54 protein-coding genes (1 of these 54 only partly in view) are annotated in these 57,671 nt (G+C 41.7%); 13 read left to right on the top strand and 41 right to left on the bottom strand.

Features of this window, described 5'->3' with window-relative positions; genetic code table 11:
• Positions 1 to 54 precede the first annotated feature (54 nt).
• From lptD to AAEU28_RS16405, 8 genes are all read left to right on the top strand, one after another.
• Complete coding sequence (gene lptD, locus AAEU28_RS16440) at positions 55 to 2,304, top strand: LPS assembly protein LptD (RefSeq protein WP_421965095.1); 2,250 nt, start codon at positions 55 to 57, stop codon at positions 2,302 to 2,304.
• Between the two features lie 17 nt (positions 2,305 to 2,321).
• Positions 2,322 to 3,614 carry a peptidylprolyl isomerase SurA gene (gene surA, locus AAEU28_RS16435; RefSeq protein WP_421965094.1) on the top strand — a complete coding sequence of 431 codons (1,293 nt, stop codon included), beginning with the start codon at positions 2,322 to 2,324 and terminating at the stop codon, positions 3,612 to 3,614.
• 7 nt (positions 3,615 to 3,621) lie between these two features.
• Complete coding sequence (gene pdxA, locus AAEU28_RS16430) at positions 3,622 to 4,611, top strand: 4-hydroxythreonine-4-phosphate dehydrogenase PdxA (RefSeq protein ID WP_421965093.1); 990 nt, start codon at positions 3,622 to 3,624, stop codon at positions 4,609 to 4,611.
• Entirely contained in the window at positions 4,611 to 5,417 is an 807-nt protein-coding gene (gene rsmA, locus AAEU28_RS16425; RefSeq protein ID WP_421965092.1) for a 16S rRNA (adenine(1518)-N(6)/adenine(1519)-N(6))-dimethyltransferase RsmA, read from the top strand. The genes pdxA and rsmA overlap by 1 nt, the downstream gene beginning before the upstream one ends.
• Complete coding sequence (apaG, locus tag AAEU28_RS16420) at positions 5,401 to 5,790, top strand: Co2+/Mg2+ efflux protein ApaG (RefSeq protein ID WP_421965091.1); 390 nt, start codon at positions 5,401 to 5,403, stop codon at positions 5,788 to 5,790. Before rsmA ends, apaG begins: the two co-directional genes overlap by 17 nt.
• A 2-nt stretch (positions 5,791 to 5,792) precedes the next feature.
• A complete protein-coding gene (locus AAEU28_RS16415; protein ID WP_421965090.1) occupies positions 5,793 to 6,590 on the top strand; it encodes a symmetrical bis(5'-nucleosyl)-tetraphosphatase in 798 nt (265 codons plus the stop codon).
• A gap of 113 nt (positions 6,591 to 6,703) precedes the next feature.
• Positions 6,704 to 8,719 carry a HAMP domain-containing methyl-accepting chemotaxis protein gene (locus tag AAEU28_RS16410; protein ID WP_421965089.1) on the top strand — a complete coding sequence of 672 codons (2,016 nt, stop codon included), beginning with the start codon at positions 6,704 to 6,706 and terminating at the stop codon, positions 8,717 to 8,719.
• Positions 8,720 to 9,011: 292 nt separating this feature from the next.
• Positions 9,012 to 10,649, top strand: a complete 1,638-nt coding sequence (locus tag AAEU28_RS16405) for a methyl-accepting chemotaxis protein (protein ID WP_421965088.1) — start codon at positions 9,012 to 9,014, stop codon at positions 10,647 to 10,649.
• 78 nt (positions 10,650 to 10,727) lie between these two features.
• On the opposite strand, the gene putP is transcribed toward AAEU28_RS16405, so the two are convergent.
• Positions 10,728 to 12,212, bottom strand: a complete 1,485-nt coding sequence (gene putP, locus AAEU28_RS16400) for a sodium/proline symporter PutP (RefSeq protein ID WP_421965087.1) — start codon at positions 12,210 to 12,212, stop codon at positions 10,728 to 10,730.
• Positions 12,213 to 12,455: 243 nt separating this feature from the next.
• Here putP and AAEU28_RS16395 point away from each other — a divergent pair, with 243 nt between their 5' ends.
• Positions 12,456 to 13,682 carry an EAL and HDOD domain-containing protein gene (locus tag AAEU28_RS16395; protein WP_421965086.1) on the top strand — a complete coding sequence of 409 codons (1,227 nt, stop codon included), beginning with the start codon at positions 12,456 to 12,458 and terminating at the stop codon, positions 13,680 to 13,682.
• A 137-nt stretch (positions 13,683 to 13,819) separates the two neighbouring features.
• Positions 13,820 to 15,838: a TonB-dependent copper receptor gene (locus AAEU28_RS16390; RefSeq protein WP_421965085.1), complete on the top strand. Its 2,019-nt coding sequence runs from the start codon at positions 13,820 to 13,822 to the stop codon at positions 15,836 to 15,838.
• A 232-nt stretch (positions 15,839 to 16,070) separates the two neighbouring features.
• Here AAEU28_RS16390 and AAEU28_RS16385 read toward each other — a convergent pair whose 3' ends face one another.
• The 10 genes from AAEU28_RS16385 to ccmA are packed head-to-tail and all read right to left on the bottom strand — an operon-like array spanning position 16,071 to position 23,839.
• Positions 16,071 to 16,805 (bottom strand): MlaA family lipoprotein, encoded by a 735-nt coding sequence (locus AAEU28_RS16385; RefSeq protein ID WP_421965084.1) that lies wholly within the window; start codon positions 16,803 to 16,805, stop codon positions 16,071 to 16,073.
• A complete protein-coding gene (gene ccmI / locus AAEU28_RS16380) occupies positions 16,806 to 18,080 on the bottom strand; it encodes a c-type cytochrome biogenesis protein CcmI (protein ID WP_421965166.1) in 1,275 nt (424 codons plus the stop codon).
• A gap of 5 nt (positions 18,081 to 18,085) precedes the next feature.
• Positions 18,086 to 18,550, bottom strand: a complete 465-nt coding sequence (locus tag AAEU28_RS16375) for a cytochrome c-type biogenesis protein (RefSeq protein WP_058029226.1) — start codon at positions 18,548 to 18,550, stop codon at positions 18,086 to 18,088.
• Positions 18,547 to 19,119: a DsbE family thiol:disulfide interchange protein gene (locus tag AAEU28_RS16370; RefSeq protein ID WP_138483324.1), complete on the bottom strand. Its 573-nt coding sequence runs from the start codon at positions 19,117 to 19,119 to the stop codon at positions 18,547 to 18,549. The genes AAEU28_RS16375 and AAEU28_RS16370 overlap by 4 nt, the downstream gene beginning before the upstream one ends.
• Positions 19,116 to 21,068 (bottom strand): heme lyase CcmF/NrfE family subunit, encoded by a 1,953-nt coding sequence (locus AAEU28_RS16365; protein ID WP_421965083.1) that lies wholly within the window; start codon positions 21,066 to 21,068, stop codon positions 19,116 to 19,118. The genes AAEU28_RS16370 and AAEU28_RS16365 overlap by 4 nt, the downstream gene beginning before the upstream one ends.
• Position 21,069: 1 nt before the next feature.
• Positions 21,070 to 21,549 carry a cytochrome c maturation protein CcmE gene (gene ccmE / locus AAEU28_RS16360; RefSeq protein WP_058029223.1) on the bottom strand — a complete coding sequence of 160 codons (480 nt, stop codon included), beginning with the start codon at positions 21,547 to 21,549 and terminating at the stop codon, positions 21,070 to 21,072.
• Positions 21,546 to 21,749 carry a heme exporter protein CcmD gene (ccmD, locus tag AAEU28_RS16355; protein ID WP_421965082.1) on the bottom strand — a complete coding sequence of 68 codons (204 nt, stop codon included), beginning with the start codon at positions 21,747 to 21,749 and terminating at the stop codon, positions 21,546 to 21,548. The genes ccmE and ccmD overlap by 4 nt, the downstream gene beginning before the upstream one ends.
• 2 nt (positions 21,750 to 21,751) lie before the next feature.
• Positions 21,752 to 22,489 carry a heme ABC transporter permease gene (locus AAEU28_RS16350; protein ID WP_138483332.1) on the bottom strand — a complete coding sequence of 246 codons (738 nt, stop codon included), beginning with the start codon at positions 22,487 to 22,489 and terminating at the stop codon, positions 21,752 to 21,754.
• A gap of 1 nt (position 22,490) precedes the next feature.
• Positions 22,491 to 23,177 (bottom strand): heme exporter protein CcmB, encoded by a 687-nt coding sequence (gene ccmB / locus AAEU28_RS16345; protein ID WP_138559509.1) that lies wholly within the window; start codon positions 23,175 to 23,177, stop codon positions 22,491 to 22,493.
• On the bottom strand, positions 23,177 to 23,839 hold the full coding sequence (gene ccmA / locus AAEU28_RS16340) for a cytochrome c biogenesis heme-transporting ATPase CcmA (protein ID WP_212747864.1): 663 nt from the start codon (positions 23,837 to 23,839) through the stop codon (positions 23,177 to 23,179). The genes ccmB and ccmA overlap by 1 nt, the downstream gene beginning before the upstream one ends.
• Positions 23,840 to 23,899: 60 nt before the next feature.
• Between ccmA and AAEU28_RS16335 the strand changes: the two genes are divergently transcribed.
• Both AAEU28_RS16335 and AAEU28_RS16330 read left to right on the top strand, forming a co-directional pair.
• Positions 23,900 to 26,677, top strand: a complete 2,778-nt coding sequence (locus tag AAEU28_RS16335; protein ID WP_421965081.1) for a flagellar hook-length control protein FliK — start codon at positions 23,900 to 23,902, stop codon at positions 26,675 to 26,677.
• 11 nt (positions 26,678 to 26,688) lie between these two features.
• Positions 26,689 to 26,985, top strand: a complete 297-nt coding sequence (locus AAEU28_RS16330; protein WP_421965080.1) for an EscU/YscU/HrcU family type III secretion system export apparatus switch protein — start codon at positions 26,689 to 26,691, stop codon at positions 26,983 to 26,985.
• 37 nt (positions 26,986 to 27,022) lie between these two features.
• On the opposite strand, the gene AAEU28_RS16325 is transcribed toward AAEU28_RS16330, so the two are convergent.
• From AAEU28_RS16325 to AAEU28_RS16185, 29 genes are all read right to left on the bottom strand, one after another.
• Complete coding sequence (locus AAEU28_RS16325) at positions 27,023 to 27,454, bottom strand: DUF2802 domain-containing protein (RefSeq protein WP_421965079.1); 432 nt, start codon at positions 27,452 to 27,454, stop codon at positions 27,023 to 27,025.
• Positions 27,455 to 27,952, bottom strand: a complete 498-nt coding sequence (locus AAEU28_RS16320) for a chemotaxis protein CheW (protein WP_138483340.1) — start codon at positions 27,950 to 27,952, stop codon at positions 27,455 to 27,457.
• A gap of 24 nt (positions 27,953 to 27,976) precedes the next feature.
• Positions 27,977 to 28,756 (bottom strand): chemotaxis protein CheW, encoded by a 780-nt coding sequence (locus tag AAEU28_RS16315; protein WP_421965078.1) that lies wholly within the window; start codon positions 28,754 to 28,756, stop codon positions 27,977 to 27,979.
• Between the two features lie 7 nt (positions 28,757 to 28,763).
• On the bottom strand, positions 28,764 to 29,534 hold the full coding sequence (locus AAEU28_RS16310) for a ParA family protein (protein ID WP_421965077.1): 771 nt from the start codon (positions 29,532 to 29,534) through the stop codon (positions 28,764 to 28,766).
• Between the two features lie 34 nt (positions 29,535 to 29,568).
• Positions 29,569 to 30,741 (bottom strand): protein-glutamate methylesterase/protein-glutamine glutaminase, encoded by a 1,173-nt coding sequence (locus AAEU28_RS16305; protein WP_421965076.1) that lies wholly within the window; start codon positions 30,739 to 30,741, stop codon positions 29,569 to 29,571.
• A gap of 75 nt (positions 30,742 to 30,816) precedes the next feature.
• Positions 30,817 to 33,039, bottom strand: coding sequence for a chemotaxis protein CheA (locus AAEU28_RS16300; protein WP_421965075.1), 2,223 nt, complete (start codon positions 33,037 to 33,039; stop codon positions 30,817 to 30,819).
• Between the two features lie 15 nt (positions 33,040 to 33,054).
• Complete coding sequence (locus tag AAEU28_RS16295; protein ID WP_421965074.1) at positions 33,055 to 33,828, bottom strand: protein phosphatase CheZ; 774 nt, start codon at positions 33,826 to 33,828, stop codon at positions 33,055 to 33,057.
• Positions 33,829 to 33,849: 21 nt separating this feature from the next.
• Entirely contained in the window at positions 33,850 to 34,233 is a 384-nt protein-coding gene (gene cheY, locus AAEU28_RS16290) for a chemotaxis response regulator CheY (RefSeq protein WP_010364893.1), read from the bottom strand.
• 38 nt (positions 34,234 to 34,271) lie between these two features.
• The gene (locus AAEU28_RS16285; RefSeq protein ID WP_421965165.1) at positions 34,272 to 34,982 is read right to left on the bottom strand and encodes an RNA polymerase sigma factor FliA; all 711 of its coding nucleotides are present in this window, start codon (positions 34,980 to 34,982) and stop codon (positions 34,272 to 34,274) included.
• Positions 34,983 to 35,008: 26 nt separating this feature from the next.
• Entirely contained in the window at positions 35,009 to 35,869 is an 861-nt protein-coding gene (locus tag AAEU28_RS16280; RefSeq protein WP_138483351.1) for a MinD/ParA family ATP-binding protein, read from the bottom strand.
• Positions 35,862 to 37,331 (bottom strand): flagellar biosynthesis protein FlhF, encoded by a 1,470-nt coding sequence (gene flhF, locus AAEU28_RS16275; protein WP_421965073.1) that lies wholly within the window; start codon positions 37,329 to 37,331, stop codon positions 35,862 to 35,864. Before flhF ends, AAEU28_RS16280 begins: the two co-directional genes overlap by 8 nt.
• A 22-nt stretch (positions 37,332 to 37,353) precedes the next feature.
• On the bottom strand, positions 37,354 to 39,453 hold the full coding sequence (flhA, locus tag AAEU28_RS16270; protein WP_421965072.1) for a flagellar biosynthesis protein FlhA: 2,100 nt from the start codon (positions 39,451 to 39,453) through the stop codon (positions 37,354 to 37,356).
• A 69-nt stretch (positions 39,454 to 39,522) separates the two neighbouring features.
• Positions 39,523 to 40,653 carry a flagellar biosynthesis protein FlhB gene (gene flhB / locus AAEU28_RS16265; RefSeq protein WP_421965071.1) on the bottom strand — a complete coding sequence of 377 codons (1,131 nt, stop codon included), beginning with the start codon at positions 40,651 to 40,653 and terminating at the stop codon, positions 39,523 to 39,525.
• Between the two features lie 3 nt (positions 40,654 to 40,656).
• A complete protein-coding gene (fliR, locus tag AAEU28_RS16260; protein WP_138483359.1) occupies positions 40,657 to 41,436 on the bottom strand; it encodes a flagellar biosynthetic protein FliR in 780 nt (259 codons plus the stop codon).
• 2 nt (positions 41,437 to 41,438) lie between these two features.
• Positions 41,439 to 41,708: a flagellar biosynthesis protein FliQ gene (gene fliQ / locus AAEU28_RS16255; RefSeq protein ID WP_138483360.1), complete on the bottom strand. Its 270-nt coding sequence runs from the start codon at positions 41,706 to 41,708 to the stop codon at positions 41,439 to 41,441.
• A gap of 1 nt (position 41,709) precedes the next feature.
• Positions 41,710 to 42,450, bottom strand: a complete 741-nt coding sequence (fliP, locus tag AAEU28_RS16250; protein ID WP_421965070.1) for a flagellar type III secretion system pore protein FliP — start codon at positions 42,448 to 42,450, stop codon at positions 41,710 to 41,712.
• Positions 42,443 to 42,841 carry a flagellar biosynthetic protein FliO gene (gene fliO / locus AAEU28_RS16245; protein WP_421965069.1) on the bottom strand — a complete coding sequence of 133 codons (399 nt, stop codon included), beginning with the start codon at positions 42,839 to 42,841 and terminating at the stop codon, positions 42,443 to 42,445. Before fliO ends, fliP begins: the two co-directional genes overlap by 8 nt.
• On the bottom strand, positions 42,838 to 43,236 hold the full coding sequence (gene fliN, locus AAEU28_RS16240) for a flagellar motor switch protein FliN (protein WP_138483366.1): 399 nt from the start codon (positions 43,234 to 43,236) through the stop codon (positions 42,838 to 42,840). Before fliN ends, fliO begins: the two co-directional genes overlap by 4 nt.
• A gap of 23 nt (positions 43,237 to 43,259) precedes the next feature.
• A complete protein-coding gene (gene fliM / locus AAEU28_RS16235) occupies positions 43,260 to 44,354 on the bottom strand; it encodes a flagellar motor switch protein FliM (protein WP_349287165.1) in 1,095 nt (364 codons plus the stop codon).
• Between the two features lie 10 nt (positions 44,355 to 44,364).
• Complete coding sequence (fliL, locus tag AAEU28_RS16230; protein ID WP_421965068.1) at positions 44,365 to 44,889, bottom strand: flagellar basal body-associated protein FliL; 525 nt, start codon at positions 44,887 to 44,889, stop codon at positions 44,365 to 44,367.
• A 46-nt stretch (positions 44,890 to 44,935) separates the two neighbouring features.
• Positions 44,936 to 47,428, bottom strand: coding sequence for a flagellar hook-length control protein FliK (locus AAEU28_RS16225; protein ID WP_421965067.1), 2,493 nt, complete (start codon positions 47,426 to 47,428; stop codon positions 44,936 to 44,938).
• Positions 47,429 to 47,514: 86 nt separating this feature from the next.
• Entirely contained in the window at positions 47,515 to 47,958 is a 444-nt protein-coding gene (fliJ, locus tag AAEU28_RS16220) for a flagellar export protein FliJ (RefSeq protein WP_421965066.1), read from the bottom strand.
• Positions 47,958 to 49,289 (bottom strand): flagellar protein export ATPase FliI, encoded by a 1,332-nt coding sequence (gene fliI, locus AAEU28_RS16215; protein WP_421965065.1) that lies wholly within the window; start codon positions 49,287 to 49,289, stop codon positions 47,958 to 47,960. The genes fliJ and fliI overlap by 1 nt, the downstream gene beginning before the upstream one ends.
• Positions 49,290 to 49,307: 18 nt before the next feature.
• Positions 49,308 to 50,126: a flagellar assembly protein FliH gene (gene fliH, locus AAEU28_RS16210; protein ID WP_421965064.1), complete on the bottom strand. Its 819-nt coding sequence runs from the start codon at positions 50,124 to 50,126 to the stop codon at positions 49,308 to 49,310.
• 3 nt (positions 50,127 to 50,129) lie between these two features.
• Positions 50,130 to 51,173 carry a flagellar motor switch protein FliG gene (fliG, locus tag AAEU28_RS16205; RefSeq protein WP_130256114.1) on the bottom strand — a complete coding sequence of 348 codons (1,044 nt, stop codon included), beginning with the start codon at positions 51,171 to 51,173 and terminating at the stop codon, positions 50,130 to 50,132.
• Positions 51,166 to 52,872, bottom strand: coding sequence for a flagellar basal-body MS-ring/collar protein FliF (fliF, locus tag AAEU28_RS16200; RefSeq protein WP_421965063.1), 1,707 nt, complete (start codon positions 52,870 to 52,872; stop codon positions 51,166 to 51,168). The genes fliG and fliF overlap by 8 nt, the downstream gene beginning before the upstream one ends.
• A 21-nt stretch (positions 52,873 to 52,893) precedes the next feature.
• The gene (gene fliE, locus AAEU28_RS16195; protein ID WP_058029194.1) at positions 52,894 to 53,232 is read right to left on the bottom strand and encodes a flagellar hook-basal body complex protein FliE; all 339 of its coding nucleotides are present in this window, start codon (positions 53,230 to 53,232) and stop codon (positions 52,894 to 52,896) included.
• A gap of 199 nt (positions 53,233 to 53,431) precedes the next feature.
• Positions 53,432 to 54,841, bottom strand: coding sequence for a sigma-54-dependent transcriptional regulator (locus tag AAEU28_RS16190; protein ID WP_421965062.1), 1,410 nt, complete (start codon positions 54,839 to 54,841; stop codon positions 53,432 to 53,434).
• The gene (locus AAEU28_RS16185) at positions 54,838 to 55,974 is read right to left on the bottom strand and encodes a sensor histidine kinase (RefSeq protein WP_421965061.1); all 1,137 of its coding nucleotides are present in this window, start codon (positions 55,972 to 55,974) and stop codon (positions 54,838 to 54,840) included. The genes AAEU28_RS16190 and AAEU28_RS16185 overlap by 4 nt, the downstream gene beginning before the upstream one ends.
• 231 nt (positions 55,975 to 56,205) lie before the next feature.
• Between AAEU28_RS16185 and AAEU28_RS16180 the strand changes: the two genes are divergently transcribed.
• Positions 56,206 to 56,811, top strand: a complete 606-nt coding sequence (locus AAEU28_RS16180; protein ID WP_421965060.1) for a DNA-3-methyladenine glycosylase I — start codon at positions 56,206 to 56,208, stop codon at positions 56,809 to 56,811.
• Between the two features lie 96 nt (positions 56,812 to 56,907).
• Here AAEU28_RS16180 and AAEU28_RS16175 read toward each other — a convergent pair whose 3' ends face one another.
• Positions 56,908 to 57,671: the 3' portion of a sigma-54 dependent transcriptional regulator gene (locus tag AAEU28_RS16175; protein ID WP_421965059.1), read on the bottom strand. It continues 679 nt past the right edge of the window; the window shows 764 of its 1,443 coding nt (coding positions 680-1,443); its start codon lies off the right edge, out of view; it ends in the stop codon at positions 56,908 to 56,910.

The following is a 57,671-nucleotide window of genomic DNA, read 5'->3' as shown; positions in this document are numbered from 1 at the left end:
TTTTACTTTATGATGTGCTGTCCTTGAAGTAACAACTGGTAAACAGGTTAATTAATGAACAAAGTTTGGCTAACCGTGGCATTATTTCCTCTCTGTCCTGCTGTATATGCAGCTACAGAAATTGAAAGGCCTTTGCTTTGCCAAAATAATAATTTACCTCAGCAGTGGCAACCGCTCACGGGTTTACCAAAAAACGCTATCGACATTCGTGCAGATCGAGTAAACATTAACAATACGTCGAGTGCGCAATTCGCTGGTAATGTTGTAATAAACACAGAGCAAATGCAACTCTCTGCAAGTTCAGCTTTGTTTAACAAACAAAGCTTACAACTTAATGCCGAAGGGCCTCTAGTCTATCAAGACCCCTACACTCTTGTTAAAAGCAACGGCTTGTTTGCAGATCTAAATAATTACCACATCGATTTAATGGGTGCAGACTATCAACTAACCCAACAACTCGGTCATGGTGGTGCAGCTCAATTATCTGCTCGCGACAATAACATTGAGCTACTGAATGCAAGCTTTACCACTTGCCCGTCAGATAAACCTTTTTGGTCCATCGAAGCAAGTACAATAAGCTTGTCGAAAACCGAAGGCTGGGGGGAAACATATAATGCGGTGCTCAGAATCTTAGACACGCCCGTTATTTATATTCCTTACTTTACTTTTCCGATTGACGATAGACGAAAAACCGGACTTCTGGCACCTACCATATCAAGCTCTGAACGCTATGGTTTAGAACTCTCAACGCCATTTTATTGGAATATCGCGCCTAACTATGACGCAACTATCACACCGAGATATATGTCTAAAAAGGGCGTTCAAATTAACACTGAATTCAGGTATCTAACGCCACGCCATTCAGGCTTGTTTGCAATGGAGCTACTTGAGAAAGATGATTCAGAGCCTGAATTAGAAGAGCGTTATTTGCTATTTTGGCAACAAAATAGCTACTTTAATGAAAATTGGCGCGCAAGCATTGATATTACCAACGTCAGTGACGATAACTATTTAACAGATTTAAATTCAGAATATGGTAATGTCACTGACACACAATTATACCGAACCGGGACTTTAAACTATCTCGGTGACATTTGGTCTGCACAATTGAAAGTGCAAAATTTTGAAGTACTAGGCGACCACCAAGAATCCTACGCTGCTCTACCGCAACTCTCTTGGCACACCACCGATTCAATATCTTGGCAAGGCATTGATTGGTCACTCATTGGTGAGTTTAGCTACTTTAGAAATGATGAATTAGTGATTACAGACGCCTCAAGATTACACCTTGAACCCAAAGCCAGTTACGCAATCAATGACACTGCATGGTCATTTTTATCAGAGGCAAGCCTGCTACATACTTACTATCAACAAAACGGAAACTTCAACGAAACACAATTTGATGAACGAGTAAGCAGGACTTTGCCGAAGCTGAGGCTGCATGCACAAATGAACCTTGAACGTGCAACTAAGTTAATTGTGGATGACGGCGTGCAAACGCTCGAACCTCAACTGCAATATTTATACGTACCTAAAAAAGATCAAGACAATATCGGTCTGTACGATACCACTAAAATGCAGGATGATTTCTCAGGCTTATTCAGAGAGCAACGTTTCTCAGGCGTTGATCGCATTGCCCAGGCGAACCAATTCACGATAGGTGCAACAACACGTATTTTTGATAATAAAAACCAAGAACGCTTTAATCTAAGTGTTGGGCAAATAATTTATTTAGATAGTAATGTTAAGCCAACTCGCCAGAATCCATTAAATAAAACAAACTATAATGCCTTGTTTGCTGCAGAAAGCATGATACATTGGCATCGTAGATGGTATTTGTCTGCAGGTATTCAATACGACGCTGACACCAAACAATTAATTCAATCTCATGCAACGATTGATTATAAAGGCGATAAAAATCAGCTTGTACAATTGAACCATCGTTATGCAAACGATGTCTCAGGGTATGAAATAGACCAAATTGGTTTTTTTACCAGTGTACCTCTAAACCAACAATGGCAATTTATTGCAAGTTATCATAGAGATTTAGTATCAAAGAGAAGTACTGAACTTTTTGCCGGTTTACAATATGAAAGCTGTTGTTGGGCAGTTCAGCTCACTGGTAATAGACAAATTCAAACCGATTTAAATAAAACAATTAACCAAGATGAGGCTCAGTTTGATACCAGCATTCGTCTTAACTTTGTACTCAAAGGGCTAGGTGGTAAATCAAGCTATGATGTAAGCCGATTACTACAACAGGGTATTTTTGGCTACCGTCGACCTTATTTTTTGAATAATTAGTAAAATAATAGAGCATTATGAATTTAAAAACGTTGTTAATCGCCGCCCTAATGGGGTTAGGTTTTAGTCAAGCAGCACTAGCTGATCGAGTACAATTAGATAAAGTAGTCGCAACCGTCAATGACGGTGTTGTATTGCAAAGCGAAGTAAATAAAGTTATCTCTCGAGTAAAGCAACAAGCTAAAGAGCAAAATACTCAGTTACCTTCTGATAATACGCTACGTATTCAGGCGATAGACAGGCTTGTTGACCAATCTCTATTATTACAGCTAGCTGAAAGAATGGGGTTAGAAATCTCAGACGCCCAATTAGACCAAACACTCGCAAATATTGCATCTGAACAAGGTGCAACGATTGCTGATCTAAGAAAATCAATCGAAGCGACAGGTGAAAGTTTCAAAGCCTATCGAGAAGAAATTAGACAAGAAATCACCATCAGTCAGGTGCGACGCGCAAACGTCGACCGCCGTATCTACATTAACCCTCAAGAAATCGCTAATTTACAAACCATTCTTGAGCAGCAAACAGGTCAATCTGAAGAATATGACATTGGTCATATTTTAGTAAAAGTGCCAAGCAAAGCATCTCCTGAAGAACTAGAAGATGCCAGAGAGCGCGCCAATAAAGTTATCGAGTTTCTTAACGATGGCAAAGACTTCAAACGCATTGCAATTGCCTCTTCTAGCGGCGCTAAAGCGCTTGACGGTGGTCAATTAGGTTGGATGGGGATAAACGAAATGCCTTCACTGTTTGCTGAAGCAGTTAAAGGTAAAAAGAAAGACGATATTATTGGTCCACTTCGTTCAGGCGCCGGCTTCCACATATTAAAAGTACAAGATATTCGTGGCAGACAGGTGGTTGAAACCACTGAAGTACGCTCGCGTCATATCTTAATCAAGCCTTCTATTATCTTAAGTGAAGAGAAAGCGCGCTCGATGCTTGCTGGTTTTGTTAAAGACTTACGTGCAGGTAATGCTGACTTCGCAGAATTAGCAAAAGAACATTCTGAAGACCCAGGCTCTGCATTAAAAGGCGGTGAGTATGACTGGACAGACCCTACTACATACGTACCAGCCTTTAGAGATACCCTACTTTCTCTAGATAAAAATGAAATCAGTGAACCATTTAGATCAACATTTGGTTGGCACATAGTTCAACTACTCGATAAACGTATTGCTGATAAAACTGATTTTGCTAAGAAAAATCGTGCTCATGGCATCCTCTATAACAGAAAATTTCAAGAAGAAAGTTTACGTTGGATGAATGAAATGCGAGAGCAAGCAAATATCGATGTTTTTCCTACTGAATAGGTAATATATGACTATTCGTATCGCTATAACACCGGGTGAGCCGGCTGGCATTGGCCCTGATTTAGTTATCAAGCTGGCACAAAAAGCTTGGCCTGTACAACTCGTCGCTGTTGTTGATAAATCGATTTTAGAAAAGCGCGCACAGGAATTAGGGGAAACAATTAATCTAATTCCTTTCAAAGAAAACGACGTGCCTACCTTAGCCCCGGCCGGTAGCTTGTATTATCTGCAAATTGATAAAGGCGTTGAGGTTACACCTGGTGAGTTAAATGAAGCGAATGGTCATTACGTACTAGAGACGCTCAGAGTCGCATCTGAAAAGAACATGGACGGCACATTTGCCGCAGTTGTCACTGGCCCGGTTCATAAAGGTATCATCAACCAAGCTGGTATCTCTTTTAGCGGCCACACTGAGTTTTTTGCACAACAATCGAATACGCAAGATGTTGTTATGATGCTGGCTACTGAAGGACTAAGAGTCGCGCTTGTTACAACTCATATTCCACTGGCTTATGTATCAAGAGCAATCACGCACGACCGCCTTACAAAAGTCATCAATATTCTAAATCATGACTTGCAAACGAAATTCGGTATTGCTCAACCAAAAATATTAGTCTGTGGCCTCAATCCTCATGCCGGTGAAGGGGGTCATTTAGGGCGAGAAGAAATTGAAACGATTGAACCTGCGCTTGAATCACTCAATAGTCAGGGCATGACACTGATTGGCCCTCTTCCAGCAGATACGCTTTTTCAAGCAAAATACCTAGATAATGCCGATGCGGTGCTTGCAATGTATCACGATCAAGGCTTGCCTGTGCTAAAATACAAAGGCTTTGGTAATTCAGTGAACATTACGCTTGGTTTGCCTTTCGTTAGAACATCCGTTGATCATGGTACTGCCTTAGATTTAGCTGCCACAGGGCAGATTGAAGTCGGTAGTTTTGATTTAGCGATCCGCGAAGCTATTAAGCTCGCCTCAAAAAAAGCAATGAATTAATGACAGATAACGTACATTTAGGTCACAGAGCACGTAAGCGCTTTGGACAAAACTTTTTACACGATGACATGATCATCGACAAAATCGTCACCGCGATTGACCCTAAGCCTTCAGATAACTTGGTTGAGATCGGCCCTGGTTTAGGTGCTATCACTGAACCTGTGACTGATTTAAGTGGTCAACTAACCGTTGTAGAACTTGATAAAGACTTAGCTGAAAGATTAACGCAACATCCTTTTTTAGGACCTAAGTTAACGGTTCATCAGGGCGATGCGATGAAATTCGACTTCGCAAGCCTTATCCGTGACGACGAGAAATTAAAAGTATTCGGTAACTTACCATACAATGTGTCTACGCCATTACTATTCCATTTATTTGAATTTGTAGACAATATTGAACATATGCACTTTATGCTTCAAAAAGAAGTTGTTAAGCGTATGGTTGCAGGCCCAGGCTCTAAAGCGTTCGGTCGCTTAAGTGTGATGACACAGTATTATTGTCATGCAATGCCAGTAATTGATGTGCCACCTGAATGCTTTAAACCTGCCCCTAAAGTTGACTCAGCAGTCGTACGCTTAATACCTAAAAAACCTGCACAACGAACAGCTAAAAGCACTAAGTTATTGAACACTGTATGCTTAGAGGCGTTCAACCAGCGCAGAAAAACGCTGCGTAATAGTCTTTCAAACCTGTTAACAGCGGACGAGCTCACAGCCTTAGGCATCGACCCTTCATTACGTGCAGAAAGTTTATCTCTGACTCAATTTATTGATATCGCAAATTGGATTTATGACAACAAGCAGTAACTTAGGATCACCTATCAAGGTATCTGTAGAAACCATGTATGTTGAGCACCAATCTCAACCAGAAAAAGATAAGTATGTTTTTGCCTACACTATCACTATTAAAAATCATAGTTTGTGTAACGCAAAATTAGAGAGCCGTTACTGGCTTATTACTGACGCGAATGGCAAAGAAACTGAAGTTGAAGGCGAAGGCGTTGTTGGTGAACGACCAACTATTGCTCCTGGCGAGTCTTATTCTTATACCAGTGGTGCTGTGCTAGACACACCTGTTGGCACGATGCAGGGCCACTATGTGATGAGAAATGAGTTCGGTACAGAGTTTCAGGCCCCTATTGATGTCTTCAGACTTGCTAGACCAAACATTCTTCATTAATTATGGCTAATTACGCAGTCGGCGATTTACAAGGGTGTTTTACACCCTTCATTAAACTGCTATCTGAAGTCGGGTTTAATCCAAGTAAAGATCACCTGTACCTTGTGGGTGATCTCATTGCCCGTGGACCTGACTCCCTCGCTTGTCTAGACTTTGTATATCAAAACCAAGATGCCTTAACCGTTACTCTTGGTAATCACGACTTACACTTTATCGCTTGCTATCTCCTAGGTAAGCAACCAAACCCAAAAGACAATTTAGCCCCCGTATTTTCAAGTAAACTTTGCGACCACTATGTTTCATATTTAAGAACACAACCGCTCGCAGTATATTTAAAAGATCACTCGACCTTTCTCTCGCATGCTGGTATTCATCCGCATTGGAGTATCGAGCAAGCATTGGACTATGCTCATATTGCAGAGCAAAACTACCGAAGTGATGAAGCGAATATCTTCTTTGAAAACATGTATGGCAGCAAAGATCCGGCCTATATTCCAAGCAAAGACTTTTTAACAAACTTCAAAATCACTGTTAATGTTTTCACAAGAATGCGTTTCTTAGAGCAATCAGGAAACTTGAATTTTTTTGAAAAAGGCAGCCTTCAGCAAAGTACTTTAATACCTTGGTTTAGACATGAACGCTTTGAAAATGATAAAAATCGTTATGTCTTTGGTCACTGGGCAGCCCTTGAGGGGGTGACCCATGTTGAAAACGTACTTGCTTTAGACACGGGTTGTGTCTGGGGTGGGAACATGACACTAATGAACCTTGATACAGGTGAACGATATTTGAGCAAATAATTTGTTAATCCTCCCTTTTTACTGAATTATTTTGCTACATCTGCTATAAAATACTTAACTTATCAGTTACCAGACCGATATATTTACTGTCTTAAGCAACTTACGGAATCGATATGAATTTCACTGTTAGTCAACGTATTTGGGGTGGGTTTATTTTCATCACCTTGTTACTCCTTATGATTGGGGGTAATTCTCTCCTGAGAATTGCAAATATTGACAGCTCATCTCAGCAAGTGAATAACCTTTCTCTGCCAGCGTTAACAAATAGCTCTGAGCTACAAGTAGAGTTCACACAAATGAGTAAACTCGCACAGAGTAGCTTTTTCGCAACCCAACCTTCAGAGCTAGCTCAATTGAAGTCTCAATTTGAAAAACGACAAGAAAACTTTAAAAACGCTTACCGTCAGTTGGAACAAGTCGTACAAAGCAACCCTGATTTATCTCAACGCGCGCAAAAAGTAGGTGATACATTTAACAAATTTTTACCTACTGTAAATTTACTGCTAGACGATAAAGCCAGTACCCTGCAAATTAAAAAAGATTTGGTTACGCAACTTGAAGAAATAGAGCTAGCAGCAGAAGATGCAACAACGAGCGTGCTTGATATTCTTGATATCGGTGAACTAAAGGCTACTAGCCAAAGAGCTTTCCAAGCCGCATCAAGCCTTGAAAATCACTTTTCTAACTTAGTTACAAGCAGTAACGATCTAATTGCCGCTGATAACGCAAACACAGTTGACATTATTGCTAACGAGCAAAACTTTGCTATCAAAGAAATTGCTCGAAATATAGAGTTGATCAGAGGTCCGGTAAATTCTCTCGAACCTTCTTATTTAGAAGATTTAGAGGGGTATTATGGTGACTTGAAGCAGCAAGTAGAAGGTCAAACTGGTTTAGCTAGTAATAAGCGTGCGTTATTACAAACCGAAGCTAAAACTCGACAGGCTGTTAATGATTCAGAATTGGCTACAGAGGCTGCATTAAAACAGCTCTCTGAACTGGTAGCGTTAGCAAATGAAGTCGCTTTAGAACTACAAACAGGCGTGCGTGATGATGTGAGCGCAGCTAATTTATGGACTTGGGTTGGTATGCTTGCTGCTACACTTATCGCAGTGGGTGTTGCTTATGTGACCGTTCAACTTATTACCAAACCGCTTGCGGAAGTAAATAAGATCCTAACAATAGTGGCAAGCGGTGATATGACTCAACGCTTAGATGACAGCGCGCAAGATGAATTCGGCGAGCTTTCACGAAGTTGTAACACGCTTATTACCAGTTTAAGAGAGCTAATTACTGGTATTGTATCTCGCTCTACTCAACTGGCTGCAGCTTCAGAGCAAACATCTATGATCACCACAGAGTCTAGTCAGGCAATTAAGAGTCAGCAGGCTCAAGTCGAGCAAGCTGCAACTGCAACTACTGAAATGAGTAGTACCTCTCATGGTGTAAGTAACAGCGCTCATCAAGCATTGCTAGAAATCAAGAATGCAGATAAAGAGGCTGAGCGTGTGAAAGGTATTTCACATGAGAACAAACATACTATTGAGCAACTCGCTTCAGAAGTCGACGAAGCATCTCGCGTTATTAATAAACTGCATCAAGACAGTGCATCTATTGGTGGTATTTTAGATGTTATTCGAGGCATTGCTGAACAAACGAACCTGCTTGCGCTAAATGCAGCCATTGAAGCGGCGCGTGCGGGTGAACAAGGTCGAGGCTTTGCCGTTGTTGCAGATGAAGTAAGATCACTGGCGAGCAAAACTCAAGAATCAACACAAGAGATCCAATCAATGATTGAATCTCTGCAAGCAGGTGCTGAAGAAGCAGTAAACGCTATGTCAAAAGGCAAGCAACAAGCGGTTTCATGTGTTGAACAGAGTGACTTAGCTAACGAAGCCTTAAACAGTATTACTCAAGCTGTTTCTCAAGCTCATGACGTCAGTGAAGAGATTTCCAATGCTGCCAGCGAGCAACAACAAGTAGCCCAAGAGATCAGCGAACGCCTTGAGTCTATTGTTGCTATCGCCGAGCAAACCGCTGAAGGTGCGAACCAGACTTCGATTTCGAGTTCAGAAGTCGCGAAGCTCGCTGAAGAGCTCAGGCAGTCTGTAGAACAGTTTAGAGTCTAGATAAAATTACTTCTTCAAAAGCCCTCTTCAGAGGGCTTTTTTATTGCATTTTCGTTTATAAATCACCATACAACTTTTGGCTTAAGACCAATCTCCTATTGCCTTGATCTAGAATAAAAAAACACTATAAACCCCTGTTTTAAATATATTTGATCACTCAAGTTGTGACAAAATCAAATCTCTAAACTAAGCTAAATTTTATTACTAGATGCAGATCCAACAGCATGCTTCTTCGCGCAAAAGCTGTTTTTCGTAGCTTAGACAAGCTTAAATATAAAAAGGTGGTGAATGTATGCAGTTTTTAAGAAACTTCTCAATATTTCAACGGCTGCTGATGATACTAGGCGTGGTCGCATTAGGCCTTGTGTTACTAAGTTTAACGAGTCTTCCACAGCAATTTTCTAGTCTAGAACAGCAACAGTATGAGAAAACCAAAAACCTCGTGGAGAACACATTTGGCATCATAGAGCATTATCACGACTTGCAACAATCTGGTGAATTGACCCAAGAGCAAGCTCAAAAAGCAGCCCTTGATGCTATTTCTAAGCTCCGCTACGACACTGACAATTACTATTGGATAAATGATTACAACCCAAATATGGTTATGCATCCAATGAAGCCGCAATTAGTTGGCAAGTCACTCTCCGCGAGTAAAGACCCTGATGGCACATACCTATTTATGGAAATGGTCAAAATTGTCCGTCAACAAGGTGAAGGATTTGTGCCTTATAAGTGGCCGAAACCAGGTTTTGATGACCCTGTTGACAAAATCTCTTATGTTAAAGGGTTTGCGCCTTGGCAATGGATTTTAGGCTCTGGTGTTTATCTAGATTCCATTGAAGAAGACTTTGCAGAACTCAGAAATTTAATGATTATTGATGTGGTTGTCTTGCTAATCATTTTAGCCGCACTGATTTCTTTAATTAGCAACAGCATTCTCAACCCCGTCAATTTAGCGACTGAAATGATGAAGAACATTTCCCATGGCGAAGGTGATCTCACCCAGCGACTTGATGAATCAGGCAAAGACGAGATATCACAATTAGCGAACTACTTTAACGCCTACACAGAAAAAATGCGCCACTCTATAGAGCGCGTTTCCCATAGCGCGACTGAGGTCGAAAGGCTTTCAAATTCAGTAGATGATACAGGTAAAGTCAATTTGAATCATATTGAACATCAAAATGATAATAGTCGACAAGTTGCCACTGCTGTTGAACAGATGAGTATGCAGATAAGGGAAGTAAGCGAAAATGCCGAAGCCGCTGAGCACGCTGCTAATGATGCGCTCAAGAATAGCAATAACGGTAAGCAAGTCGTTGCTAAGACCATCACTGCGATAGAAACTTTATCAAGCAATATTCAAGAAGTCAGTGAGGTGACTACTGTGCTTGCTGAAGAAAGTAATAATATAGGCTCTGTATTAGATGTTATTAGAGGGATCTCAGAGCAAACCAATCTACTTGCGCTAAATGCCGCGATTGAAGCTGCCAGAGCGGGTGAGCAAGGTCGAGGCTTTGCTGTTGTAGCTGATGAAGTTAGAACCCTTGCTAGCCGTACAGGGCAAAGTACAGATGAAATTCAAACCATGATAGAGAAATTGCAAAAAGGTGCTCAGGAAGCGGTGAGTGCTGTGCAGGCAAGCCAGCAAATCTCTGAAGACACAGTAAAACAAGTTGCTGAAGCCGATGAAGTGTTAAATGAAATAGAGCGACTCATCATGTCAATTACAGATATGAATAGCCATATAGCTCGCGCAACAGAAGAGCAAAGCACAGCTGCACAGGAAGTAAATATCCGAATAACCGACCTGTCAGAAGCCACCGATCACTCTTTAGAAACGACACATGCACTTACCGAAGCCAGCTTAAGTTTAAAACAAGCCAGTCATCAATTATCTGAAATTGTGAGGGGATTTAAGATCCATTAAGTAGAAGGTTATCAGTTAGTAGTTAGTAAAAACAACAAAGGGAGCATATCGCTCCCTTTTCATTTATTAAAAGTCGAACTATGCATTTAACTCTTGTTCATACTCAGCAAATTTATCGCTGATTTGCGCAGAGGGTTCGTCTGTGATTAAACTCACCATAACAATAGCAATTGAAGAAAGAATAAACCCAGGTACGATTTCATAGATTAAACTACTTAAAGACTGACCATTAATTTGGATCGGCGCATAAATCCAAATAAGAACGGTCCCTGCTCCGACTAGCATACCAGCTAGTGCACCAGCAAAGTTCATACGCTTCCAAAGCAGACTAAATAATACTAGCGGACCAAATGCTGCACCGAATCCTGCCCACGCATTACTTACCAAGTCTAGAATTGAGCTGTCACGGTCATACGCCAAATAGATAGCACACAATGCAACCAGCGCCACACTGATGCGGCCCACTAATACAAGCTCTTTGTCTGTCGCATCACGGCGGATAAAGATTTTGTAAAAGTCTTCGGTTAGTGAACTTGAACTCACCAATAACTGAGAAGAAATTGTACTCATAATTGCCGCCAGAATAGCAGCAAGTAAGAAACCTGCAATCAGCGGATGAAATAGCAACTGAGAAAGTATCAAAAATATTGTTTCTGGGTCGTCGACTACAAGATTTTTCTCATGGGCATATGCAGCACCAAACAGGCCAGTAAAGACAGCGCCCAAGGCTGCAATTATCATCCAGCTCATACCGATACGACGCGCTACCGGCATATCTTTCACACTACGTACAGACATAAAACGTACAATAATATGTGGCTGGCCAAAATAACCTAAACCCCAAGACATGGCCGAGATAATGCCAATTGCTCCCCCGGCACCAATCCAAGTCATCATCTGCGGGTTCAATTCATTCAGCGTGACAGAAAGTGGGTTATCTAGTAAAGAGAAAGTGACAAGAGGAACTAAGATTAAAGCTACAAACATAATACACCCTTGTACAAAGTCTGTGAGGCTTACTGCTAAGAAACCACCAAACAAGGTATACAATACAACGACACCTGTCGTTATATATAAACCAGATTCATAGCTCATGCCGAAGGAGCTCTCGAACAGCTTACCGCCTGCGACTACGCCAGAAGAAGTGTATAACGTGAAGAAGATGATGATTACTAAAGCCGATACAATTCTTAGCGCATTACCTCTATCTTCAAAGCGATTTGCAAAATAATCGGGAATGGTGATGGCGTCGTTTGCCACTTCAGTATAAACACGCAGCCTTGGGGCAACTAATAAGTAGTTCAACCAAGCTCCTATTACTAAGCCTGTTGCAATCCAAGTGCTACTGAAGCCAGTCACAAACATTGCGCCCGGTAAGCCCATCAAAATCCAACCACTCATGTCTGAAGCACCGGCAGAGAGTGCCGCAACACTAGGTGGTAGACTGCGGCCACCTAGCATATAGCCTGAAACATCACTGGTTGACTTGCGATAAGCATACAAGCCAATACCTAACATCACGATAAAATATAAAACGAGAGATACTAAAGTACCTGTTTCCAAAACTTACCTCCATTTACTCATTGAGAGAATCTTGGTTGGTTAATAAATATTAATCTTATTATCAAGATGACTATAACATGTATGAAAAACTAACCCCAGCCAAGTGCGGTTAACATCAAAAACACACACTAAACTAGGAACAAAGGATTAATACTGAATTGTTAATTGTAAATTAGTTAATGATTTAATACGCATTATATTTTATATTTACGATGTAAAAGTAAGTAACAGGATCAGTAGTACATGTATTTTTATGCAGCCCGACAACCTATTTTTGACCAAAACAAACAGCTTATGGGTTATGAGCTACTTTTTCGAGATGGCGTAGATAATGTTTTCCCAAATATAGATGGGGATGAAGCCACCTCTAAGCTCATTGAAGGCAGCCAGTTTAATTTTGGTTTAGAAGACTTAACGGACAACAAGCCTGCATATATTAATTTTACTCTAGATACCATTCTCAAAGGCTATCCTAGCATGTTACCCAGTGAACAGGTCGTTATAGAAATTCTCGAAACCGTTCAACCTGGTAAACGTTTACTTGCTGCTGTTCAAGAGCTAAAAAGTAAAGGCTATACTCTGGCTCTAGATGACTATAAACACCAAAAAGTGTGGCGTCATTTTTATCCATACATAGACCAAATTAAAGTCGACCTCCTTATCACCTCTGATGAAGAGATCGCAGAACTCATCGAAGCCACCAAAGAATTTGAAAATATTAAGCTCGTTGCTGAAAAAGTAGAAACCAATGCGCAATTTGAAAAGGCTGTGGCAATGGGCTTTAGTTACTTCCAGGGCTACTTTTTTGCAAAACCTGAAATGGTGAAAAGTAAGTCACTCCCTCCTTCAGAGATGGCACTTGCAGAGCTGCTTTATGAAACTTCTGTGGTTGATGTGGATATCAAAAAAATCACCTCAGTGTTTGAAAGAGACGTTAATCTATCATACAAGCTTCTTCGCTATTCTAATTCCGCTGCGTTTAAGCGCCGTGCTGAAATAAGCACAATCAAACAAGCGGTGGTCGTGCTTGGCAACCAAGAATTGAAAAAGTTTTTGTCTTTGTTGTTTGCTGCTCAAGTTTCATCTGAAAAACCTGTCGAGTTAATAAAACTGTCGTTAACTCGTGCTCGCTTTTGCGAACTGCTCGCACAAAAACATAAGGGGATCCAAGACACAGGCATGGCTTTTTTAGTCGGCATGATGTCACTGATGGATGCGATTTTAGATGAAAGTATGGAAGGCGTTATGAAAAAGTTGCCTTTAAGTAACTTGATCAAAGAAGCCCTAGTGCAGAAACAAGGCATACTTGCTCAATACTTAGGCCTAATAAAAGCCTATGAGCAAGCCGATTGGGAGTTAACAGGTGAATATTGTGAGCGCATAAAGTTTAGCAATGACTTACTACCTGAAATATATAATCAAGCTCTAGCTTGGGGTAACGAGCAACTCCAAGTCATGGAGTGCGTTTAACCTCAGCTTAATTTTATATAAATCAATAACAAAGATGTCGTGCCTAAAAATCTGCTTAGGTGCGACAATCTGTCACATCCCTCACCAAGTAAAAATCTATACACTGCCCACAACTCTCTCAATTGCTGGGCTTTTAAATGAAAAAATCAATTCTAAGTGGACTTATCTGCACCTTACTAAGTAGTTATGCTGTAGCTGATGACATGGAAAAAATCGTTGTCATTGCACCAATGCAAACACCGCTCAATATAAAAACCGATCCAAAATTACCAAGGCAGCCCTTGCCTGCTCAAGATGCGTCAGATTTACTCTCAAGTATCAGTGGTTTTTCATTAATCAAAAAAGGGGCTGCAAGCTCAGATCCTGTCTTTAGAGGTCAACCAGGCTCGCGCTTAAATATTCTAACCGATGGCAACCTCACCTTAGGTGGATGTGGTAATCGTATGGACCCTCCAACGGCTTATATTACGCCACAAACCTATGACACGCTTACCGTAATAAAAGGTCCACAAACAGTATTGTATGGACCAGGTAACAGCGCTGCGACCGTATTATTTGAGCGTGATAGTTACAGAATGGATGATGCTAGCTTAGAAGGTTTTAGCAATATCGTGCTTGCTAATGCCGGGCGTCGAGGTATTAATTCCCAGCTTAAATTTGGAGATCAAAACTACTTTGCCAATATATCAGCCAGCTATAACAAAGCGGACAATTATAAAGATGGCAATGGCACGCATGTGCATTCAGCGTACGAGAAGTGGAATACCGATTTAGAGTTCGCTTACACACCAAGTGACGATAAGATTATTAGCCTTTCCCTTGGACGCAGTGATGGCGAAGTTGCTTATGCAGATAGAGCAATGGACGGAAGTTTATTTGACAGAACTCACAGTGCAATAAAATTCGATTGGTTACTTGAAGGCACCGTCATTAAACGCATTGAAGGGCAAGTTTTTTACAATTATGTCGATCATATTATGGACAACTTCTCATTACGTAATTTCGTTGCAACACCAATGAACAAAACGCCTAGAGCGATGAACCCTGACAGAACAACTTACGGCGGGAAGTTTTTAGCACATGGTGAGTACAATAAAACGAGCAAGTTTAGCATTGGTGTTGACCATCAAAGTAATGAGCATACAAATCGTATGTCTATGAATATCAATATGATGCAAATTGACAATCAAACGCGTACTACCGACGGGCATTTTGAACAGCTTGGCGTGTTTGCAGAATATGAATTTAGTCTAGAGGAAAACAAACAATGGGTATCGGGCTTGCGTGTAGACAGGTGGCAAGCAACTGATGAGCGTAAAATGGTCGGCTCAATGATGATGATGTCCCCTAACCCAACTGCTTTGCAGACACGAAAGTCATCCTTATATAGCGGGTTCACGAGATTACAAGTAAAAACCGAAAATACCAGTTACTTTGCAGGCTTCGGTTATGTAGAACGGTTTCCTGATTACTGGGAATTATTAGGTGCGGGTCGAAGCAGCGAAAAGACAACAAGCGCTTTTAACACAAAGCATGAAGCCACAAGTCAATTCGATTTAGGCTTAGTCCACCAAACTGATAATTGGCAAAGCTCAGCTTCTTTTTTCTACAATCAAACCGATGATTTTATTCTCGTCGATAACACGTTTGAGAAAATGGGCAAACCGGCAAAAGTAACGCGTAACCTTGATTCTGAGAGCCTTGGTTTTGAATTAGACAGCAAATATTCACTGACGAAGTCATTATCAACCGGTGCAAGTATCAGTTGGGTAAGAGCTACAAATCTAACTGATCATAGACCATTAGCGCAACAACCTGCTTTACAGGCTCGCTTTACACTTGATTACGCACTGAAAGATTGGCAGCTTGGCATGCTTTGGCGTGTTGTACAAAAGCAACATCGTGTAGCAATTGGTCAAGGTAATATTGCAGGTCAAGACGTCTCAGAGTCCACCGGTTACGGTGTGCTGTCAGTGAATGCCAACTACAGTCAAAGTCAAAACATAGACTGGAGTTTTGGTATAGATAATTTACTCGACAAAGCCTACAGCGAACACTTAAGTCGTGCAGGTGCGGCTGTCAATGGTTATGAGCAGACCAGCAGAGTGAACGAAGCTGGGTTAACTGCTTGGCTTAACCTCAACTGGCGATTTTAATACCAATCCTCAATAATACTCAATCATTTTGAGGGATTAAAACTGATGCTAACTGCGTTGAAAATTTATTATTTAGAACAACTAAATGGCAAAATTTTCGCCTTGCTAGCAATAGTTTTCTTTGCCTCAAAATAAATCGCTTAATTAAGAGGTTTGGTATTACTCTTTAAATTAGGGGTAGATAAAAAAGCCAAGTCATTGACTTGGCTTTCTATTAAATATGCTTGCGCGCTTAAAGGTTCTCTAAGAAGTCTTCATCAAAATCTTCAACTTCTTCTTCTTTGATTGGTGGGTTACCATCATAAAGCTCGTAAAGTTGACGCTGGAAGTAGATATCTTTCATGAACACATACGGGTCAAGTGACTCACGAAGTAACTTTTCTTGTGATAATAGACTCGCACGTGTATCTATCGCCCTCACAGCAAATACCAATAGGCTTTGTGGTGTTGATAAAGCCAACTCTGGCAACACGAAGTTATCGACCACATCACCTGTGATGTTTCTAGCGGTAGAAGGTCCATAACCTGGCAACATCAAATATGCGCCATCACCAACGCCCCATACACCTAAGGTCTGACCAAAGTCTTCATCTTTATGCTTTAAACCTAATGAACTTGCAACATCAAAGAGACCAAAAATACCGACCGTTGAATTCACTAAGAACCGCGCGGTATTGATGCCTGTATCTTTTGGTTTTCCTTGCAATAATGAGTTAACCGCATCAGTGGGAGCTGCAATATTGGTAGTAAACGCGTAGACACTTTTTCTAACCGGATCATTTGTCACGGCAAGGTATCCTTCGGCGACAGGCTTCAGAATATATGCATCAAGTACATCCATATTGAAGTCATACACCGTTCTGTTGATGCTTTGAAGCGGATCTCGCTCATCAACTTTTTCAGGGGCAACCGTTGCACACCCAGATAAAATAAGTGCAGCAAACGCAGATAATATAGGTTTTAACATTTAGCTTCCTGTGCTGGTTATTACACGACTGATCTCAACACGCACAATTGACGGCGCATTATCTAAGGCTATCACGTCTGATTGACCTTCTAAGTCGCCCGTCTGCACCGTTACAGCTTCATCACTTGAAACTCGGGCAGTGATCTCAACTTTTTCAAAATTAGAAAGCTTCAGATCAGGCATCATAGCCATGCTGTCATCAAGTGTAACAGTAATCGGAAATTGAAATTGTTTTAATTTGTTCACAGCCAATGGCATTGGCGGGCCATTATGGGCTTTAGCAAAAATAAACAGCGTCGCATTGTCTGGTAGCTGACTTGCAACAGATTCATTTAACGACACAGATACCGTTAATGATGCGCCTGCAGGAGACTGATTTTCTTCATGCGCATGAGCATCAGGATTGATTTTATGTTCGATATCATGAATACGCTCTGTAATCATGGTATAGCGAGGGTCATCTTGGGTCATAGACGATTGCAGTACTTCAAATGCTGCTTTTGCTTCTTCCCAGTCTTGACGCTCATATGCGATTAATGCCAATAGCGAAATCGCATCCATATTACTTGGATCAGACTGTAAAACTTTAGATAGCATTCTCGCAGCGCGATTCATGCTCGGCTCAGTACCTTCAATTAACAACACTTGGCTGAAGTTTACCAATACATTGTTATTATCAGGCTGCATAACCAATGCTTTTTCGAAAGCTTGCTTGGCCATATCATTATCACCCAGTGACATAGCAACACGGCCTAACAGCATCCAAGCAACGGCATCATCGCCACTTTCTGCCAGCTTTGTGCGCAGACCTAAAGCAAATGCTTGAAGTTCATTTTGAGACAGTGGTTCACCTTGCTGCAAAACCGCACGCTCACCAAATTCTGGCAACCTATCTATGGCAGTGTACCAGTCTTCTATTTGCTTTTGACTGCCTGTAAAGCCATAAAATACGGCACTCACTGCAACTAAAAAAGCCAAACCGGTTAGCGCGAATATACGGTTATTACCTCGAGCATTCAGTTGCTTCTCAGGAGATAACTCATTTAGCAAGCGGCGCTTTAACTCAACAATTGACTCGTTGTAAGCTGTTTGCTCAATTTTCTTATCCGCAAACTCTTGCTCTAAATCATCTAGGCGCTGTTGATAAATGGCAATACGCTCTGCATTGGCATCAGAATCAACCGCGATGACCTTTTCACGTCGTAAAAATGGCACCACAACAAATAAAGCGGCAAGAATTGATAATAGAGCAAACATGCCCCACATTTGCGTCATTGCGCTCATGAATTATGCTCCTGACGTTGATACTGCTTGATCAGTTGCGCGAGCTTTTCTTCGTCTTGCGCATTCCACTTTTGTTTCTTTGACGCCTTCTTTTGTCGAAAGACAATAAAGCCAAAACCAATGATCACAATTAATACCGGTAAAACCCAAAGTACAATGGTTGCAGGTGTGACCGGCGGCTGGTAGTGAACAAAGTAGCCATAGCGATCGATCATGTAATCAATGACTTCTTGCTTTGATTTTCCTTCGTTAACTAAAACAAGTACCTTGTCACGTAAGTCCTTAGCGACAATCGCATCTGAATCAGCGATATTCTGGTTTTGGCATTTCGGACAACGAAGCTCTTGCGTCAGAGCTTTGAAGGTTGCTGCGCGCTCAGCATTCGCAAACTCATATTCATCTTGAGCACTGTAAGCTGAAAAGCTCAAAATGCTCAGAAATAACAAAGTTAAAATTCTCATTCTGATAACTCCTGCATCACAGGTGCAAACTTAGCACGCCAAACTCGAGGGTTTATGTCTCCTGTATGGTGCAATAAAATCGTACCATTGGCATCGACAAGGAAAGTTTCAGGTGCACCTGAGACGCCTAAATCAAGTGCCAGTGTGCGGTCTAAGTCTAAAATATTGAATTGATATGGGTTGCCAGCTCTATCAAGCATATTTTGCACTTCATTACGCAGTGCATTGATATCAAACTGGTCGCCAAAATCAGGGTCATAAGCTTGCTCATAATACAAGCCAATAATGCGCACCCCACGCTCTCTTAACTCAGTAAGATAGCCTAACTCAGCGATACAGGTTGGGCACCAAGTGCCCCATACATTCAGTAAATATACGTCACCTTTTAGATCTGTATCTCGCCACTGTTTTGATTCATCCATTAAATCAGGTAAAACAAAGCTTGGCATCGTTTGACCTATACGACCGGTTTGTAACTCTCTTGGGTTACCAAACAGGCCTTGGTATAAGAAAACACACAAGAAGATAAAGATTAAAAAAGGAATAAACCCTAATAGCTTTTTATTCATGCTACAGCTCCCTTTACCTTTCTTCTACGGTAACGCTTATCTGCCACAACCATGAAACCGGCAAGTGAAATTAAAATACCACCTAGCCACATCCAGCGAACGTAAGGTTTGTGATAAATACGCAACGACCATGCACCTTCACTCAATTGCTCACCGAGCGCTAAATATAAATCTCTAAAGAAACCATCATCAATCGCGGCTTCTGTCATAAATTGCATGCCGATATCATATAGGCGTTTTTCAGCATATAACTCAACAATAAACTTATCGTCTTTCAACACAGTTACCACACCCGCATGACCACTGTAGTTAGGACCACGGATTTCCTTTACACCATCGAATCGATAGCTGTATTCGTTTAGCTGTGCCACGTCACCTGGTTTCATACTGACTGAACGTTCGACTGAATACGCTGATGTGAGTGTCACACTGGCTATCACAAATGCGATACCAATATGGCCAAGCACCATTGCCCAATAGCTTAGACCTAAGCGTTTTAAACCATGAGCGAAACTGTCTTGTGCCGACGCCTTATCAAAAACATCTAGCAATGTACCTAGCGTGATCCACACTGCAAGCGCTGTTGCTACAAACGTCATCGGCGCAACATATTCATAGTTAGGTAGTAACCACAATGCCGTCAGCGCCAAAGCTAAAATCAACATGCCTCCCCACTTTTTCACCATAGGCGGTAATTGGTTTTGCTTCCAACGCATCATAGGTGCAATGCCTAATAGCAATGCAAAAGGCACGACCAAAATAGAGAACATTTGATTAAAGAAAGGCACACCAATTGAAATGGTGCCCAGGCCTAACTCTTTATGGATCATAGGCAACAAGGTGCCCAGTAATACAATGAGAGTTGCAACCACTAAAAAGATATTATTTGCCCAAAGAGTCACTTCCCGAGAAGCAAACTTATAGCGCCCCTCACTGTAAACTTCTGAAACGCGCATTGCGTATAACGCTAAGCTGCCGCCTACTACAACACCTAAGAACGACAGGATATATAGTCCTCGGTCTGGATCAGTCGCGAAGGCATGCACTGAGACAATGATCCCTGAACGAACGATAAAGGTACCCAGCAAACATAAACTAAACGCAGTAATAGCAAGTAATACCGTCCAAGATTTAAACACACCGCGTTTCTCAGTCACTGCTAACGAATGAAGCAATGCAGTGGCAACTAACCATGGCATCAGTGAAGCGTTTTCAACCGGATCCCAGAACCACCATCCGCCCCAGCCAAGCTCAGCATATGCCCACCAACTGCCGATAGTGATACCTAAAGTTAAGAAACCCCACGCAACCATAGTCCATGGGCGAGACCATTTAGCCCAAGTATTATCAAGCTTACCAGTCAGTAATGCCGCAATTGCAAACGCAAATGACACCGACAGACCCACATAACCCATGTAAAGTAATGGCGGATGAATAATCATACCAGGGTCTTGTAGAAGCGGATTTAAATCACGCCCTTCTACTGGATAATAAGGCAGTAAGCGCTCAAATGGGCTCGACATCCATAAGGTATAAAGCATAAAACCAACACCCAAGAACCCCAGCACGCCAAGTACGCGAGCACGTAAAACCCAAGGTAACGAGTTTGACATAAGCGCAACTAACGCAGTCCAAGACGACTGCATTACGAGCCATAGTAAAATAGCACCTTCATGGCCACCCCAAGTCGACGTAACCTTGTAATACCAAGGTAAGGTTGTGCTTGAATGATGTGCCACATACGCGACGGTAAAATCATCTGTCAGCGTGACATAAATTAAAATTGCGAAAGAAAATAGGACAAAAAGACACTGACCAACAGCCAAAGAGGGCGCTGCTCGCATTAACCTAAGATTACCGGTGTAAGCGCCCCATAAAGGAAAAATACATAGCAATAGGCTTAAGCCCATTGCCAGTACAAGCGAGAAATAACCAATTTCTGGGATCATACTAATTCTCGTTATTTAAATTATATTTTGGTTTTTCGTGTTTGATACCTTTAACGGCTTCTGCAATTTCAGCAGGCATATATTCTTCATCATGCTTAGCTAAAACTTCAAAGGCCTCAATCACATCAGGCTCAATTAAAGTACCTTGTGCAACAATACCCTGACCTTCACGAAACAGATCTGGCAAAATACCATGATAGCGAATAGTCACCATCGGACCAGTATCAATGAGCTTAAACTCAACATCTAATGAAGTTTCATCGCGCTTTACTGAGCCAGGAACAACCATGCCACCAATTCGTAACTTTTGACCCACGAATGGCATTTCATAGTTTTCACCCTTACCATTTATGAGCTCTGATGGGGTGTAGAACAAATTAATGTTTTCTTGTAATGCGTATAAAGTTAAGCCGATCGCTGAGCCAAGACCAAAGATAATGCCTAGTACAGCAAACATGCGCTTTTTACGTCTCGGGTTCATGCTTGCGCCTCCTCTTTTGCTTTCTTAATACGCTCTTCACGCAACATTTGCGCTTTTACTTCTTTTTTTAGTTTCTTACCATCGTTAAGAGAACTAAGTAGAATACCAGCAAAAATAGCGGCACAAGAACCATATGAAAGCCACACAAAGAAGCCGTAGCCACCCATAGCTATAAAGTCACTAAAAGATTCGAACTGCATTGTTAACCTCGACTTACTAAACTGCGTACCCAAGGACGGTGTTTTTCACGCTGAAGAATTTCATTTTTTAAGCGAATCAGTGTAATCACACCCACAAAACCAGCAAAGCCTGCGATGTTGATGAATAAAGGCCACAACATGCTAGGGTCAATTGCCGACGTATCAAACTTAGTGATGGTTGCACCTTGATGTAACGTGTTCCACCACTCAACTGAGAAATGAATAATAGGTAGATTAATCACACCTACGATCGCTAAGATACAAGCCGCTTTACCCGCCGCCTTTTTATCTTCAAACGCATGATAGAGCGATAAAACCCCTAGATATAAGAATAAAAGAATGAGCTCTGAAGTTAAGCGAGCATCCCACACCCACCATGCTCCCCACATAGGCTTACCCCATGCAGCACCGGTGATGAGAGCAATTGCTGTCATTGCAGCCCCTACAGGCGCAATCGCAATTACAGCCAACTCAGCATTTCTCAACTGCCAGACGAGCGCCACAATTGCGGCAATCGCCATTGAAGAATACGCGCCCATAGACAAAATGGCTGAAGGCACATGAATAAAGATGATCCTGTAGCTGTCTTTTTGTTGGTAATCTGCTGGCGCAAACGCTAAGCCCCAGACCCAACCAACAACTAAACAGACAACGGTAATTACGGCAAAATACGGCAGTAAGGTGTTACACAACTGGTATGCACGATCTGCTTTAGCGTAGGGATGTAACCATTTCCACATGTTAACTTACACTCACTCTTAATGCTGACGATATGGCCAAAGGTGCGGCAATGCAGGCAACTGCTAACATCGCACCCAAGATTGCAAGCTGTCCGCCATATGCCAGCGACATACTGCTGGTATCAATGGCCGAGGTTGCAAAAATTAGGACGGGAATATATAGAGGCAAAACAAGTAAACTCATTAGAATACCTCCTTTTTGTAAGCCCACCGTTAAACCTGCGCCGATGGCACCGATAAAGCTCAACAATGGGGTTCCGATTAATAAGGTTAAAATAGTTGCACCGAGCGCCTGAGACTCAAGGTTCATCAAAAGTGCAAACATGGGTGCCATTAGAACCATAGGTAAACCGGTGATGGTCCAATGCGCAAAGACTTTCGCTAACACGCACAAAGACAATGGATAGGGCGAGGCAATCATTTGCTCTAATGAACCATCGTGATAATCATCTCTGAATAACTTATCAAGGCCTAGCATGGTAGACAGTAGCGCTGCGACCCAAATAATACCTGGCGCCATGCGAGCCAATAACCCAGGCTCAGGACCAATTGCTAGAGGAAACAACGTAATGACAATGAGGAAAAACAATAAAGGGTTTACTATTTCAGCACGTTGTCTAAATGCTAAAGTGACATCTTTGCTGTATACAGCTTTAAAAAGCTGCCAATAAGAATGATTTACTTGCATTAGTGTCGATACTCCAGCACTAAAGTTTGTAATTGTTCAAAATGCTGAGTGAGGTCTTGGTGCGTTGTTAATAAGATTGACCCGCCTTGCTCGAGATGCTCATTAAAGCGACATTGCAACATGGCAACGCCTTTTTTATCTAGGGCAGTAAAAGGCTCATCTAAAATCCACAGCTTAGCGCTGTTAAGCCATAGTCTAACCAGTGCAACTCGGCGTTGCTGACCTGCTGACAATGTTCTAACCGGCACATCTTCTAGGCCCACTAAGCCTAACTTGCCTAATAGATCATACACCTGACTTTCATCGTTATAACCGTGAACACGCAACCAATGACAGACATTTTCAAATGCGGTAAGTTGGGTGTTTACACCCGTTTTATGCCCAATGAATAGTAACTCAGCAGCAAATTCATCGTAATAATCATTAATTGAACGCTGCTCGAACAACACCTCGCCCTCTTCTGGTTGAGCAAAGCCTGACAAGATCCTCAATAAAGAGGTTTTCCCCGCACCATTTGGGCCTTCAATTTGCATAATCTTGCCAGATCCGAGTGTAAAGCTAAGCGCTTCAAATAAACAGCGTTCTTGCTTGACGCAAGTGACAGATTTAACCTCTAGCAAATTAGTATTCTCGGTGCGTAAAATTGGGCGATAGTCTACCATAATGGTATGGTAATACGAACAGAGCTTTGCGACCGATTACTGAAAATTTGATTTAAAATAATGAATGAATTGCCAATTATAAACCTGAACTCGGTCTCATCTGAGTCTATCTCAACTTTAAGCGAAGCAAATAGACGCGCTTTGCATAACTCGATTGAGCAATCGTTCTTAGCCAAGAACATTTCGATAAAATCTGATTCAATCAGTATGGACATCGAAATAAATGGACGCTGGCAAACTGTTCGCCTTGCAATAGAGCCTCAAAGTCAAAAGCTCGAACTACCAGAAGCAATTGTTAAGCTCGATGAAACGGGATTAAAGTTAACATTACAAACCCCAAAACAAGGTGTACATATCAAGGCTACTGACCAATTACTCTCTCTGTTGAACTTTTTAAAAGGAGATTCAATAGGTCCTAATATCACGACACACGCAGAAATAAAAACCACACCAGCGAGCCTTCAACTTCCTAAGCTTGATGTAAACCTAGCAATCAACCCAAGTCTTGCAAAAATACTCGCCGCAGAGCCTAAATTAATTGCAAAATTAAACGCCAATACTGCACAGGTATTACTCACCATAAGTGATCGCTTTGGAGAGCAACTGCTCAAACAACCAATCGCCAAAAATAAAATTACACAGAGCCTAACAAATAGCTTTCCTTCTATGATGCTTAATTTTTCTGAGAAAGCGCCAAAAATTCAACACCCAGTCACCAAAGCCGCTTTATCACTCAGAAATATAGAACTTCTTTCAGCAAACATCCAAGACAAAAGCTGGCGGGCTGCAACACCTACTTCCACCATGCATGGCCTTGAAATTAGTGAAAAGCCGAAACACTATGCCATTCAATTAAAGCATTCAGCTAAGTCAATGCTTACACAGGCTACAAAGCTGGAAAGGCCCACAAACGAGGCGCCTCTCAAATCGGGGTTGCATTATGACAAGCCCTTGCTGAATGTTTCATTTAAAGACGTAAAGCAAGCAGTGCGAGCTGCATTACAAAATATTATTGCAGCGCCTTTTATGTTGATCGGTGAGAAAAACAGTAAAAACACTGTTTCTTCAAATGTGGATATCGCGGTTGTTGTGAATAAATTACCAAGCTTGAGCAAAACACCCGCATCTCAAACGTTCATTTACCCTGAAGCCAAAAACTTAAAATCAGAACCGATTGTGCAGCTATTTTCTCAGATCAGACAAACAATAGCTTTTACACCTCAATTTACGATTACGACACCACTCAAAGTACCTGAGCACCTTTTAGCAACCTCACTATTTTCTCAGGAAAATTTGAAAGCAACGCCTAAAGCATCCATGACATCAAGTGTAAGTGATCCAAATAAGCTTCCATCTGAGTCAATGCCCTCACCTAAGCAAGAGTCATCTTTACAGCAGCCAAAAGCCAAACAGATGAAGACTGAAATAGACTCCAACAAAGGTCAAATGGCTACGCAAGAAAGGTTTATATCTAAAGAGGCAATTCAAAGAACACCTTTAAGCAACGAAGTTAACGCAGTAAAAGGGCTAACCACTCCCTTTCTAGGAAATAAAAACGCAAATGTAAGTGAGCAATTACAAACATTCAAAACTGCTATTAACGAAATAAAAACTCGCTCTACGGCTTCTACTTCATCAAACCTACAAAGTGCGGTATCGCAGCAACATAAGACAGGAAAAGAGCAAAATGATATTAAAAATGGTGCTGCTTCAGATACTCAAAGTTCAATGCAAAACAGTATGGGGCCGATAACACAGCAAAGTAAAATCGTTTCGAAAAATACGAATGCTGTACAGCAAAGTCTCAGCCCCCAATCTGAAATAATGAATGGCTCAAACCAAGTTAAGCTTCCTAGCCAAATTGTATTATCAATCATAAAAAACCATTATGTGCCTTCAGGTAACCTTGAGAAACGTTTGATTAAGCCATTTATATCTGTGCAACAAATAGATAAAGCCGAAAAATTGGTGCCGGAAGTAAGCTCAGAGCAGATTAATAAACTCTCACGCTTTAAGGATGAAAAGTCACCAGACCTTACGCGTCTGGTGCATCAAGCTTTTTCTAGAATGATAGATGAGAAACAGCACTCTTCAGCGCAAATTGCCAATGAGCTTAACTTACCAAACCCAATTGCTAGCGCAGCGACTCAAAGCAATATAAATACAAACCTACAAAGTAGTAGCTTACTGAATAACGTTGAAAAGTTGCTGCTCACATTTCTATCTGCACCAAAAGTGATGCAAAATGAAAATAACGACAGTTCAACTCAAGCGAAATTCGATGCTCTGTTAAAAACCCTACAACCCAATTTTAAAGCTCAGAATATCGGCCAACTTCAGCAACACATACCTAATTTAAACTCATCTTTAATGAGTGAACTCGTGCAACTCAATAATAGTTTGCAACAAAATATGGTTCAGTCAGCAAACATCAACCAAAATCAAAACCAAACTAGTGATACCCAACTATTAGTCAGTTTGTTTTTACCAACAAAGCTCCCTGACAATTGCCAACAGACACATTTACAAATAGGCAATTATAAAAAACCAGCAAAAGGCAATTTACCTGAAAAAACGGTTTGGTATATCCGATTAAACTTCGACTTCGCTTCAGCTGGGAAACTCTCTGTGCAAGCTGAACTCATGGATAAATCACTAGAATGTCAAATAACCGGAAACTCCTCTCAGGTATGTGCAATAGCTGCGCCGCACCTTGATACTTTGAGAAGGAAATTAAGTGCGCATGGTCTGCAAGTGGGTGACATCGAGTTAACTGAAGACAGTGAAAAAGCTGATTTATTTTTTACTCAGCATGCTATTGTCAATATTCAGGTTTAGGGGAATTGAAAATGGAACAAAAATCAGCCATTGGCTTGCTTTATGAAGCAGGCAAGTCACCTGAGGTTGTCTGTAAAGGGTTTGGTGACTTAGCCGATGAGATCATTGCTTTGGCGAAAGAAAAAGGCATTATGATCCACGAAGATGCCGAACTGGCGTCGACATTAAATCAACTTGAGTTACACCAAGAGATCCCTAAAGAGCTCTATTATGTCATCGCCGAGTTAATTGCTTTTTCTTATGTTTTAAGGGGAAAGTTTCCACCTGGCTGGGAAGGTTTTAATAAGAAGTTGAATATAAAGGCTTGAAAGAAAAAGCGCCGAGATAAGTACTCAGCGCTTTTATTTAAGATTGTTTTTGGTGCAATGAAAGAAGTAACTCCGCTTCTGCTCGAGGTATTTCACACTCTTGCATTATCTCTTCGAGATCGGCACCTAGCTCAATCATTTTAACCGCTCGAGAATAAATTTTTGCATCTGGATCATCGTACTTTTGTGCAGCTTGCTGCTGGGCTAAATCTTTCGCAAAGTTTTCGCAAGCCAGTAAGCGCTTACCAATGCTCATTAAACCTGATCTTAACTCCGCTATTTCACTGCGTAGTATCTCAGTTTGAGCATTCGACTCTTCGAGTTGTTGTTTTAAAAACTTTTGATTTTTATGGTTTTGTTCTAACTTTTTTTGCAAACTAAAAATAAACCCCAGGCATATTAAAAAGAGGATGCCTGAGGTAATAATGACTGCAATAAAAGCAAGATTTTCTTGAACGACAGCTAGCACTTATATGTGACTCAATTCATCCCACTCATCATCGCTAAGTAACTTATTCAAATCAACAAGAATAAGTAGCTCACCCTCTCTATTTGATACACCTTGGATGAACTTAGCACTTTCTTCAGTACCAATGTTTGGTGCACTGTCAATTTCTGAGCTGCGTAAGTAAACAACTTCAGCAACACTATCAACAAGAATACCAATCACTTGCTTTTCAGCTTCGATGATGACAATCCTAGAGTTGTCTGTCACTTCTGCACTCATCAAACCAAAGCGTGCGCGAGTATCAATAACAGTAACTACGTTACCACGCAGATTGATAATCCCAAGAACATAACTTGGTGCACCTGGAACTGGTGCAATTTCAGTATAACGCAGCACTTCCTGCACTTGCATTACATTAATACCATACGTTTCGTCTTCTAACTTATAAGTTACCCATTGAAGAACTTCATCATTACTGTCGGCATTATTGTCTGCAGAAAGTAGTCTATCTTGGCTCATGGTTATACTCCATAAAGTTCTGAGTTACTGCTCTTGGCTATCTAAGCCTTGCTCTAGTAAGCGGTTTAAATTCTCTACATCAATCAAAGCACACATTTTTTCTTTAATGACGCCAGCAAGCCAAGGTCGCTTGCCACCGTTTACACGCCATTTAATGTCTTCAGGCTTTAATGTAATGTTATTTATTAAGTTTTCAGCCAACAGCCCCCATGGGCTATCACCGAGTGTAATTAAATATTGATAATCCAGTTTTTCTTCAAGCTCTGGGGTATACTTCTCTGGCATAACCCATCTGGCAGTATCAACAACATTTAGCTTTTCTTCACGGTTAAGCATGACGCCTTTAAACCACTTAGGTTTGCCGAAAAGCTGTGTTACTTCTCCTAGTTGGTGAATACCGCCTAAAGACTTTAGAGGAACAGCAAGAGTTAGCCCTGCGACTTCAAAAAATAGTGCTTGAAACTCACTTTCACCATACTCTTCTTGAACACTTGTTAAACTTGGTTCAAGAACAGCTTCTTCTTTGATAATAGTATTATTTTTTGTTAACTCAAGATCTTTCGACTCACCTTCTGGGATTTCAACAGCCTCAGGGCTTTCTAATACCGGTGCAGGTTGAGTCTCAATGATATCTGGTACAACTTTATTGACTGGTTGGCTTAACTCTGTATCAGTAATCTCAGGTACACGCTCGAGTAATTTTGCCACAGGGGCAAGCACAGTCTCTTGAGGCTCATCTTCTTGTAATAATGCGCCAAGATACTGTTTCATTACTTTTTCATTAGCAAACAGATGTTTACTCATATACCCTCTAACTACTCTTAATTAAATACTCTAGCAGTGCTTTATACGCAAATACACCTCTAGATTTAGGACAGAACTCAACCGGCGCTTGCTGTGCCAAACTGGCATCTCGAAATTTTGTGTCAACCGGAATAACACCTGGCCAGACAGACCCTTCGTAATTGGCAAGCAATGTTTTGTATGCCTCTAACGATGCCTTCGTTCGCTTATCATACATGGTTGGTACGATAGTGTAATTATATTGTTTTGCTTGAGAGCTTTGCATTAATTCCATGGTACGCATCATACGATCTAAACCTTTAAGCGCAAGAAACTCTGTTTGCACAGGAATTAACACACGTTCACTGGCTGCGAGTGCATTTACCATTAACACCCCTAGTACAGGTGGGCAATCAAGAATCGCATAATCGTAGTGTTCACTTATTTTCGCGAGTGTTTTTTTCAGAATTAAGCCCATACCATTGCGATTTCCCATGCTTCGATCTAGCGTCGCAATCGCCATCGTTGCAGGCAAAATATCAAGGTTCTCAATGGTTGAGGGGTATAAAGCTTGGAGGATTTCCTCGCTCTCCATTGCCGTCCCTCGAGCAAAAATATCATAAACACTGACTTCTAACTCTTCAGAATCAATGCCAAAATAATAAGTCAGGGATGCGTGAGGATCTGTATCTATCAGCAAAACGCGTTTGCCTTGCTTGGCGAGAATACCGCCAAGACTCACTGTAGTTGTTGTTTTTCCAACACCACCTTTTTGATTTGCTACAGTCCAGATTTTCACGAAAAAAATACTTCCTAGTGCTTTAAGAAATAGATTAACAACCTATTTCTTTATTAATTCTTGTGGCAACATCATGTAAAGCCAAGCTTTCAGAAGATAGCCCTGCATTTGCAACAGCTTGAGGCATGCCGTAAACCACGCAGGTCTGCTCATCCTGAGCCCAGATTGTTGCGCCTGACTGTTTGAGTAAACGTGCGCCATCTCGACCATCTGCGCCCATTCCCGTCAGAACAATCGCGAGTACATCAGCTTGATAAGCTTTTGCAGCACTTGCAAAGGTTACATCAACACACGGCTTGTAGGTCACTCTTGAACTGTCATCCTCAAACACTCGAAGCGTTTTCATTGCACCTTTAGACTCAACCAACATTTGCTTGCCACCCGGCGCTAAATAAGCAACACCAGGCTGTAATTTATCACCATGTTCTGCCTCTTTTACCTTTATCTTACAAAGGCTATTTAGTCTAGTGGCAAAAGCGGGTGTGAAAGCAGCTGGCATATGTTGAATCAACAATATCGGGTGAGGAAAGTTAGCAGGTAGCTGCGTCAGAATGGTTTGCAGTGCAACTGGCCCACCTGTTGAAGTACCTATTGCCACAAGTTTATATTGCTTTCCAGACGCTTTGAACTGTTTAGCTGTTGTAGTTGAATTTGATGCTGGCTGAACAGCTGCTCTCTGGAAGCTTCTATCCGGTTGAGCAACGCTTGCTGTACGAGCCGACACTGCTGACCTACTCGAAGCCTGTGGTTGAGAAGGTGCTGGCTTGGTCACTGCAGGTCGAGAATAGCTGCTAACTGAACGAGGAAGTCTTCTTCGCCCAATTTCTTTCACCTTGTTTTGTAGAGACTTAATTGCTTCTTCGCTATTACGGGCTATGTCTTCAAACTTTTTAGGCAAGAAGTCTAATGCACCTGCATCAAGCGCATCTAGAGTAGCACTTGCCCCTTCACGAGTTAGTGAAGAGAACATCAGGATTGGCGTAGGGTTAGCCTGCATAATTTTTTTTACGGCACTAATTCCGTCTAAAATAGGCATTTCTACATCCATAGTAATAACGTCTGGACGTAATGATGCCGCTTTTTCAACCGCCTCTTGCCCATTAACAGCAAAGTCAATTACCTTAATATCACTATCTTGCTCTAAAATTTCGCTGACTCGACGCCTAAAAAAGCTTGAATCATCTACAACTAAAACTTTTACTGCCATTGGCATACTCTATGAATTCTTAAGAACGAAAAGTGGTGCATCCGCACCACCTTTTAACTGTTTTGCTATCTCAGGTTATTTACCTGCATAGTGTTTTAGCATATTTGGCACATCTAAGATTAATGCTATGCCACCATCTGAAGTGATTGTCGCACCTGCCATGCCTGGAGTACCTTGCAATAATGCATCTAATGGCTTGATCACAACTTCTTCTTGCCCGATGAGAGAATCAACCACAAAGCCGACCTGCTGAGTACCTATTTGCACTATAACAACATGACCTTCGGCCTTCTTCGTTGTTCTATCTGCACCCTTAACTAGCCAATGCTCTAGGTAGAATAAAGGAATTGCTTTTTCACGCACAATAATCGTTAGCTGGCCGTCTACTACATTTGTTTTTGTCAGATCTAAATGGAAGATTTCACTTACACCGGCAAGAGGTAAAGCAAATGTTTGTTCGCCAACAACAACCATTAAAGTTGGTAAAATAGCGAGTGTAAGAGGCACTTTAATCTCAAGAATAGTACCCACACCGAGCTCTGATTGAATATTAACAGAGCCGTTAAGTTGAGTGATTTTCGTTTTAACTACGTCCATCCCAACACCACGGCCTGAAATATCTGAAATTTCTTCTTTTGTTGAAAAGCCAGGAGCAAAAATCAAGTTATAAGCTTCAGTGTCAGATAATCGACTTGCTTGGTCCGAATCAATAACGCCTTTATTTATCGCAATCTTTTTCAGTTTCTCTGCATCCATCCCTGCACCATCATCTTTAATGGTCAACAGAATATGGTCACCTTCTTGAGAGGCAGAGAGCGTCACTGTGCCTGTGCGAGGTTTGCCTGATGCTTCACGAACATCTGGCATTTCAATACCATGATCAACTGAGTTTCTAACTAAGTGAACGAGTGGATCTGCAAGTGCTTCAACCAAGTTTTTATCTAGATCGGTCTCTTCACCTTCAAGAATAAGATTAATATCTTTCTTTAAACTACGTGCTAAGTCTCTAACAACACGAGGGAATCGGCCAAATACTTTCTTAATTGGCTGCATTCGCGTTTTCATTACCGCACCTTGTAGATCCGCGGTAACCACGTCAAGGTTAGATATCGCCTTACCCATAGCTTCACTGCTAGAGTTATTTGCCAAACTGACGAGGCGGTTTCTCACTAGTACCAGTTCGCCAACCATATTCATGATTTGGTCTAGGCGTTTAGTGTCAACACGAACTGTCGTCTCAGCTTGAGGCGCAGGGGGCTTTTTAGCTGATGCAGGTGCACTTTGTGCTTTTACAGCTGGAGCTGGTGAAGAAGCTGGCTTAGCAGGTTGAGGTGCTGGTTTTGGTTTAGCAACTGGTTTAGTTACAACCGGTTCAGGCTGCTTTGGTTCAATACTTGAAGCTGGCTTGTTGGAATCTGCCGTTTCTAATGATTTTGGCGCACCACCTTTACCATGAAGCTCATCTAACAATGCTTCGAATTCTTCATCGTTTATTTCATCATCACTAGAGGGGGATGCTGGAGTTGGTGAAGAAGGCGCTTGGCTAGTGCCTGTACTTGTTGGAGGAGGAGAACTAATCGAACCAAAACTACCGACACCATGAAGCTCATCTAGAAGACTGTCAAACTCATCATCTGTAATATCACCATCATCTGAGCTTGAAGCATTTGAAGCCGCTGAAGTAGTTTGCTCTACTGCTGGGCCTTTACCAGCCCCATGTAACTCATCAAGTAAGCTTTCGAATTCATCTTCTGTTATTTCATCGATGCTATCTGAGGCAGATTCACCAGCGACTTCATCGGTATCAATATCAAAAAGAATATCATCAGCAGATAAGTCTGCTTGAGGAGTCTCCTCAACAACAGGCTCAGGTTCTGAACTTGGAATAGAAATTTGTTCGTCTTCTGATTCAGGCTTACTCAATTGATGAAGTGTTTCAAGTAATGCTGGGTCTGCAGGATCTGGTTGCTCACGATTTTGTATATGTGCGAACATTTCATTGATGGTATCTAGGGACTGAAGAATGACGTCCATCAGTTCTGGAGAAACAGAGCGTTGCCCTTGTCTTAACACGTCAAAAACGTTCTCCGCGCCATGACATGCGTCAACAAGCTCAGTCATACTCAAAAAGCCTGCACCACCCTTTACAGTGTGAAAGCCTCTAAAGATTGCATTTAATAATTCTTTATCTTCAGGGTTATTTTCTAGCTCAACAAGCTGCTCAGATAACAACTCTAATATTTCACCAGCTTCAACAAGAAAGTCTTGTAATATATCTTCATCGACTTCAAAGCTCATGTACACACTCTCCTATTAGAAGCCTAAGCTCGACAATAAATCGTCGACCTCATCTTGATTAGATACGACATCTTCTCTAGATTCTGCATTCATTATCGGACCTTCAGGCCCAGATATCTCTGCAGGATCTATTTCAGCAATCTGAACCTCTTCAATATTTTCTTTTTGTTTTGATTGAGGTTCTTCTGCTGTACCAAATACAGTTAGTAAGTGGATTAAACTGTCTTCTACTTCTCTAACTAATTCGATAACACGTCGAATGACCTGACCTGTTAAGTCTTGATAATCCTGAGCCATTAAAACATTGGTCATATGCCCTTGAAGTTCATCCGTAGTTGCTTGTGAGCCTTGCATAAACTTATCTAAATCATGACAAAGAGATTTGAATTCACCAAGCTGGATATCACGTCTCATGAGTCTATCCCAAGTTGGTTTTATATCAGATAAATCGTCTGCAAGCTGCTGCGCGAGAGGCAAACTTGCTTCAACTGCATCCATCGTTTTATTAGCTGCGTTTTCTGTCATTTCCATGACATAATTCAAACGTTCTTTAGCATCAGGTAAGGCTTCTGTCGTCAAATCAGCAATGCGTGTATCAAGCTCAAAATTTTTCAATGACTCGTGCAGTTGGCGAGTCAATTTACCCACTTCAGCAAAAAGTTCGGATTGCTCCTTACTAGCCGCCTCCATGATCAACTTATCTGCTTTATCTTGCTCGCCTTGCTCAAGATAAGTCACCAGTTGCTTAGCTTGCTCAAGTGTTATTTGAGGCACAGAAGGTGCTGACATCCGCCTCTCCTTCTTAATTATCTAGCCTAAACGTTCAAACACTTTTTCTAGTTTTGTTTTAAGTGTTCCAGCAGTGAAAGGTTTTACAATATAACCATTTACACCAGCTTGCGCCGCAGCAACAATTTGCTCTTTTTTCGCTTCAGCCGTGACCATAAGTACTGGAATATGCTTAAGGCTGTCATCTGCACGTATAGCACGAAGTAGATCGATACCTTGCATACCTGGCATATTCCAGTCCGTGACTACGAAGTCAAATTCTTGATTCTGAAGCATAGGCAAAGCTGTGCTGCCGTCGTCTGCTTCTTGTACATTTGTAAAACCTAAGTCTCTAAGCAGGTTTTTGATTATTCTTCTCATCGTAGAAAAATCATCAACCACAAGAATTTTCATGTTTTTATCCAAAACATCCTCCAGTGAGGTTTGAACCTATTATTATTACTCTAATTGACCCAGTCATTGATTTTAGCCCTAAGCCTGATCATTGCCTGCCCATGAATTTGGCTTACTCGAGATTCACTAACATCGAGTATTTGCCCTATTTCTTTTAAATTCATTTCATCGTTATAGTAAAGAGATAAGACTAGCGCATCTCTTTCGGGTAACGATTGAATCGCCGTTAGCAACGATTCGTTAAAGCGTTCATTTTTAACGTTATTGAACGGTTTGTCTAGCGCTAAATCATTGTTAACTGGAGTGATTACATCTTCATCAACCCCCAAATCTTCAATTCCAATGATTTTACTTGCATTCACATCATGTAGAATATGATGGTACTCATCCAGAGTAATATCAAGTTTTTCAGCGATTTCAGTGTCTTTTGGCTCTCGACCTAGGGTGCTTTCTAGATTAGCAATTGCTTCAGCAACCATGCGACTATTCTTATGAACACTTCTTGGTGCCCAGTCTCCACGGCGAATTTCATCTAACATTGCGCCTCGAATTCTTATCCCCGCAAAAGTTTCAAAACTTGCGCCCTTACTTGCGTCAAAGTTTTTACTGGCTTCAATCAAGCCTATCATGCCTGATTGTACAAGATCGTCTAACTGAATATTTGCTGGTAAACGTGCCAACAAATGGCACGCCACTTTTTTGACAAGACCGGTATGACGCTCTATCACTCTATTAAGGTTGTCTGTAGTTTGATAGCCCATCGCTTTACCCATCGATGACGACATAGTTATCCGTTGACTAGCTGTTCAATAAAAAATTCTAAATGACCAGAAGGTTGATGTGGTATTGGCCATTTAACTGCTTTACTCGCTAACCCTCTAAATGCAACCGCTGCCGGAGAATTTGGAAATAACTCAACAATGGTTTTCTGACGACGAGAAGATTTACGCATGTTTTCATCAAACGGAATGGTTGCAACTAATTCTAGTGCAACATCTAAGAATCTGTCAGTAACTTTAGAAAGTTTAGCAAAAAGCTCCTGCCCTTCGCGTAAGCTTCTAACCATGTTAGCAACAATTTTAAAGCGGTAAACGCCGTGCTCACGACTAAGCACCTTAATGAGTGCGTAAGCATCTGTAATAGAGGTCGGTTCATCACACACAACGACCATCACATCTTGTGCTGCACGAGAAAAACTAAGAACCATGTCAGAGATACCCGCTGCGGTATCGACAATTAAAATATCAAATTCTGTATTTAGCTCGCTGAATGCGCGGATGAGACCTGCATGCTCTGCAGGCGTCAATTCAACCATATTTTGCGAACCTGAGGTAGCCGGTACAATTTTAATACCAGCAGGACCTTCAACTAAGATCTCATCTAACTCACACTCACCCGATAGGACATGAGACAAGTTTTTTTCTACTCTTAAACCAAGCATCACGTCACAATTTGCCAAACCTAAGTCAGCATCTAAGACGAGTACTCTGTTTCCTTGCTGACCAAGTGCAATAGCCGTATTTAATGAGACATTGGTTTTACCAACCCCTCCTTTACCACCCGTTACTGCAATTACTTTTACGCCATGGTTGCCATTTTGATTCATTCTACGCAGGCCACTTGCTTGATCTAATACTGTGTTAATCATACATTCCTACTGTCTGAGACGCTACAGGTACACGTCGCGAATGTTGTGCTTTTATTCTCTTTAAATACAATTGCTCAGCCTTTTTGACCATTTTATGAGCATTTGCTACACGAATGTCTTCTGGCACTCGTTGACCGTTAGTAAGATACCCTATTGGCAAGCGATTTTGAATCGCAATACTAATAATCTCACCTAAACTTAGACATTCATCAAGTTTTGTAAAAATACAACCACTTAAATTCACTTTTTGGAAGTGACGAACCGCTTCTTGCAGTACATGCATTTGCGATGTTGCACTTAAAACCAAATAGCTGCGAATATCTACTCGAGAACTGCGCATCAAAGTATTAAGTTGTTCTGTTAAACGGATATCTCTTTGACTCATACCCGCAGTATCTATTAATACTAGACGCTTATTTCGTAAATGATATAAAACTTCTGCTAATTCATTGGCATCTTTTACTTGTTTGACTGGGCAGCCAATAATTCTACCGTACGTTGCGAGCTGCTCATAAGCACCAATTCTGTAGGTATCAGTTGTGATTAACGCAACTTTGTCTGCACCGTATTTCTGCGCGCCTAATGCAGCAAGTTTAGCGACTGTCGTTGTTTTACCTACACCAGTTGGACCTACTAATGCATATACACCACCTTGACGAAGAATATCGTTATTAGTTGTGTGCATTTGATTTGCCACCATTTCAAGCAATGAATTCCATGCTTCTTTGCGAGAAACGTCATCAGGGATGAAACAAGCCATTTGTTCAGCTACTTCTTTGTCAACACCCATGCCTTGTAAACGATCAACTAAACACGCTCTCGTTGGATCTCTTCTTTCCATCTCTTGCTTCATTAAGCCTGAAACTTGGTGTTCAAGTAATTGACGAATGGCATTCATTTCTTCTCTCATGGTTGCCATTTCATCGACTTTTTTAGGCGCAGGCTCAAAATCATCCGCAAAGCCTGTATCTAGGTCATCATCAAAGTTCCATGATTGCGCTTGCTGTTGAGTTTTAACATTTGGCTCAGCTCTGAAGTTTTGTGTTGAGGTTGGACGCTCATAACGCTCTTCAGTCGCTTGACGAGGTTTAAATACTTCTTCGGTATTAATGCCAGATTGAGAGAACATAGATGCAAGCTCAGGAGAACGAGGCTTCGGCGCTTGTCTTTCTAGTAGTGCTTGTAAACTATCAGCAACTTGAGCCTGAGGCTCTGGTTTTGCACGCTGAGGTTCTGGGCGAACAAAGCGAGATTGTGCAACTCGGGGTTGCGTAGACGCTGTATTTACCTGTGGTGCCTCAACGGGTGCTTCTGGCGCTCTATCATTATCTACGGCTGCAACAATTTCTACACCATCTGCCAGTTTCTTGTTTGACATAATCACAGCATCAGCGCCAAGCTCTTCTTTTACTTCTTTCAGTGCTGTGCGCATATCTTTGGCAAAAAAACGTTTAATTTTCATGTTACAACCCCTTAATTCCTATCTATTGTCCAACTGAGCTTACAATTTTGATTTGTCTTTCATCTGGTACTTCTTGATATGACATCACTCGAAGACCTGGGATCGTATGTTTAACAAACCTTGAAAGCACACTTCTTAACATACCTGAGGTTAGAAGGATGGATGGGTCGCCCAGCATTTCTTGCGTTTGATGCGCTTCTCTTAATGATGCTTGAAGTCGCTCTGCAAGGCCTGGCTCGATTCCAGCCCCTTCATCACCTGCGTTCTGAAGTGACTGATGCAACATCTGTTCCAACTCAGGCGCCAATGTTATGACAGGGATTTCGTCTGCACCACCAACGGCGTCTTGAACGATTAATCTACGCAGTGAAATTCGCACTGCAGAGGTTAATACATCAGGGTCTTGACTGCGTGGGCCATACTCAACAAGGGTCTGAACAATCGAGCGCATATCACGGATTGCAACCCCTTCATTCAGTAAGTTTTGCAGTACTTTAACAACTGTAGTTAGCGGAAGAATATCTGGTACTAAGCCTTCTACTAAACGAGGGTGTGACTTAGCAAGCATATCTAATAAGTTTTGTACTTCTTCATGCCCAAGAAGCAGTGATGCGTTGTTTGTAAGCAATTGGCTAATATGAGTTGCGACAACAGTCGCGGCGTCTACAACAGTGTAACCTAATGAGTGCGCCTCATCTTTTTGTTCCGGTTTAATCCAAACCGCCTCTAAGCCAAAAGCTGGATCTGTGGTTGCTACGCCATTGATTGGGCCAAATACTTGTCCTGGATTTATAGCTAATTCATCACCATGTTTTAATTCCCCATTACCTGAGCCAACCCCCATTAAGGTGATACGGTATTCATTTGGATCTAATTCAAGGTTATCACGAATATGCACAGGCGGAACCAAGAAACCTAGCTCTTGTGAAAGCTTCTTACGAACGCCTTTAATACGACTTAACAATTCACCACCTTGTGCTTGATCTACAAGCGGGATTAATCGATAGCCAACTTCAAGGCCAATAACATCAACTGGTTGAACGTCGTCCCAGCCAAGCTCTTTTTGCTCTTGAGGCTTATTTGCAATATCACCACCTGCTGCCTGTTGTTGCGCTTCTTGCTCTGCAGCTTTTGCTTTTTGCTGTTGTGTGTAATAAGCCAGATAGCCAAGCAGCGCACCTAAGCTTAAAAATGCAATATGTGGCATACCAGGCACTAAGCCCATCGCAATTAAGATACCTGCTGCAATATAGAGAGATTTCTCATTCCCTAGTTGAGTTTTAAACTGCTCACCCATGTTATGAGATTCGTTTTGGCGAGTAACGACGATTGCAGTACCAATTGAAAGTAAAAGAGAAGGGAGCTGTGCAACCAAGCCATCACCAATGGTAAGTAATGTGTATACTTCCATAGCTTTTGAAAACGATAAGTCGTGTTGGATCATGCCAACAAATAAGCCACCAATGATGTTGATAACTAAAATCACAATACCTGCTATTGCATCACCTTTTACGAACTTACTGGCACCGTCCATTGAGCCATAAAAGTCTGCTTCACGTGTTACTTCATCACGACGTTTGCGAGCTTCATCTGCACTGATAAAACCAGCATTTAAGTCGGCATCGATTGCCATTTGTTTACCAGGCATAGCATCTAATGTGAAACGCGCAGACACTTCTGAGATACGACCAGCACCTTTTGTGATTACCACAAAGTTGATGATAATCAGGATTAAGAAAACAACTAAACCAACGGCATAGTTACCCCCAATTACCACAGAACCAAACGCTTCAATTACCTTACCCGCGGCATCTCCGCCATTGTGGCCTTCTAATAATACAACACGAGTACTGGCTACATTCAAGGCTAATCGCATGATGGTTGCAATAAGCAGAACTGCTGGAAACATGCCAAATTCGAGTGGTTTCATGGTGTATACAGTGACGAGTAATACCACCAATGCCAAAGCGATATTAAAAGAGAATAGAATGTCTAAAAGGAATGGAGGTAAAGGCAAAATTACCATGCCCAAAGCCGCAAGCACTAATAATGGCGTTCCGACCCCTTTCGCATAGTCTTTTTTATTCTCATTAAGACTTTGTAAAACCGCTTTAAAATCCATAACTTAACAACTACAAAATATTGACACTGGTCTAATAAAGCAATTTGTAAGCCAAGATGTATGTACTTGCTAGTGCCTCATATCTTCTGGAATAGGTAAATTCTTACTTAAACTAGTCGGCCTTCTACCTCGACCTTTTTGATAACGTTTTAGCTGAAATACATAGGCTAATACTTGCGCAACAGCTGTAAATAACTGGTCAGGGATTTGATCACCCACTTCTGTTGTGTGATAAAGTGAGCGCGTTAAGATTGGCGATTCAACGATAGGGACTTCATTACCTTTCGCAATTTTCCTTATCTGCATCGCTAACTCATCAATACCTTTAGCAAGCACAATCGGTGCACCCGCTTTTTCAGTATCGTATTTAAGTGCAACTGAATAATGGGTTGGGTTAGTTACAATAACATCAGCATCTGGCACGTCCTGCATCATACGCCTTTGTGACATTTCTCGTTGTGTTCTTCTAATACGTGCCTTTATTTGGGGATCACCTTCAGAGTTTTTATATTCATCTTTCACTTCTTGCAAAGTCATTTTCAATTGCTTGTGATGATTGTAACTTTGATATGGTGCATCAATGGCTGAAATGATGATCATCGTGCAGCTCAATGCTAAAAACATCCAGGCCAATATCTCTAGCGCATGGATGATAGAACTCGGGACCTGCTCAATACTTAAATGAAGTATTTCGTAGAAGAATATTTGAATGAGCAGGATTGCAAAGCCAGCAACTAAAACAAACTTCAATACAGACTTCACCAATTCGACGGCGGCTTGAGGTCCAAACATACGTTTAACACCTTTCATAGGCGACATTTTACTTGCCTTAGGTGCTGCAGCCTGCCAACTGAAATTAAACCCACCTAATATGGTATTGCCAACAATACCCGCGATGGCAATGATAAAAACAAACATCGCCATTGGAAAGAATAATTCAGAAAGCATCTCTCCCCAGACCGAGAACATTTTTGTTGTATCGTATGTTTCATTGCGATTTAACGAGAGACCTCGGCCCATTATGTTATATAAGCCTTTCGCGATAGCGGGTCCATACATTAGTAATGCAACCGCTGAGAATATCAGTACAAAGGTAGTGCCTAATTCTTTTGAACGGGCAACTTGCCCTTTTTTACGGGATTCATCTATTTTTTTGTCGGTGGGTTCTTCGGTCCTTTCTTGACCTGAATCTTCAGCCATATTTTACACCGTGCACCCAATTAAATTACATAGTAGCTCTGTCATTTTAAGCCACTGATATTCATATTGCACAATGAAGTTACCTAGAGTAGCCCATATAATCACTAATCCAGCAACCAAAGTAAATGCAAAACCCACTGAAAAAATATTCATCTGAGGCGCAGCTCTCGTCATGATCCCAAATGATAAATTAATTACCAGCATGGCGGTCAAAGGGGCTAAAGAAAGCGCCAGTGCTGTCGCAAACATCCAGCCCCCCCAATTTACAATTTGCCAATAGTTATCTACTGACCATGTAAATTGTCCAATAGGAATACTTTCAAAACTATAAAGCACCATTTGGATCATCATCAAGTGACCATTAAAGACAAAAAACAGTAATGTGGAGAGGATCAGATAAAACTGACCTACTGCTGGCACACTTAATCCGTTGGCAGGGTCAACAACTGATGCAAAACCGAGGCCTGTTTGCATTGCGAGAATTTGACCTGCCACGATGAACGTATTCAAGAGTAATATCGAAGCAAAACCAATTGCAAAGCCTATGATCATCTCTTCAATTACGACTAACACCATGGCAAAAGAAAAAAGATCAGTAAATTGAGATTTAGGCAACATCGGCATTGCGGCAAAGGTGATTACGACACACAGTGCTAACTTAATGCGTGAAGGTACACTTTTTGCGCCCAAACCAGCCATTATCATCATCATGCTGGTGACTCGAACGAGCGGCAGGATAAAGTCACTTAGCCATTGGATAACAACAGCAAAAGGAAACTCCATTATTAGCCTGCTATTTCAGGGATTTGCATAATCAACCCTTGGAAGTAATCCATTAGTATTTGCGTGATCCAATGACCACCAATGATCAAAGCAAGGATTGTAATGATAAGACGAGGTAAAAAGCTAAGTGTTTGTTCGTTAATTGATGTCGCAGCCTGGAAGACAGCCACTACAAGACCGATTAATAAACCTGGTACAACAATCGCTGAGACAAGCTTTATAACCACAAATAATGCATCACTTAATATGTCGACAAAAACTTCCGGTTCCATATCAGACTCCTAAGCCAAAACTTCGAGCAAGCGTCCCCATAACTAACCCCCAGCCATCAACAAGAACAAACAACATGATCTTAAATGGCAAGGCAACAATCATTGGCGATAGCATCATCATACCCATGGCCATCAAAACACTGGCAACGACGAGATCAACAATCAAAAATGGGATAAAAAACATAAAACCAATAATAAATGCGGTTTGTAATTCACTCGTCACGAATGCCGGAATAATCACTACAAAAGGCGTGTCTTCCGGGCTATCAAGCTGGTCATAGCCTGCAATTTTCGCAAAGGTTTCAAGGTCTTTTATTCTTGTCTGCGATAACATAAATGCTTTTATCGGTTCTTTCGCTTGTTCAAGTGCTTGAATCGAAGTGAGTTCTTCATTGAGATATGGCTGAACCGCCCTGTCATTAATTTGAGAAAAAATAGGCGCCATAATGAAGAAGGTCAAAAACAGCGACATACCGAGCAAAATCTGATTTGAAGGAGATTGCTGTAAACCGATTGCTTGTCGAAGTATGGCTAACACAACAATAATACGTGTAAATGAGGTCATCATAATAACTGCCGCAGGTATAAAGCTTAGGGCTGTCATTAAAGCCAAAACTTGTAGTGTTACAGAATACTCTTGGGACCCATCTGGGTTCGTCGTAACACTCAGCGCTTCTATGCCTTCTGCACCAGCAAAAGGTGCTAGCAACAATAGTAATATGCCTACACTTAACTTAATCATCTGTTTTGTTCTTCTTATTCGCCGGCATCATAAAGCGGCTTAACTCTTTTGCAAAAGCGGGGGTATTTTGGTCACTCAGTGGCGTTTCGAGCTGATACAAATAATTAATGTTTTGAGAAGTGACCCCCAGAAGGTGATGCTTACCATCAAGCTCAATCACCATCAAACGTTCTCTGTTACCCAAAGGAAAGCTTCTAACAACTTTAAAGTCGGGGCTATTACCTAGACTAGGATTAAGCCTTTTTAAAAGTACAGCCATACCAACAATTAAGCCTAACACCAAAAAAAGTGATAGGCTCATTGATACTAAATCGCTACTCAGGCCAATATTGCTTGACCCAGCAAGTGCCGGAGCGGAGAACCCTGAAACCCCAAGTAACCCCTTGTTCATCGTAGCTTCTTAATTCGCTCAACTTGACTGATAACGTCAGTAAGACGAATACCAAACTTGTCATTCACAACAACTACTTCTCCGTGGGCGATGAGGGTACCATTAACAAGCACATCCAACGGCTCACCCGCAACTCTATCAAGCTCAACAACTGAGCCTTGGTTAAGCTGAAGTAAATTACGAATATTAATCTTAGAACGACCAACTTCCATCGAAATGGTGACCGGGATATCTAAAATAGTATCAAGCTTACGCTTTTCTTCTGCCGATAAACTTTGAGACGAATCTTGTAACTCATCGAGCTCGGCAACCGAAACATCGCCGCCATCATCGGCACCTTCCGCTTCAGCTAAGGCCGCCGCCCATTCATCCATAGTATCTTGATCATCGCTCATAACTTAAAACCTAATAGTTAACCTTACCAATCTAAATCCACACCCTCTGATAGGTGAAGATCTTCCTCTAGCTCTGCTAGCTCAGCGTCAGAATCGAGCTTTTTCCCGCCTTTTGTGAAAACATGAAGCTCAGACTTAACAGATTCAGGGCGTTTAATTTTTTCACTAATTTGTAGTGCAACATTATCCCTAGAACGGCCCATTTTCGCTCTAAATGTTGGTAAATCTTCAACAAAAACAGTAATATGCTCTGGCATTTCAACTGGAATAACGTCCCCAGCTTTAAGCCCCATAACCTGTTCTAATGATAAATCTATTTCTAATAGTTGCGTAGATAGCTCGACCTCGACATCCATGATTTCGTCACGTAATGCTTTACTCCAGCGCAAGTCAGTATCTTCTGTATCAGATTGCACACCGGCATCTAAAAGCTCTCGAATAGGCTCAAGCATCGAGTAAGGTAGTGAGATATGAAAATCACCACCGCCGCCATCAAGCTCAATATGAAATGAGCTAATAACAACCACTTCGGTTGGGCTCACAATATTCGCCATCGCTGGGTTTACTTCTGAGTCTAAGTACTCAAAAGACACATCCATTACCGGGGCCCATGCTTCTTTATAATCTTCGAAGATGATTTTAAGAAGCATCTGCACGATACGACGTTCGGTTGGTGTGAATTCTCGGCCTTCGATTTTTGCATGGTAACGGCCATCACCACCAAAGAAATTATCTACTAAGATAAATACCAGGCGCGCTTCCATGGTGATTAACCCAGTACCTTTTAAAGGTCTAAACCTCACCATATTGAGGCTGGTTGGAACAAACAAGGTATGTATGTACTCACCAAACTTGAGCATTTGTACGCCGTTTATAGAGACTTCAGCGGTACGGCGCATCATATTAAATAGGCTGATCCGCATATGCCTTGCAAATCGTTCGTTAACGATTTCAAGGGTCGGCATACGACCACGAACAATACGATCTTGAGAAGAAAAGTCATACTGCAGCGCACCAGCAGAGGACTCACCGCCCTCTTCGACTATCTCGTCTTCTTCGACTTCATCAACACCGTGTAAGAGCGCATCAATTTCGTCTTGGGATAATAAATCGCTCACTTAACCCTCGCTACTGCATAACAAAGCCGGTGAATAACACGCGTTCGATCACTTTACTGCCTTCAACGGCTTCCATCGCGGCCTGCACTTTATCTAACGCGGTTAGACGGATAGTTTCTTTACCCGCAGACGTACTTAACTCGTCAGCAGTTGTAGTTGAAAGCACACCTAATAATGTACTTTCAATAAGTGGAATATGTTTCTTAGCAACTTCTTCGTTGACGTCACCACGAACAAGAAGTTGCACTTTAATTTGTACAATTCGATCTCGGCTTGCGCCAGGCACATTGAATACGAACGGTCTTGGCATCGCCACGTATAATGCACTGCCAAGTTCTGCACCTGAAGATTCAGAAGCTGCCTCTGTCGCAACCGTTTCTTCGGCTAAAGTCTCTGTAGGCTCTTCATCACCTGATAAAAATAAAAAAGCCCCAACAGCACCTGCAATTAAAACTACAGCCGCAGCAATGATAATAATGAGCTTTTTCTTGCCGCCACCCGACTCTTCAATTTCTAAATCAGTTTCTTCTGCCATGCCTAGCCTTCAAATTTTATTCTAATCTAATCAATATTAGCAGCTGTTAAGCGTAGTAATCTATGCCAGACTCACTGCTTGATGAATTTGTTCTAGTTTGTTGGCTATTTTGCGCTTGTGATTCCTGATTAGCAAGCTTTGAATTGCCAAGTTCTTGAGCTTCATCAGTACCTTGCTCAGAACTTGAACCGGAATCCTGTTGAATATTACTCTCTCCTAGTTGTATACCTTGTTCAGCGAGCATTTCTTTAAGTTTAGGCATAGATTGCTCTAATGCCTCTTTTGCTTGCTGATTTTGTACAACAAAGTTCACCTGTGCTTGCTCCGCTTCGCTACGAATGCGAATTTGCATACTGCCTAGCTCTGGCGGATCGAGTCGAATTTCCGCTTCTTTATTATTAATATTCAGCATTGCATTTACTTTGTCATGTAATGCTTTTACCGCATCATTTTTCTGCAAGTTAAAAGTTTGAGCAGTATTTGGGTCAGTGCTTGCTTTTTGAGTGACTGATGCACTTTGCTGCGTTTGCGCATTTTGCAATACATTATCAAATTGCTGAACTGATTGAGAAATATCTAAGTCGTGTGTTGATTGCACATTCGCTAATGGTGTCTGCTGTATTATTGACTTAAAAATGTTCTCTGTTTGCGGGCTCATCTCAGCTTTGCGGCCTTGCTTTGCAAACTGCTCATTGTTGGCCTGCATTACATCTGATAAATCAGCCATTGAAACTCGCTCATTCTTTGTTTGTTCTACAGATGCTTGAGCTGTCTCAGATAAACTTTGAGTCGTTACTTTTGTGCTGTTGTAATTTGCTAAATCTGCACTGCCTTTAGTCTGAGTTGCAGTGCCCCCCATAACATTGACAACTTTCTGGTCTGTTTTTTTACTATCTTGACTCTGCATATCATTACTTGATTTAAGTATTGATAGTGTCTGTTCAGCACGTTCCAATTGCACGTCATCTAACTTTCCACTATCAACGGCCTGTTGTAATGAGTGATGTAGGGCAAGTTTCTCTTGGTTTGGCAGCGACTTTATTTGCTGCTCTAAAGCACCTGGGTTGACAGGGGTTTTATCTGCCAAATTTACCACTTTATCTGTAACTCGGTTACTGCCTTCTTGGCGTTCAGTTACTTTATCTAGATGTGTCACTACTTTTGCTTCATTAGAAATAGAAACAGTATCTGCTGTGGGCTCTTTTACAGATTGCTTAAAGTCAGATGTTATTGTATCGACCCTTTTATCAGCGGGTATTTGAGATGATTTATTGTTCTGTTCATTTGATTTCTGAGTAATATTAATATCAGATTTCTTAATCGCATTTAAATCTGACACTTTGTTAACCTCAGCATCTGGTTTCATCTCATTCGTTACCATAAGTGATGGCTTTTCGCTTGATTTAGGTGAAGTTTGCTGTGCCGCTACATTGCTAATTAGCTTTTCACTTTTACTAGCCTGATTGTTAACCGACTCCGTAAGCTCCTCATTCACCTTACCTGACTGAGCAACAGGCTGAGATTGTATTTGTTCATTTAAAATTTGTGGTTTGCCGTTTTTAGATAGACCCTGAGGTTCTTGAGTTGCTTTACTTGCTTTACTTGCTAATAACGATGCAGCGTTGACTTCACCAGTGTCACTAGCTGACTTCTTATCCACTTGCATTTGCCCACCAAGTAATGAAACTAGTTCAGATTTAGCAGACATTACTCTTACCGCTTCATTTTCACCTCGCCCTAAATCTGGCGGTGAAATTTTATCCGCTTTTTTCTCAGTGTTTACAGGCAGAGCGTCTTTACTACTATCAAACTGTGTAAGCACGTCTTTCAATGCTTTTGGCACTGGCGCAAGATGCTGTTTTACATCGGTCGTTTGAGAAGTCGAAGCTTGGATCTGCGCAAGTAGCTTATCAGAGGTTGTAGGCTCAATTTGAGCATTTGTAAGCGTGCCAGTGTGACTAGATGTATTAATATTTTGTTTATTTGGCTTGTCAACTTCAGGTTGTTCGACTTGCCCAGCGTTGAAAGTATTATTATCAGCAACTGGCTTAGTGGTTTGTTGACCTTCTGCACTCACCTGAGCATGATTTTGTTGTCCATGGAAAAAAATACTATTTGCTTTTTGCTCAGTGTCTTTTGTCGTAGCTATCTGTTCTAAGTTTTTTTTCTTATCATCAACAGCTTGTTCACTCGCTTCACTAGTGCTTTCTTCTAAAGGCACTTCTCTCGATTCTATCTGCTCTGAGTGACTGTTAGATAAAGCTTCAGATTTTTTAGACTCAGCCATCATGGGTTTGTCTATATCGCTGACTTTCTCATTATGATCACTGGCTGGCTTTTGAGTTATTTCATCAGTATGTTGTTCATTAGCACTATTTTTGGTAGTGACTTTCGGTGTATCAACATTCGTTGATGCCTTTTCAGCTCGCTCTAACTCTGAATAAAAGGCGCTTTTGTCTGCTTGCTCTTTTTCGCTGGCAAATCGCGCTTTTTCAGCTTGGCTCAATTTTAGATCCACTTCTAATTTTAAATTAAGCATATCTACACCTTTTCAGAGCGGCAAACATAAGCCGCATTAGTATTAAATTCTATATTCTGTAAAAATAAAGCAATATTTAAGCCAAGCTAGCTTGCAACACGTCTCATAAATATATTCGTGGCGAACTCGTCTAATATTTTTTGCTCTGCTTTATTTTCTTTTGCTTGCTTTTCAATAACTTTCTTTTCAATTAACTTTGCAATCGCCTTAGTTTTCGCTTGTTGAGCTAGCCAAAGTTTTCGACGCTGCTCTTCAACTTGTTTCGCCGTTCTCACCGTTGTTGCTTGCTGATTTATCGCTTCTTCAATTTTATTTATGAATGAATTGTACTGTTTAATGCTTTCACAGCTCATACCTTGTTTGGCTTTGTTGTGAAGCTGCTGGCTATACTCCAATCGAAAGTCGTTTAGGCCCTGGAGCTTTTGTTGGTTACTGATAAAGTTTTGTTGCGCTTGAACATAATTAACGCGTAAATTTTCTTCTTTATCGGTCTCAAGTTTGAGTAATAAATCTAATTTATTTTTCGCCATTAGCCTTGCCCTAGTAACTGTGCGAGGCCTTGTAAGCACTCGTCATAACGCAATACATCTTTCATACCTTGCTGCAAGAAACCATTCACTTGCGGCATCATTTGTATGGCTTGATCTAGCATAGGGTCGCTCCCCTGTTGATAAGCACCTAATGTGATCATGTCTTTGTTCTGCTGGTACATTGAGTAAACTTGTTTAAGTACACGAGCCTGCTGCATATGCGGCTCAGAAACCACTTGTGGCATAACTCTACTAATAGACTTTTCGATGTCGATCGCTGGGTAATGGCCGCTGTCAGCTAGTTCACGGGATAAAACAATGTGTCCATCTAGAATGGCACGCGCTGAGTCGGCGATGGGATCTTGCATGTCATCACCTTCACTTAAAACAGTGAAAAATGCCGTGATAGATCCTTGCCCTTCACCTCCATTACCGGCTCGCTCCACCAGCGCAGGGAGTTTTGCAAATACCGAAGGCGGGTAGCCTTTTGTGGCTGGCGGCTCACCGACTGCCAGTGCTATTTCACGCTGCGCCATAGCATAGCGTGTCACTGAATCTAAAAGTAATAAGACATTTAAGCCTTGATCGCGAAAGTACTCTGCTATCGTGACTGCGCTTTCACAACCTTTTAAACGCATCAAAGGAGAAGCATCAGCTGGAGCTGCGACCACAACCGAGCGGCGTCGACCTTCTGGGCCTAAGATTTCATCAATAAACTCTTTTACTTCCCGACCACGCTCCCCCACCAAGCCAACAACAATGACATCTGCCTCACTACCACGGGTCATCATGCCAAGTAAAACTGATTTACCCACACCACTGCCCGCAAATAACCCCATACGCTGGCCTTGCCCAACGGTAATGATCGAGTTTATTGCGCGTACACCCACATCCATAGGTTGGCTGATTGGGCGTCTCGCCAGTGGGTTGATTGGATCTTGTGCAAATTTAAGATAGTGCTCTGCTTCAATGGCACCTAAACCATCTAATGGTCTTCCAAGGCCATCAACAACTCGACCTAATAGGCACATGCCAACTGGTAAACCGGTTTCGTTTAATTGAGGGATCACTCGGGCACCTGGTAATACACCAGAAATGTGATCGTTTGGCATGAGATAAAGTGTATCGCCGTTGAAGCCAATCACTTCGGCATCAACAAAGCCGCGAATGGTTTCGATTTTACATTGACTGCCAACGGGTGCACTCAAACCTCGCGCTTCGAGGGTCAACCCCACCACGCGAGTCAAGCTGCCAGCAACAGGCGTAGCAAATGGCTTAATGTGTTTTTTATAGCGTGTTAAACGCTCAGCTAAAGGACTCTCGACACTCATGCATGATAATTTCTGGTATTAGATACCACTATCATGCAAAAACTTCTCCATAATTTCGGTTAATCGCGTTTTAAGTGTCATATCTATCGAAGACTGGGCTGTTTTTACTTCACAACCGCCTCTGTCTAGTGTTGGTTCAGCCACCAGCTGCCAGTGCTGTTGCTGCAGATGCTCTGCACCATACGCCTCTTCTACTAAACTTAGGTCTTCTGGGTTCAAATGAATTTTGACCGCTTGCTCTCCCATAGGTAAAACATCAATGGCTTTTTTCAGCGCAACTAAAATAAGCTCTGGGTGAGTTTGCAGTTCTTTAAACACCACTTGCTCCGCCAATAATTTGGCAAGGTGAACAAGTTGCTTTTCTACCGTTTCATCTATTTTATTTAGAGGCGCTGCCATACCTTCAATTAGTTGACCTAAGTACTGCAACTTCTCTTCGACTAAAGGCTTGGCATCGTTCAAGCCTTGCTCTTTGCCTATTTCTAAGCCTTCTTTATAACCAGCTTCTTTTCCTTCTGTAACACCTTTATCGAACCCTTCTATATAACCTTGTTCATGACCTTGCTTGATGCCTTCTTCATAAGCGTCTTGACGGATCTGCTCAAGCTCTTCAAGTGTCAGTGTAGGGAATTCTTCTGGCTCTTGCGTTTCTGGTTCATCATCATGCGCATGCTGCTGTTTTTGATAAACTTGCTCAAGTGGTTGCCCAAATGCCGTAGAACGGCCTGAGAACTTGGTCGGATCTTCGCTGACATCCGGAATAGGCCAGCTTTTTAACAATTCATCAATGGCTTCGCCTTCAACCGGCCTGCCTTTATAAAACTTTTTATCACTCATTGATTATAAGAACTCTTCACCGCCGCCACCACCCAACATAATCTCACCTGAATCTGCAAGACGACGAGCTGTAGATAAGATTTCTTTTTGTGCGGCTTCTACTTCACTGATACGCACTGGTGGCATTGCTTCAAGATCATCCGCCATCATCTCAGCTGCACGTTTAGACATATTACCTAAGATCTTGTCTTTCAGTGCATCGTCAGTACCTTTGATTGCTTTCATCAATACATCTTGTTGTACTTCACGCAGAATAGCTTGAATACCACGATCTTCGACATCCATCAGGTTCTCAAATACAAACATCAGATCTTGAATTTGCTGTGACATCTCTTCGTCATGCTCACGGATTGAATCCATTAACTGACCTTCAACATTGGTGTCTAGGTAGTTCATGATATCTGCAGCCGCTTTTAAGCCGCCCATTTTCGCAGCCTGCGCACCAGCTTGACCTGCGAATTGTTTCTCCATGATCTCGTTTAGCTCTTGTAGTGCGGCTGGCTGAACTTCTTCTAAGTTCGCAATACGCATAGTCAAATCTAGGCGGACTTTTTCAGGGAATTGCGACAAAATTTCGGCAGACTGTTCTGGCTCTAAATAACTTAATACGATGGTTTGGATCTGCGGGTGCTCGTTACGAATAATATTGGCAACTTGCTTTGAGTCCATCCATTTCAATGAATCTAGACCTTTCGCTCCAGAGCCCATGACAATTTGGTCAATTAGGCTTGCCGCTTTATCTTCACCAAGAGCAGCCGTAAGTGCTTTTTTAATAAAGTCTTCAGATTGGAAACCTATGGTACTGAAGCTTTGGATCTGCTCAATAAATAGGTTATGAACCGCACTGATCTTAGCTTGTGAAAGGTCGTCTAAGGCTGCCATAGCCATACCGACCTTTTGCACTTGTTTTGGCTCAAGATGCTTTAAAATTTGTGCAGCATCTTCTTCAGTTAAGCTCAGTAATAAGATGGCGGCTTTATCAACACCATCGAGCTTCTCAACATCAAAAGCTGCTGGGAGCTGTTTTTGTTCTTCTTCGTTACTCATCTTCCGTTAACCACGCTTTCACAACTTGTGACGATAATTCTGGTTCATTGGCTACAAGCGCTCTTACTGCTTTCAGTAAGTCTTCGTCGCCGTGTAAGTCTGGTAATTGTAAAGTACCATCTGATGAGAAGCCAACTGCTGATGAATCAAACTCATTATTCAGCATATCTAACGTGCTATCACCTAAGTCTACGCCCGTTGTTAACGCATCTTCATCAAAGTCTTCTAGTGTATCATCTGGGTCAATTAGGCGTTTCAGCATCGGGCGAACAACCGCTAGAATAAGCACGATGATAACCAATGCACCCAATGCTAAACGAACGGTTTTCATAAACCAATCTTGTTCCCAAAGCGGCAGATCTGCTTGCTCAATGATGTCTTCACGAACAAACGGGACAGTTACAACTTCTAGCGCATCACCACGTTGCATATCAAAGCCCACACCACCTTGAAGTAGACGACGAATATTCATCAACTCCTCTTGGCTACGTGGTGCCATTGTCATATTGCCTTCTTCATCTGCTTTTGGCAGATAGTCCACTGCCACAGACACACTGATGCGACGAATAACGCCTGTTTGCTGACGCTTGTGGCTAATAGTTGTATCTAATTCATAGTTACGAGTGGCTTCTTTTTGTGAACGAGAAGGCGATGAACCTTGACCGTTAGCGCCACCTGCAATCTCAGGAATATTTGAATTAACTGGTGGTTGGTTCGATAGCGCGCCAGGAATACCTGCGGTAATACCACCGATGTTGCTTTCTTCAAAGGTCGTTTCGCTGCGTACAGCAGGTAAGTCAGGGTTATAGCGTTTCTGTGTTTCTTCAACCGCGCTAAAGTCCATGGTTAAATCTACTTGCGCGGTATATTTACCTAAGCCCACAACAGGGATAAGAATACTATCAATTTTCTCTAAATATTCTTGCTCACGCTTACGTTCAATTTCGTACTCTTTACGCGAGCGTGCAGCCAGTGAGTCTTGCGAACCTGAATTTAACAAACGACCGTTTTGATCTGTAACGGTTACACGTGCAGGTTCTAAACCTTGCACTGCCGAAGCCACTATATCGACAATCGAATCAACTTCTTCACCACCAAGCGTTCTGCCACGCTTTAAAGTAATAACCACAGTGGCTGAAGGCTTTTTCTCGCGACGCGCAAACACATTCTCTTTTGGAATAGCCAGTAAGACTTTGGCACGATTGATATCTTGTAGCTCTTCGATTGTACGCGCTAGTTGCTGTTCACGACTATGTTTAAGGCGCTCGCGCTCTAAGCGCTGGCTCACACCAAAGCCCATGTCTTGCATCAAGATATCTGTGCCAGAGCTCGGCGCTTGTGTGAACCCATCACGGGCCATTTGTAGTTTTATGGTTTGGTAATCAGTTTCGGCAACCATAATGGTGTTGCCTTCAAGCTCGTACTCAATTTTTTGAGCATCTAGAAAGTCTAGGGTCTGGACTAACTCTTCAGTTGGGTACTGGCCCAGTGGGCGCATATCAGGTTGGCGTGCCCAAATAATAATCGCAATTGCAATTGCCAAACAAATAGCTAAAGCAATGATAATAGTCACCTGGCGAAGCATATCAACGCCACTTAATGCGCTTAAATATCCCGACTTTTGCTCTTGCTGCTCTTCCGAGCCAGCGCCAGCAGTGCCATCGGTTAAAGTCAGATCGGTTGATTGATTCGTTGCCACGGTGCTACTCCACTACCCAGATTAAACTGGCATATTCATGATTTCTTTATAAGATTCTACAAGTTTATTTCTAACTTGTACCGTCGCTTCGAAAGCCACTGATGATTTTTGTGATGCTATCATGACTTCGGCAAGTGAAACACTTCTATCACCCATTTCTAGTGCCGTTACTTTTGACTTAGCATCTTTTTGTAAACCATTTACCGTATTGATTGCGTCTGACAGCAAATCGCCAAATTGTGCTGAAGAAGTCGCTGCGGTTTTTTGTACTGCAACTTCATTGGTTTTAATGGTATTTCTCGTTGCCTCTACTGCCAGAGACTGCATTTCTTGATAAAGAGAGTTTGGTTGGATTTTCATAACACCCACTCCAATAAAAACATATAACCTGTAAAAGCACAAAGCGTGCCACAAATTAACTCTTTGTTTTCAGTGTATTAGGTTTGTTTTATGTGAGTCGACTTTTTGACAATAATACCAATGCAGTTAATTAAGTGAGTTATTTAAGGATTAGTATTAAAAAGAGGCCAAGATTTTGGCCTCTTTCAGAGTTGAAAAATTACGCAGGTAATGGGATCCCCATATCGCGCATTTTAGCGAGTTTATAACGCAAAGTTCTTGGGCTCATACCCAGTACCTCAGCAACGTCTTTACGCTTACCATTACACTTATGAAGCGTATCTAAGATAATTTGATGCTCTTTATCTTGTAATGTCGCTTTGTAATTTGCAGCATCATAATTTTCTGTGTCACTGATTACAGGCTCAACTTGTCGCGCCTGTTGCTCCACATTGATCTGTGGCGACACTTCTGCATTCCTTGAGCTTGTAGATACTAAACTCGGCTGATAGTTTTCAATAAAGATATCTTCACCATGTACAGTATCGCCTTGCTGCAAGATCAAAGCACGTTGAACCACATTATCAAGCTCTCTGACATTACCAGGCCAAGAATGTGATAATAACTTTTGCTTTGCACTATCACTTAATTGCACTGCTGGCTTACCTGCTTTGCTGGTATGTCTTGCTAACAAATGTTCAGCTAACACTACAATATCACCTGGGCGCTCATTCAGTGGCAGCCACATCAGAGGAAAAACATTCAAGCGGTAATATAAATCTTCTCTGAACTTACCTTCAGCCACCGCTTCTTTAAGTTCACGGTTACTGGTCGCCAAAACTCTGACGTCTAAGTCGATGGTTTTTCTGCCACCAAGTCGCTCAACTTCTCGCTCTTGCAACACGCGAAGAAGTTTGGCTTGCAAGCCTAAATCCATTTCGGTGATTTCATCCAATAAAATGGTGCCTTTTTGTGCTTGTTCGAATTTACCCGGACATGCTTGAATAGCGCCTGTGAACGCACCTTTTTCATACCCAAACAAAGTAGCTTCGAGCATATTTTCAGGAATAGCCGCACAATTGATGGCGACAAAGGCTTCATCTTTGCGTTCTGATTTATCGTGAATGAATCGAGCCAATACTTCTTTACCCGAACCACTTGGCCCTAGCACCATAACGCTAGCATCAGATTTAGCGACTTTATTGGCAAGTTCAAGTAATTGCAGACTTTGTGGATCAGCAACCACAGGGCCTTCTGTTTCTTTTTCTTTTGCCGGCATATAGCGACTAACCATATTCAGAAGTACTTCTGGCGCGAACGGTTTTGCCATGTAATCAATGGCCCCCAAACGCATGGCCTCTACTGCATCGTCAATGGTTGCATAAGCCGTCATCATCAGCACAGGCAAATCTGGGTAGTTAAGCTTAATGGTTTTGAGTAAATCCAAACCGCTCATTGCACCCATTTGCACATCACTGACCACAATAGAAAAGGTTTGTTTTTTCAAAAGCATGACCGCTTCTTCGGCAGAGCTCGCCTCAACCGTATCAAAACCTGAAAGTTGAAGTGTATCGATTAATGCTTCTCTTAATCCTGCATCATCTTCAACAACTAAAATTGAATGACTCATACAACCTCCAATTGCTCTGTACTGAATGAAATCGGCAGTAATAAACTAAAACGCGCACCGCCTTGCTCATTATTGGTGACTTCTACTTTACCTTTGTGTGAGTTAGCTACTGAGCTAACAACCGCTAAACCTAGGCCCGTGCCTTGGCTTTTTGTGGTAAAGAAGGGTTCAAATATTTTTTCTGACAGCGCTATATCGACACCGGGACCATTATCCGACACTGAAATTCTGACTCTGTCTGACTCTTCATCACGCGCTGCGCTTAATGTGATGTGCGCATTTTTGCCAATCACTTGAATACTGTTGTGAATTAAGTTTTGGATGGCACTGGCGAGCGCTGTTTTATTACCTAAAATCTCAATGTCTGGTTCTGGTAAATTTACCTCAAGCTCACTGCTATTCATCGCCACCATGGCATCTGCACCCGCTTTCACTTCACTAAGCAGTTGCTGCATAGACACTTTTTCGATCACTTGCTGCTCACCGCTTTTTGCAAACAACAACATATCGTTTACTTGCGATTCGAGATCTTTCAATCTAGACATCAGTTTTTCATGAAAGCGTGAACGAGATGCTTCAGGCACTTTATTACTACCTAAATTAGCTGCATACAGCATAGCTGCCGAAAGTGGCGTTCTAACTTGGTGCGCTAACGATGCAACCATTTTACCTAGAGAGCTCAAACGCTGCATGTGTGCCATACGTTTCTGTAAACGACGGGTTTCTGTTAAGTCGGTCATTAAAATTAATTGACCCGGCTCTGGTGCAAGTGCAGTAATATCCAGCTTGATCAAACGACCGTCTCGCAATGACACTTCGTGTCCATCGTCTTGTTGTGGGCTAAAAGAGCGCTGAATGATATTAAACCACTTTTCACCTTCTAGCGGCTCACCCAACATATCAATGGCAATTTGATTTGCTTTGGCAATCATGCCTTGACCATCGAGTACCACAACACCAGCAGGCATAGTATCAACTAGGTGACTTAACCAACTTGCTTGTTGACGTAAGTCGCTTAATTCCCCCACATAGGCCTCCTGCAGTAAACATGGGTTAAACTCTAAATCAGGTCGACGACTTAGAGGCGTTACTGGAGATAAATGTGATGTCTGGGCTAATTGTGCTAGTGCCATAACGTTAATCTCAAAACTTTAAACTAACCGAATAAAGCAGATTGTGTGCCAAAATTAAAAATCGTTTATTTTCATAAGCTAAGAAGGTTTTTTGATTAAATTTATTAAGTGTTACAATTTTGACACTGTTTTTTTATACAGCCTTATATATACTCTTTTTATACTTGTACCAATCCTCTTAATTAAGTGATCTATTTTGAGGATTGGTATCAATCAACAGGGATACAAAAAATGTGCACACGCTGCCTTTGGCTAGACGAAACAAAACCAGATTACGTTGCTTATCACGATGAAGAATGGGGCATCCCAGTATTTGACGACCAAAAGCTATTCGAATTTATCACCCTTGAATCTGCACAAGCAGGACTGAGTTGGTACACTATTTTGAAAAAGCGCGATGGCTACCGAGCTGCTTTTAAAAATTTTGACGTCAAAAAAGTTGCAGCTATGACAGATGAAGATATAGAACGTTTAATGACTGAGCCAAGCATTGTTCGCAATAAATTAAAAATTGCAGCAACAATCAATAATGCCAAGGCATTTATAAAGATACAGCAGGAGTTTGGTAGCTTCGCGAAATACCAATGGCAGTTTGTTAACAATAAACCGATCGTGAATCAAATACATAGCAGAGATGATTACCCTGCCACCAGCGAGATCAGTGAAAAGTTTGCCAAAGATTTAAAGAAACGTGGATTTAAGTTTTTAGGCCCAACCACCGTTTATGCCCATATGCAGGCTTGTGGTATGGTCAACGATCACGATAATGCCTGCTTTCGAAAGCAAGAAATCATTGATCTATACTGCGATAAAGACTTTGCAAAAGAACTTATGTAAAAAGTCAGAAGATTTAAGAAAATAAGAAAGCGCGTATTGAACGCGCTTTTTACTATAATTCACTGGCTCAGTTACCAATCTCTATTGGTAGTTGAATTAATCTTTATTCAAATTGTACTTTTTCATTTTTTCTACGAGCGTGGTACGACGCACTCCTAAAATTTCAGCTGCACGTGCCACCACGTAGTCGTTTCGCTCTAAAGCTTGCGTAATTAAACTCACTTCTAATTCAGCCAAGTACTCTTTTAGTTCAATGCCTTCGTCTGGCAACAGGCCAAACTGACTTGCAGAGTCATTGAACCCTGAGTCAAATTCAACCGCCCCTTCATCATAGTCGCTAAAGCCACTACTAAATAGCTCATTAAACGCATCTTTTTCAAGTAGCTCTTCAGGATACTCAGGCTCAAATGCTTCAACTTCAATATGGCGATATTTAGTCGGTAAATCAGTGACGTCGACCACCTTTTCAGGGAACATAATCACCATACGCTCAACAAGGTTAGCCAACTCTCGAATATTACCAGGCCAAGGGTGGGCTTTGAGACTCTCAATTGCACGCTCTGTGAACTTAGCTGTGCTACCACTTTGCTCATGCACGCGGCGCATAAGCTCGTTTAATAGTAGTGGAATATCATCTGCGCGCTCATGCAAAGAAGGATTTTCGATAGGGAAAACATTTAACCGGTAAAATAAATCTTCACGAAACTTACCGTCTTCTATCATGGTCTCTAAATTTCTGTGAGTCGCCGCAATGATTCGAACATCAGCCTGTATTGCTTTTGTGCCCCCCACTCGCTCATAACTGCGCTCTTGTAACACTCGAAGCAGCTTCACCTGCATTTGCAATGGCATATCACCAA

The sequence above is a fragment of the Pseudoalteromonas sp. SS15 genome (assembly GCF_049257195.1).
GTDB lineage: Bacteria > Pseudomonadota > Gammaproteobacteria > Enterobacterales > Alteromonadaceae > Pseudoalteromonas.
Note: the sequence above shows the minus strand (reverse complement) of the source record. Positions and strands in the feature narration are given on the sequence as shown.

Excerpts from the sequence above, each read along its gene's own strand:
- AAEU28_RS16225 (WP_421965067.1), bottom strand. The coding sequence starts at position 47,428 with ATGCTTAATTTAAAATTAGAAGTGGATCTAAAATTGAGCCAAGCTGAA.
- AAEU28_RS16350 (WP_138483332.1), bottom strand. The coding sequence starts at position 22,489 with ATGTGGAAATGGTTACATCCCTACGCTAAAGCAGATCGTGCATACCAG.
- fliO (WP_421965069.1), bottom strand. The coding sequence starts at position 42,841 with ATGAACAAGGGGTTACTTGGGGTTTCAGGGTTCTCCGCTCCGGCACTT.
- AAEU28_RS16365 (WP_421965083.1), bottom strand. The coding sequence starts at position 21,068 with ATGATCCCAGAAATTGGTTATTTCTCGCTTGTACTGGCAATGGGCTTA.
- AAEU28_RS16285 (WP_421965165.1), bottom strand. The coding sequence starts at position 34,982 with ATGGGCTATCAAACTACAGACAACCTTAATAGAGTGATAGAGCGTCAT.
- ccmI (WP_421965166.1), bottom strand. The coding sequence starts at position 18,080 with ATGACGCAAATGTGGGGCATGTTTGCTCTATTATCAATTCTTGCCGCT.
- flhB (WP_421965071.1), bottom strand. The coding sequence starts at position 40,653 with ATGGCTGAAGATTCAGGTCAAGAAAGGACCGAAGAACCCACCGACAAA.
- ccmB (WP_138559509.1), bottom strand. The coding sequence starts at position 23,177 with ATGCAAGTAAATCATTCTTATTGGCAGCTTTTTAAAGCTGTATACAGC.
- AAEU28_RS16185 (WP_421965061.1), bottom strand. The coding sequence starts at position 55,974 with ATGGCACTAGCACAATTAGCCCAGACATCACATTTATCTCCAGTAACG.
- AAEU28_RS16305 (WP_421965076.1), bottom strand. The coding sequence starts at position 30,741 with ATGGCAGTAAAAGTTTTAGTTGTAGATGATTCAAGCTTTTTTAGGCGT.
- fliQ (WP_138483360.1), bottom strand. The coding sequence starts at position 41,708 with ATGGAACCGGAAGTTTTTGTCGACATATTAAGTGATGCATTATTTGTG.
- rsmA (WP_421965092.1), top strand. The coding sequence starts at position 4,611 with ATGACAGATAACGTACATTTAGGTCACAGAGCACGTAAGCGCTTTGGA.
- AAEU28_RS16315 (WP_421965078.1), bottom strand. The coding sequence starts at position 28,756 with ATGAGTAAACATCTGTTTGCTAATGAAAAAGTAATGAAACAGTATCTT.
- ccmD (WP_421965082.1), bottom strand. The coding sequence starts at position 21,749 with ATGCAGTTCGAATCTTTTAGTGACTTTATAGCTATGGGTGGCTACGGC.
- flhF (WP_421965073.1), bottom strand. The coding sequence starts at position 37,331 with ATGAAAATTAAACGTTTTTTTGCCAAAGATATGCGCACAGCACTGAAA.
- fliJ (WP_421965066.1), bottom strand. The coding sequence starts at position 47,958 with ATGGCGAAAAATAAATTAGATTTATTACTCAAACTTGAGACCGATAAA.
- AAEU28_RS16385 (WP_421965084.1), bottom strand. The coding sequence starts at position 16,805 with ATGTTAAAACCTATATTATCTGCGTTTGCTGCACTTATTTTATCTGGG.
- AAEU28_RS16335 (WP_421965081.1), top strand. The coding sequence starts at position 23,900 with ATGAATGAATTGCCAATTATAAACCTGAACTCGGTCTCATCTGAGTCT.
- fliH (WP_421965064.1), bottom strand. The coding sequence starts at position 50,126 with ATGAGTGATAAAAAGTTTTATAAAGGCAGGCCGGTTGAAGGCGAAGCC.
- lptD (WP_421965095.1), top strand. The coding sequence starts at position 55 with ATGAACAAAGTTTGGCTAACCGTGGCATTATTTCCTCTCTGTCCTGCT.
- AAEU28_RS16300 (WP_421965075.1), bottom strand. The coding sequence starts at position 33,039 with ATGAGCTTTGAAGTCGATGAAGATATATTACAAGACTTTCTTGTTGAA.
- fliL (WP_421965068.1), bottom strand. The coding sequence starts at position 44,889 with ATGGCAGAAGAAACTGATTTAGAAATTGAAGAGTCGGGTGGCGGCAAG.
- AAEU28_RS16180 (WP_421965060.1), top strand. The coding sequence starts at position 56,206 with ATGTGCACACGCTGCCTTTGGCTAGACGAAACAAAACCAGATTACGTT.
- AAEU28_RS16405 (WP_421965088.1), top strand. The coding sequence starts at position 9,012 with ATGCAGTTTTTAAGAAACTTCTCAATATTTCAACGGCTGCTGATGATA.
- fliN (WP_138483366.1), bottom strand. The coding sequence starts at position 43,236 with ATGAGCGATGATCAAGATACTATGGATGAATGGGCGGCGGCCTTAGCT.
- AAEU28_RS16395 (WP_421965086.1), top strand. The coding sequence starts at position 12,456 with ATGTATTTTTATGCAGCCCGACAACCTATTTTTGACCAAAACAAACAG.
- AAEU28_RS16330 (WP_421965080.1), top strand. The coding sequence starts at position 26,689 with ATGGAACAAAAATCAGCCATTGGCTTGCTTTATGAAGCAGGCAAGTCA.
- AAEU28_RS16295 (WP_421965074.1), bottom strand. The coding sequence starts at position 33,828 with ATGTCAGCACCTTCTGTGCCTCAAATAACACTTGAGCAAGCTAAGCAA.
- apaG (WP_421965091.1), top strand. The coding sequence starts at position 5,401 with ATGACAACAAGCAGTAACTTAGGATCACCTATCAAGGTATCTGTAGAA.
- AAEU28_RS16280 (WP_138483351.1), bottom strand. The coding sequence starts at position 35,869 with ATGATTAACACAGTATTAGATCAAGCAAGTGGCCTGCGTAGAATGAAT.
- AAEU28_RS16390 (WP_421965085.1), top strand. The coding sequence starts at position 13,820 with ATGAAAAAATCAATTCTAAGTGGACTTATCTGCACCTTACTAAGTAGT.
- fliE (WP_058029194.1), bottom strand. The coding sequence starts at position 53,232 with ATGAAAATCCAACCAAACTCTCTTTATCAAGAAATGCAGTCTCTGGCA.
- AAEU28_RS16370 (WP_138483324.1), bottom strand. The coding sequence starts at position 19,119 with ATGAATAAAAAGCTATTAGGGTTTATTCCTTTTTTAATCTTTATCTTC.
- surA (WP_421965094.1), top strand. The coding sequence starts at position 2,322 with ATGAATTTAAAAACGTTGTTAATCGCCGCCCTAATGGGGTTAGGTTTT.
- AAEU28_RS16190 (WP_421965062.1), bottom strand. The coding sequence starts at position 54,841 with ATGAGTCATTCAATTTTAGTTGTTGAAGATGATGCAGGATTAAGAGAA.
- ccmE (WP_058029223.1), bottom strand. The coding sequence starts at position 21,549 with ATGAACCCGAGACGTAAAAAGCGCATGTTTGCTGTACTAGGCATTATC.
- fliG (WP_130256114.1), bottom strand. The coding sequence starts at position 51,173 with ATGAGTAACGAAGAAGAACAAAAACAGCTCCCAGCAGCTTTTGATGTT.
- pdxA (WP_421965093.1), top strand. The coding sequence starts at position 3,622 with ATGACTATTCGTATCGCTATAACACCGGGTGAGCCGGCTGGCATTGGC.
- AAEU28_RS16375 (WP_058029226.1), bottom strand. The coding sequence starts at position 18,550 with ATGAGAATTTTAACTTTGTTATTTCTGAGCATTTTGAGCTTTTCAGCT.
- AAEU28_RS16415 (WP_421965090.1), top strand. The coding sequence starts at position 5,793 with ATGGCTAATTACGCAGTCGGCGATTTACAAGGGTGTTTTACACCCTTC.
- AAEU28_RS16410 (WP_421965089.1), top strand. The coding sequence starts at position 6,704 with ATGAATTTCACTGTTAGTCAACGTATTTGGGGTGGGTTTATTTTCATC.
- fliR (WP_138483359.1), bottom strand. The coding sequence starts at position 41,436 with ATGGAGTTTCCTTTTGCTGTTGTTATCCAATGGCTAAGTGACTTTATC.
- AAEU28_RS16320 (WP_138483340.1), bottom strand. The coding sequence starts at position 27,952 with ATGAGCCAAGATAGACTACTTTCTGCAGACAATAATGCCGACAGTAAT.
- ccmA (WP_212747864.1), bottom strand. The coding sequence starts at position 23,839 with ATGGTAGACTATCGCCCAATTTTACGCACCGAGAATACTAATTTGCTA.
- fliI (WP_421965065.1), bottom strand. The coding sequence starts at position 49,289 with ATGAGTGTCGAGAGTCCTTTAGCTGAGCGTTTAACACGCTATAAAAAA.
- fliP (WP_421965070.1), bottom strand. The coding sequence starts at position 42,450 with ATGATTAAGTTAAGTGTAGGCATATTACTATTGTTGCTAGCACCTTTT.
- flhA (WP_421965072.1), bottom strand. The coding sequence starts at position 39,453 with ATGGATTTTAAAGCGGTTTTACAAAGTCTTAATGAGAATAAAAAAGAC.